General features: G+C 68.5%; 58 protein-coding genes and 4 tRNA genes (2 of these 62 running past the window's edge). 31 read left to right on the top strand and 31 right to left on the bottom strand.

Annotation, left to right across the window (positions count from 1 at the left end):
• Window positions 1-733, top strand: partial view of a pseudouridine synthase gene (locus AC0L6G_RS05400; protein ID WP_293826100.1) — the 3' portion only. It extends 785 nt beyond the left edge of the window; only the last 733 of its 1,518 coding nucleotides appear in the window; the start codon falls outside the window, past its left edge; it ends in the stop codon at window positions 731-733.
• 3 nt (window positions 734-736) lie between these two features.
• Entirely contained in the window at window positions 737-1,309 is a 573-nt protein-coding gene (gene rsmD / locus AC0L6G_RS05395) for a 16S rRNA (guanine(966)-N(2))-methyltransferase RsmD (protein WP_473252953.1), read from the top strand.
• A 15-nt stretch (window positions 1,310-1,324) separates the two neighbouring features.
• Here the strand turns inward: rsmD and metH are convergent, their stop codons facing one another.
• The 4 genes from metH to AC0L6G_RS05375 all read right to left on the bottom strand — a co-directional run bounded on the left by metH (window position 1,325) and on the right by AC0L6G_RS05375 (window position 7,177).
• Window positions 1,325-3,991, bottom strand: a complete 2,667-nt coding sequence (metH, locus tag AC0L6G_RS05390; protein ID WP_473252952.1) for a methionine synthase — start codon at window positions 3,989-3,991, stop codon at window positions 1,325-1,327.
• 197 nt (window positions 3,992-4,188) lie between these two features.
• Window positions 4,189-5,271: a homocysteine S-methyltransferase family protein gene (locus AC0L6G_RS05385; RefSeq protein WP_293826898.1), complete on the bottom strand. Its 1,083-nt coding sequence runs from the start codon at window positions 5,269-5,271 to the stop codon at window positions 4,189-4,191.
• Window positions 5,268-6,218 (bottom strand): methylenetetrahydrofolate reductase [NAD(P)H], encoded by a 951-nt coding sequence (metF, locus tag AC0L6G_RS05380; protein WP_293826897.1) that lies wholly within the window; start codon window positions 6,216-6,218, stop codon window positions 5,268-5,270. Before metF ends, AC0L6G_RS05385 begins: the two co-directional genes overlap by 4 nt.
• Window positions 6,218-7,177 carry an ArsR/SmtB family transcription factor gene (locus AC0L6G_RS05375; protein ID WP_293826896.1) on the bottom strand — a complete coding sequence of 320 codons (960 nt, stop codon included), beginning with the start codon at window positions 7,175-7,177 and terminating at the stop codon, window positions 6,218-6,220. Before AC0L6G_RS05375 ends, metF begins: the two co-directional genes overlap by 1 nt.
• Before the next feature lie 120 nt (window positions 7,178-7,297).
• On the opposite strand from AC0L6G_RS05375, the gene AC0L6G_RS05370 reads away from it, so the two are divergent.
• Window positions 7,298-7,696 (top strand): EF-hand domain-containing protein, encoded by a 399-nt coding sequence (locus AC0L6G_RS05370; RefSeq protein ID WP_293826895.1) that lies wholly within the window; start codon window positions 7,298-7,300, stop codon window positions 7,694-7,696.
• A 2-nt stretch (window positions 7,697-7,698) separates the two neighbouring features.
• Here AC0L6G_RS05370 and AC0L6G_RS05365 read toward each other — a convergent pair whose 3' ends face one another.
• From AC0L6G_RS05365 to ettA, 4 genes are read right to left on the bottom strand one after another with little or no spacing between them, the layout of a single operon-like run.
• Window positions 7,699-8,625 (bottom strand): 2-hydroxyacid dehydrogenase, encoded by a 927-nt coding sequence (locus AC0L6G_RS05365; protein ID WP_473252951.1) that lies wholly within the window; start codon window positions 8,623-8,625, stop codon window positions 7,699-7,701.
• Window positions 8,622-8,942 carry a DUF5615 family PIN-like protein gene (locus tag AC0L6G_RS05360; protein WP_473252950.1) on the bottom strand — a complete coding sequence of 107 codons (321 nt, stop codon included), beginning with the start codon at window positions 8,940-8,942 and terminating at the stop codon, window positions 8,622-8,624. Before AC0L6G_RS05360 ends, AC0L6G_RS05365 begins: the two co-directional genes overlap by 4 nt.
• An 8-nt stretch (window positions 8,943-8,950) precedes the next feature.
• Complete coding sequence (locus AC0L6G_RS05355) at window positions 8,951-9,178, bottom strand: DUF433 domain-containing protein (RefSeq protein WP_293826892.1); 228 nt, start codon at window positions 9,176-9,178, stop codon at window positions 8,951-8,953.
• A 24-nt stretch (window positions 9,179-9,202) separates the two neighbouring features.
• A complete protein-coding gene (ettA, locus tag AC0L6G_RS05350) occupies window positions 9,203-10,870 on the bottom strand; it encodes an energy-dependent translational throttle protein EttA (RefSeq protein ID WP_293826891.1) in 1,668 nt (555 codons plus the stop codon).
• A gap of 981 nt (window positions 10,871-11,851) precedes the next feature.
• On the opposite strand from ettA, the gene AC0L6G_RS05345 reads away from it, so the two are divergent.
• Together AC0L6G_RS05345 and AC0L6G_RS05340 are read left to right on the top strand one after the other, a co-directional pair.
• Window positions 11,852-13,255, top strand: a complete 1,404-nt coding sequence (locus AC0L6G_RS05345; protein ID WP_473253214.1) for a Do family serine endopeptidase — start codon at window positions 11,852-11,854, stop codon at window positions 13,253-13,255.
• 42 nt (window positions 13,256-13,297) lie between these two features.
• Window positions 13,298-13,501: a hypothetical protein gene (locus tag AC0L6G_RS05340; RefSeq protein WP_293826890.1), complete on the top strand. Its 204-nt coding sequence runs from the start codon at window positions 13,298-13,300 to the stop codon at window positions 13,499-13,501.
• Between the two features lie 6 nt (window positions 13,502-13,507).
• Here the strand turns inward: AC0L6G_RS05340 and AC0L6G_RS05335 are convergent, their stop codons facing one another.
• Window positions 13,508-13,930, bottom strand: coding sequence for a VOC family protein (locus AC0L6G_RS05335; protein WP_293826889.1), 423 nt, complete (start codon window positions 13,928-13,930; stop codon window positions 13,508-13,510).
• A 75-nt stretch (window positions 13,931-14,005) separates the two neighbouring features.
• Here AC0L6G_RS05335 and AC0L6G_RS05330 point away from each other — a divergent pair, with 75 nt between their 5' ends.
• Genes AC0L6G_RS05330 through AC0L6G_RS05300 form a run of 7 tightly spaced genes read left to right on the top strand, consistent with a single transcriptional unit; the run spans window position 14,006 to window position 19,573 of the window.
• Window positions 14,006-15,322, top strand: a complete 1,317-nt coding sequence (locus AC0L6G_RS05330) for a replication-associated recombination protein A (protein WP_293826888.1) — start codon at window positions 14,006-14,008, stop codon at window positions 15,320-15,322.
• On the top strand, window positions 15,315-16,049 hold the full coding sequence (locus AC0L6G_RS05325; protein WP_293826887.1) for a DUF72 domain-containing protein: 735 nt from the start codon (window positions 15,315-15,317) through the stop codon (window positions 16,047-16,049). Before AC0L6G_RS05330 ends, AC0L6G_RS05325 begins: the two co-directional genes overlap by 8 nt.
• Window positions 16,046-16,771 carry an RluA family pseudouridine synthase gene (locus AC0L6G_RS05320; protein ID WP_293826885.1) on the top strand — a complete coding sequence of 242 codons (726 nt, stop codon included), beginning with the start codon at window positions 16,046-16,048 and terminating at the stop codon, window positions 16,769-16,771. The genes AC0L6G_RS05325 and AC0L6G_RS05320 overlap by 4 nt, the downstream gene beginning before the upstream one ends.
• A gap of 51 nt (window positions 16,772-16,822) precedes the next feature.
• Window positions 16,823-17,311 (top strand): CC0125/CC1285 family lipoprotein, encoded by a 489-nt coding sequence (locus tag AC0L6G_RS05315; RefSeq protein WP_293826884.1) that lies wholly within the window; start codon window positions 16,823-16,825, stop codon window positions 17,309-17,311.
• 40 nt (window positions 17,312-17,351) lie between these two features.
• A complete protein-coding gene (crcB, locus tag AC0L6G_RS05310) occupies window positions 17,352-17,747 on the top strand; it encodes a fluoride efflux transporter CrcB (protein WP_293826882.1) in 396 nt (131 codons plus the stop codon).
• Window positions 17,744-18,781 (top strand): RluA family pseudouridine synthase, encoded by a 1,038-nt coding sequence (locus AC0L6G_RS05305; RefSeq protein WP_473252949.1) that lies wholly within the window; start codon window positions 17,744-17,746, stop codon window positions 18,779-18,781. The genes crcB and AC0L6G_RS05305 overlap by 4 nt, the downstream gene beginning before the upstream one ends.
• A gap of 39 nt (window positions 18,782-18,820) precedes the next feature.
• Window positions 18,821-19,573, top strand: coding sequence for an ATP12 family chaperone protein (locus AC0L6G_RS05300; protein ID WP_293826880.1), 753 nt, complete (start codon window positions 18,821-18,823; stop codon window positions 19,571-19,573).
• Window positions 19,574-19,583: 10 nt separating this feature from the next.
• On the opposite strand, the gene AC0L6G_RS05295 is transcribed toward AC0L6G_RS05300, so the two are convergent.
• Window positions 19,584-20,351, bottom strand: a complete 768-nt coding sequence (locus AC0L6G_RS05295) for a pseudouridine synthase (RefSeq protein WP_291537332.1) — start codon at window positions 20,349-20,351, stop codon at window positions 19,584-19,586.
• A 206-nt stretch (window positions 20,352-20,557) separates the two neighbouring features.
• Here AC0L6G_RS05295 and AC0L6G_RS05290 point away from each other — a divergent pair, with 206 nt between their 5' ends.
• On the top strand, window positions 20,558-21,571 hold the full coding sequence (locus AC0L6G_RS05290) for an NAD(P)/FAD-dependent oxidoreductase (RefSeq protein ID WP_293826879.1): 1,014 nt from the start codon (window positions 20,558-20,560) through the stop codon (window positions 21,569-21,571).
• On the opposite strand, the gene AC0L6G_RS05285 is transcribed toward AC0L6G_RS05290, so the two are convergent.
• Complete coding sequence (locus AC0L6G_RS05285; protein ID WP_293826877.1) at window positions 21,568-22,305, bottom strand: TonB family protein; 738 nt, start codon at window positions 22,303-22,305, stop codon at window positions 21,568-21,570. The two genes, AC0L6G_RS05290 and AC0L6G_RS05285, sit on opposite strands and share 4 nt — an antisense overlap.
• A gap of 168 nt (window positions 22,306-22,473) precedes the next feature.
• Between AC0L6G_RS05285 and AC0L6G_RS05280 the strand changes: the two genes are divergently transcribed.
• Together AC0L6G_RS05280 and spbR are read left to right on the top strand one after the other, a co-directional pair.
• The gene (locus tag AC0L6G_RS05280; protein ID WP_293826876.1) at window positions 22,474-23,271 is read left to right on the top strand and encodes a transglycosylase SLT domain-containing protein; all 798 of its coding nucleotides are present in this window, start codon (window positions 22,474-22,476) and stop codon (window positions 23,269-23,271) included.
• A gap of 88 nt (window positions 23,272-23,359) precedes the next feature.
• Complete coding sequence (gene spbR / locus AC0L6G_RS05275) at window positions 23,360-24,499, top strand: SpbR family protein (RefSeq protein WP_293826875.1); 1,140 nt, start codon at window positions 23,360-23,362, stop codon at window positions 24,497-24,499.
• A gap of 63 nt (window positions 24,500-24,562) precedes the next feature.
• Here spbR and AC0L6G_RS05270 read toward each other — a convergent pair whose 3' ends face one another.
• The 3 genes from AC0L6G_RS05270 to AC0L6G_RS05260 are packed head-to-tail and all read right to left on the bottom strand — an operon-like array spanning window position 24,563 to window position 27,053.
• Entirely contained in the window at window positions 24,563-25,039 is a 477-nt protein-coding gene (locus AC0L6G_RS05270) for an Hpt domain-containing protein (protein WP_293826873.1), read from the bottom strand.
• A gap of 60 nt (window positions 25,040-25,099) precedes the next feature.
• Window positions 25,100-25,894: an NAD kinase gene (locus tag AC0L6G_RS05265; RefSeq protein WP_293826871.1), complete on the bottom strand. Its 795-nt coding sequence runs from the start codon at window positions 25,892-25,894 to the stop codon at window positions 25,100-25,102.
• 31 nt (window positions 25,895-25,925) lie between these two features.
• Window positions 25,926-27,053, bottom strand: coding sequence for a DUF2336 domain-containing protein (locus AC0L6G_RS05260; protein ID WP_293826870.1), 1,128 nt, complete (start codon window positions 27,051-27,053; stop codon window positions 25,926-25,928).
• Window positions 27,054-27,230: 177 nt separating this feature from the next.
• Here AC0L6G_RS05260 and AC0L6G_RS05255 point away from each other — a divergent pair, with 177 nt between their 5' ends.
• The 4 genes from AC0L6G_RS05255 (at window position 27,231) to AC0L6G_RS05240 (ending at window position 33,184) form a co-directional block, all read left to right on the top strand.
• Window positions 27,231-27,995, top strand: coding sequence for a class II aldolase/adducin family protein (locus AC0L6G_RS05255; protein ID WP_291537323.1), 765 nt, complete (start codon window positions 27,231-27,233; stop codon window positions 27,993-27,995).
• 164 nt (window positions 27,996-28,159) lie between these two features.
• A complete protein-coding gene (locus AC0L6G_RS05250) occupies window positions 28,160-28,762 on the top strand; it encodes a hypothetical protein (RefSeq protein ID WP_366098876.1) in 603 nt (200 codons plus the stop codon).
• A 112-nt stretch (window positions 28,763-28,874) separates the two neighbouring features.
• The gene (locus tag AC0L6G_RS05245) at window positions 28,875-29,978 is read left to right on the top strand and encodes an efflux RND transporter periplasmic adaptor subunit (RefSeq protein WP_293826869.1); all 1,104 of its coding nucleotides are present in this window, start codon (window positions 28,875-28,877) and stop codon (window positions 29,976-29,978) included.
• Complete coding sequence (locus AC0L6G_RS05240; protein ID WP_293826899.1) at window positions 29,978-33,184, top strand: efflux RND transporter permease subunit; 3,207 nt, start codon at window positions 29,978-29,980, stop codon at window positions 33,182-33,184. The genes AC0L6G_RS05245 and AC0L6G_RS05240 overlap by 1 nt, the downstream gene beginning before the upstream one ends.
• A 7-nt stretch (window positions 33,185-33,191) precedes the next feature.
• On the opposite strand, the gene AC0L6G_RS05235 is transcribed toward AC0L6G_RS05240, so the two are convergent.
• A complete protein-coding gene (locus tag AC0L6G_RS05235; protein WP_293826868.1) occupies window positions 33,192-33,692 on the bottom strand; it encodes a c-type cytochrome in 501 nt (166 codons plus the stop codon).
• A gap of 151 nt (window positions 33,693-33,843) precedes the next feature.
• On the opposite strand from AC0L6G_RS05235, the gene AC0L6G_RS05230 reads away from it, so the two are divergent.
• From AC0L6G_RS05230 to AC0L6G_RS05220, 3 genes are read left to right on the top strand one after another with little or no spacing between them, the layout of a single operon-like run.
• Window positions 33,844-34,110, top strand: coding sequence for a FeoA family protein (locus tag AC0L6G_RS05230; protein ID WP_293826867.1), 267 nt, complete (start codon window positions 33,844-33,846; stop codon window positions 34,108-34,110).
• Entirely contained in the window at window positions 34,110-35,978 is a 1,869-nt protein-coding gene (feoB, locus tag AC0L6G_RS05225) for a ferrous iron transporter B (protein WP_293826865.1), read from the top strand. Before AC0L6G_RS05230 ends, feoB begins: the two co-directional genes overlap by 1 nt.
• 33 nt (window positions 35,979-36,011) lie before the next feature.
• The gene (locus tag AC0L6G_RS05220) at window positions 36,012-36,776 is read left to right on the top strand and encodes a prepilin peptidase (protein ID WP_293826864.1); all 765 of its coding nucleotides are present in this window, start codon (window positions 36,012-36,014) and stop codon (window positions 36,774-36,776) included.
• Here the strand turns inward: AC0L6G_RS05220 and AC0L6G_RS05215 are convergent.
• The 9 genes from AC0L6G_RS05215 to AC0L6G_RS05175 all read right to left on the bottom strand — a co-directional run bounded on the left by AC0L6G_RS05215 (window position 36,773) and on the right by AC0L6G_RS05175 (window position 41,946).
• The gene (locus tag AC0L6G_RS05215) at window positions 36,773-37,399 is read right to left on the bottom strand and encodes a TetR/AcrR family transcriptional regulator (protein WP_291537317.1); all 627 of its coding nucleotides are present in this window, start codon (window positions 37,397-37,399) and stop codon (window positions 36,773-36,775) included. The genes AC0L6G_RS05220 and AC0L6G_RS05215 overlap by 4 nt on opposite strands.
• A gap of 20 nt (window positions 37,400-37,419) precedes the next feature.
• A tRNA-Thr gene (locus AC0L6G_RS05210) sits at window positions 37,420-37,495 on the bottom strand.
• Window positions 37,496-37,636: 141 nt separating this feature from the next.
• Window positions 37,637-37,726, bottom strand: a tRNA-Ser gene (locus tag AC0L6G_RS05205).
• Window positions 37,727-37,813: 87 nt separating this feature from the next.
• On the bottom strand, window positions 37,814-38,746 hold the full coding sequence (locus AC0L6G_RS05200; RefSeq protein WP_293828141.1) for an NUDIX hydrolase: 933 nt from the start codon (window positions 38,744-38,746) through the stop codon (window positions 37,814-37,816).
• 4 nt (window positions 38,747-38,750) lie between these two features.
• Window positions 38,751-39,392: a YfbR-like 5'-deoxynucleotidase gene (locus AC0L6G_RS05195; protein WP_473252948.1), complete on the bottom strand. Its 642-nt coding sequence runs from the start codon at window positions 39,390-39,392 to the stop codon at window positions 38,751-38,753.
• A gap of 102 nt (window positions 39,393-39,494) precedes the next feature.
• A complete protein-coding gene (locus AC0L6G_RS05190) occupies window positions 39,495-40,298 on the bottom strand; it encodes a methyltransferase type 11 (protein ID WP_293828142.1) in 804 nt (267 codons plus the stop codon).
• Window positions 40,299-40,369: 71 nt separating this feature from the next.
• A complete protein-coding gene (locus tag AC0L6G_RS05185; RefSeq protein ID WP_293828143.1) occupies window positions 40,370-41,230 on the bottom strand; it encodes an AAA family ATPase in 861 nt (286 codons plus the stop codon).
• Between the two features lie 61 nt (window positions 41,231-41,291).
• A complete protein-coding gene (locus tag AC0L6G_RS05180; protein ID WP_291539179.1) occupies window positions 41,292-41,486 on the bottom strand; it encodes a hypothetical protein in 195 nt (64 codons plus the stop codon).
• Window positions 41,487-41,502: 16 nt separating this feature from the next.
• A complete protein-coding gene (locus tag AC0L6G_RS05175; RefSeq protein WP_473252947.1) occupies window positions 41,503-41,946 on the bottom strand; it encodes a hypothetical protein in 444 nt (147 codons plus the stop codon).
• 145 nt (window positions 41,947-42,091) lie between these two features.
• Here AC0L6G_RS05175 and flbT point away from each other — a divergent pair, with 145 nt between their 5' ends.
• Together flbT and flaF are read left to right on the top strand one after the other, a co-directional pair.
• Window positions 42,092-42,514, top strand: a complete 423-nt coding sequence (gene flbT / locus AC0L6G_RS05170) for a flagellar biosynthesis repressor FlbT (protein WP_291539173.1) — start codon at window positions 42,092-42,094, stop codon at window positions 42,512-42,514.
• Entirely contained in the window at window positions 42,474-42,836 is a 363-nt protein-coding gene (flaF, locus tag AC0L6G_RS05165; protein WP_291539170.1) for a flagellar biosynthesis regulator FlaF, read from the top strand. The genes flbT and flaF overlap by 41 nt, the downstream gene beginning before the upstream one ends.
• Before the next feature lie 260 nt (window positions 42,837-43,096).
• Here the strand turns inward: flaF and AC0L6G_RS05160 are convergent, their stop codons facing one another.
• The 6 genes from AC0L6G_RS05160 to AC0L6G_RS05135 all read right to left on the bottom strand — a co-directional run bounded on the left by AC0L6G_RS05160 (window position 43,097) and on the right by AC0L6G_RS05135 (window position 48,223).
• The gene (locus AC0L6G_RS05160; RefSeq protein WP_473252946.1) at window positions 43,097-43,765 is read right to left on the bottom strand and encodes an exopolysaccharide biosynthesis protein; all 669 of its coding nucleotides are present in this window, start codon (window positions 43,763-43,765) and stop codon (window positions 43,097-43,099) included.
• A gap of 110 nt (window positions 43,766-43,875) precedes the next feature.
• Window positions 43,876-45,045, bottom strand: a complete 1,170-nt coding sequence (locus AC0L6G_RS05155) for an isovaleryl-CoA dehydrogenase (protein ID WP_291539163.1) — start codon at window positions 45,043-45,045, stop codon at window positions 43,876-43,878.
• A gap of 43 nt (window positions 45,046-45,088) precedes the next feature.
• Complete coding sequence (locus AC0L6G_RS05150; RefSeq protein WP_473252945.1) at window positions 45,089-46,138, bottom strand: lysozyme; 1,050 nt, start codon at window positions 46,136-46,138, stop codon at window positions 45,089-45,091.
• A 79-nt stretch (window positions 46,139-46,217) separates the two neighbouring features.
• On the bottom strand, window positions 46,218-47,636 hold the full coding sequence (mgtE, locus tag AC0L6G_RS05145; RefSeq protein ID WP_293828151.1) for a magnesium transporter: 1,419 nt from the start codon (window positions 47,634-47,636) through the stop codon (window positions 46,218-46,220).
• 65 nt (window positions 47,637-47,701) lie between these two features.
• Window positions 47,702-47,786: transfer RNA gene (locus AC0L6G_RS05140), tRNA-Leu, on the bottom strand.
• A gap of 185 nt (window positions 47,787-47,971) precedes the next feature.
• Window positions 47,972-48,223 carry a FliM/FliN family flagellar motor switch protein gene (locus AC0L6G_RS05135; RefSeq protein ID WP_291539155.1) on the bottom strand — a complete coding sequence of 84 codons (252 nt, stop codon included), beginning with the start codon at window positions 48,221-48,223 and terminating at the stop codon, window positions 47,972-47,974.
• Window positions 48,224-48,287: 64 nt separating this feature from the next.
• Between AC0L6G_RS05135 and lipB the strand changes: the two genes are divergently transcribed.
• From lipB to AC0L6G_RS05115, 4 genes are all read left to right on the top strand, one after another.
• Window positions 48,288-49,004: a lipoyl(octanoyl) transferase LipB gene (lipB, locus tag AC0L6G_RS05130; protein WP_293828153.1), complete on the top strand. Its 717-nt coding sequence runs from the start codon at window positions 48,288-48,290 to the stop codon at window positions 49,002-49,004.
• A gap of 129 nt (window positions 49,005-49,133) precedes the next feature.
• Complete coding sequence (locus AC0L6G_RS05125) at window positions 49,134-50,618, top strand: hypothetical protein (protein ID WP_293828154.1); 1,485 nt, start codon at window positions 49,134-49,136, stop codon at window positions 50,616-50,618.
• A gap of 78 nt (window positions 50,619-50,696) precedes the next feature.
• A complete protein-coding gene (gene msrB, locus AC0L6G_RS05120; RefSeq protein ID WP_293828155.1) occupies window positions 50,697-51,191 on the top strand; it encodes a peptide-methionine (R)-S-oxide reductase MsrB in 495 nt (164 codons plus the stop codon).
• Between the two features lie 48 nt (window positions 51,192-51,239).
• On the top strand, window positions 51,240-51,830 hold the full coding sequence (locus tag AC0L6G_RS05115) for a hypothetical protein (RefSeq protein WP_293828156.1): 591 nt from the start codon (window positions 51,240-51,242) through the stop codon (window positions 51,828-51,830).
• Between the two features lie 77 nt (window positions 51,831-51,907).
• Here AC0L6G_RS05115 and AC0L6G_RS05110 read toward each other — a convergent pair.
• Window positions 51,908-51,982 (bottom strand) — tRNA-Thr (locus tag AC0L6G_RS05110).
• A gap of 81 nt (window positions 51,983-52,063) precedes the next feature.
• Between AC0L6G_RS05110 and AC0L6G_RS05105 the strand changes: the two genes are divergently transcribed.
• The 3 genes from AC0L6G_RS05105 to AC0L6G_RS05095 all read left to right on the top strand — a co-directional run.
• The gene (locus AC0L6G_RS05105; protein WP_473252944.1) at window positions 52,064-52,348 is read left to right on the top strand and encodes a hypothetical protein; all 285 of its coding nucleotides are present in this window, start codon (window positions 52,064-52,066) and stop codon (window positions 52,346-52,348) included.
• A gap of 102 nt (window positions 52,349-52,450) precedes the next feature.
• Entirely contained in the window at window positions 52,451-53,740 is a 1,290-nt protein-coding gene (gene murA, locus AC0L6G_RS05100; protein WP_293826422.1) for a UDP-N-acetylglucosamine 1-carboxyvinyltransferase, read from the top strand.
• On the top strand, window positions 53,730-54,117 hold the 5' portion of the coding sequence (locus AC0L6G_RS05095) for a DUF2948 family protein (RefSeq protein ID WP_473252943.1). The gene runs 98 nt beyond the window's last position; 388 of the gene's 486 nt are visible here — the first part of the coding sequence; its start codon is at window positions 53,730-53,732; its stop codon lies beyond the right edge, outside the window. The genes murA and AC0L6G_RS05095 overlap by 11 nt, the downstream gene beginning before the upstream one ends.

Below are 54,117 nucleotides of genomic sequence, written 5' to 3'. Positions count from 1 at the left end.
GGCGAACCTGTGGATTTCGATTTCGATCACCGAGGGCAAGAACCGCGAGGTCCGCAAGGTGCTGGAGTCCGTCGGCCTGACGGTCAACCGGCTGATCCGCCTGGCCTATGGCCCGTTCCGCCTGGACGTTCTGCCTGTGGGCGCGGTCGAGGAGGTCGGGCCGCGCGTGATCCGCGAGATGCTGGCCGACTACATCCGGCCCGAGAACCTGCCCACCGGCAATACGGTCGAGACGCCCGCGCCCATCCCGGGCCGTCGGGTGTCCACGCCCATCGTCAAGGGCCGCTCGGGCTCGGCCATGTCGGACCCGTCGAGGAAGCCCAGCCGGGTCCGCGCCGCCGAAACCGCCCAGGCGGATGCCGTCGAGCGCCGCGAGCGTCCGGTCAAGAAGGCGGGCTGGGCCAAGGCCGCGCCCCGGTTCGAGCACGCCAAGACCTTCAAGCCCCGCGAACGCACGGCCCCCGACGCCGACCGGCCAAAGCGCGCCTCGAATCCACAGGAGGGCGGCGACCGGGCCAAACGCCCGTTCAAGCCCCGCGACGACCAGTTCATCGACGACCGGCGCAAGCCCGCCGGGCCGCGTTCGGGCGGCAAGCCCGCCGGCCGTTCGGGCGGAGCCGTGGGCGGCCGCGACTTCAAGCCGCGTCCAGGATCGGGCGGCGGCAAACCGGCCGGTCCGTCGGGAACCAGCGGGCGCGGACCCGGGGGCAAGCCCCGCGCGCCGCGCGGCTGATCCGTGCGGATCGTCGCCGGAGCCCTGAGGGGCCGGGCCATCGTCGCACCGGAGGGGCAGGGCACGCGCCCGACCTCCGATCGGGCGCGCCAGGCCGTGTTCAATGTTCTGGAACATGCATCGTGGGGTCGGCCGCTGCACGGCCTTCGGGTCATCGACCTCTACGCCGGATCGGGCGCCCTGGGGTTCGAGGCGATCAGCCGGGGCGCGGTCTTCGGCCTGTTCGTGGAGACCGACGACGCCGCGCGCGGCGCCATCCGCGAGAACGCCGACGCCTATGGGCTTATGGGGCGCACGCGGGTGCATCGGCGCAGCGCGACCGACCTGGGCGCGCGGCCCGGCCCCGTCGCGGAGGCGTTCGACATCGCCTTCCTGGACCCGCCGTATGGCAAGGGGCTGGGGGAGCAGACCCTGGCTCGCCTGGCCGAGGGCGGCTGGTTGAAGCCCGGCGCCCTGGTGGTGTTCGAGCGCGGATCGGACGAGCCGGAGATCGACACGCCCGGCTATGACCGGCTGGACGCGCGCGATTATGGCGCGGCGCGGGTGCTGTTCCTGCGGGCCAGGACCGGCGCCTGACGATTTTAGTCTGGCTCAGGCCGCCGTTTCGCGTCGGAGGGCGTGTGGGTCGTAGTTGAGGATGGGAGCCAGCCAGCGTTCGGCTGTGTGCAGGTCCCAGCCCTTGCGGCGGGCGTAGTCCTCGACCTGGTCCAGGTCGATCTTGCCGACGCCGAAATAGTGGCTGCCGGGGTGGCCGAAATAGAGGCCTGAAACCGAGGCCGGGGGCGTCATGGCGAAACTCTCGGTCAGGGCCATGCCCGCATTGTCGCCCGCATTCAGCAGGCGGAACAGGGTGGCCTTCTCCGTATGGTCGGGCTGGGCCGGATAGCCGGGGGCGGGGCGGATGCCCTGGTATTGTTCGGCGATCAGCGCGTCGACGCTGGTCGTCTCGCCCGAGGCGTAGCCCCACAGCGTCGTGCGCACTTCCTTGTGCAGCCGTTCGGCGAAGGCCTCGGCCAGACGGTCGGCCAGGGCCGTGGCCATGATGGCGGAATAGTCGTCGCCCGCGTCCTTGAACCGCTTGGCGATCTCCAGCTCGCCATGACCGGCGGTGACGGCGAAGGCGCCGATATAGTCGTCGCCGTCCTCGGCGATGAAGTCAGACAGGGCCAGGTTCGGCTTGCCGTTCGACTTCTTGATCTGCTGGCGCAGGGTGTGGAAGCGGGCGATTTCCTCGGTGCGGGCCTCGTCGGCGAAGACGGCGATGTCGTCGCCCTCGGCGCGAGCGGGCCAGAAGCCGACCACGCCCTTGGCCGTGAACCACTTCTCAGCGACGATCCGCTTCAGCATGGCCTGGGCGTCGGCGAACAGATCGCGCGCGGCCTCGCCGACGATCTCGTCGTCCAGGATCAGGGGATAACGGCCGATCAGCTCCCAACTGGCGAAGAAGGGGGTCCAGTCGATGTGGTCGGCCAGGTCCTGCAAATCCCATGCGTCGAAGGCGCGCACGCCGATGAAGGCTGGCTTGCCGGGCAGGGTCTGGGCCGGATCGGGCCGGAAACGATTGTCGCGCGCCTGGGGCAGGGAAGCGCGCGCCTTGACCTCCTGCCCGCGGGCGTATTGCTCGCGGATGCGGATGTATTCGTCGCGGGTGGCCTGTTCGTTACGGGCCTTTTCGGTCGGCGACAGCAGGCCCGAGACCACGCTGACGGCGCGCGAGGCGTCGACGACATAGGTGGTCGATCCGCGTCGATAGGCCGGCTCGATCTTGACCGCCGTATGGGTGCGGCTGGTGGTGGCGCCGCCGATCAGCAGGGGGATGTCGAAGCCGCGCCGCTCCATCTCGGACGCGACGAAGACCATTTCGTCCAGCGAAGGGGTGATCAGGCCGGACAGACCGATGATGTCGCAGCCGTGGGCCTTGGCCTCGTCCAGTATGCGGTCGGCCGGAACCATGACGCCCAGGTCGACGACCTCGTAATTATTGCACTGAAGCACGACGCCGACGATGTTCTTGCCGATGTCGTGAACGTCGCCCTTGACCGTGGCCATCAGGATGCGGCCCGCCTGTTCGCGGGGTTTGCCGGCCTTTTCGGCCTCCATGAAGGGTTCCAGCCAGGCCACCGCCTGTTTCATGACGCGGGCGGACTTCACCACCTGGGGCAGGAACATCTTGCCCGAGCCGAACAGATCCCCGACCACGTTCATCCCGTCCATCAGCGGGCCTTCGATGACGTGCAGCGGGCGTTCGACCGAAAGACGGGCCTCCTCGGTGTCGGCCTCGATGAATTCGGTGATGCCGTGGACCAGGGCGTGTTCGATCCGCTTGCCGACCGGCTGGTCGCGCCACTTCAAATCGACGACGCGGGCCTGGCCCTTCTCGCCCTTGTAGCGGGGGGCCATGTCGACCAGCCGCTCGGTGTTCGAGACATTGGTCCGCTGCGGCCGGTTCAGGATGACGTCCTCGACCGCTTCGCGCAGTTCGGCGTCGATGTCGTCATAGACCGGCAGGTCGCCGGCGTTGACGATGCCCATGTCCATGCCCGCCGCGATGGCGTGGTACAGGAAGACGCTGTGGATCGCCCGGCGCACCGGTTCGTTGCCGCGGAAGCTGAACGAGACGTTCGACACTCCGCCTGAGACGCGGGCGTAGGGCAGGGTGCGTTTGATCTCTAGCGTCGCCTCGATGAAGTCGACGGCGTAGTTGTCGTGCTCCTCGATCCCCGTCGCCACGGCGAAGATGTTGGGGTCGAAGATGATGTCCTCGGGCGGGAAGCCGACCTCGTGGACCAGGATGTTGTAGGCGCGGGTGCAGATTTCGATCTTGCGGGCGGCCGTGTCGGCCTGGCCTGCCTCGTCGAAGGCCATGACGACCACGGCGGCGCCGTAGCGCAGGCATTTGACCGCCTGTTCCCTGAATTTATCCTCGCCCTCCTTCATCGAGATGGAGTTGACGATGGGCTTGCCCTGGACGCACTTCAGCCCGGCCTCGATCACCTCCCATTTGGAGGAGTCGATCATCACCGGCACGCGGGCGATGTCGGGCTCGGCCGCGATCAGGTTCAGGAAGGTCCGCATGGCGACGACGCCGTCCAGCAGCCCTTCATCCATGTTGACGTCGATGATCTGGGCGCCGGCCTCGACCTGCTGGCGCGCGACGTCCAGCGCAGCCGAATAGTCGCCCTCGACCACCAGCTTGCGGAATTTGGCCGAGCCGGTGACGTTAGTGCGTTCGCCGACGTTGATGAAGACAGGACGCATCTAGATCCTCCCATGCGCAGCGGGGGAGGGGGACCGCGCGAAGCGTGGTGGAGGGGGCGGAAACAAACGCGATTTCTTAATAGAGGGAAGAATGGTCTGTGCGAAGCGGCTGACCGGGTGCGCGTATTCGCCCCCTCCACCACTTCGTGGTCCCCCTCCCCCGCGAAGGGGCGGGGGAGGATTTATAGAGACGGCCATCATGCCACCAACTCGAACGGCTCCAGCCCCGACAGTCGCAGGGCCACCGGTCGTTCCGGGATGGCGCGGGGCTTCAGCGGCGCGACCTCTTCGGCGACGTGACGAATGTGATCCGGCGTCGTGCCGCAGCAGCCGCCGACGATGTTAACCAGGCCCGACGCGGCCCATTCCTCGATGAAGTGGGCGGTCTCGTGCGGCTGCTCGTCGTACTGGCCCATGGCGTTGGGCAGGCCGGCGTTGGGATAGGCGGCGACCAGGGTGTCGGCGACGCGGCTCAGTTCGGCGATGAAGGGCCGCATCAGGTCGGCGCCCAGGGCGCAGTTGAAGCCTACGGCGAACGGCTTGGCGTGGCGCACGCTGTTCCAGAAGGCTTCCGCCGTCTGGCCCGACAGGGTGCGGCCCGAGCGGTCGGTGATGGTGCCGCTGATCCAGATCGGCAGGGGCTCTAGACCCTCGTCCTCCAGGTCCTTGATCGCCTTGATGCAGGCCTTGCAGTTCAGCGTGTCGGTGATGGTCTCGATCAGATAGAGGTCCACGCCGCCTTCGTTCAGCGCCTTCACTTGATGGCGATAGGCCTCATAGACCTGGTCGAAGGTCACGCTGCGGGCGCCGGGGTCGTTCACGTCGGACGACATGGACAGCATCTTGTTCAGCGGGCCGATGGAGCCGGCGGCGAAGCGGGGTTTGTTCGGCTGCTTCTCCGTCCAGCGGTCGGCGGCGGCGCGGGCCAGTTTCGCGCCCTCCAGATTGATGTCCCAGACGGCCTGCGCGTCCAGGGCGTAGTCCTCCTGGGCGATGGTGGTGCCGGAGAAGGTGTTGGTCTCGGAGATGTCTGCGCCGGCGGCGAAATACTGGTCGTGCAGGTCGGCGATGATGTCGGGGCGGGTGATGCAGAGGATGTCGTTGTTCCCCTTCATCTGATGCGCCTCGTCATAGCCGTTGGCCGCGACGAAACGGTCAGCGCGGAAGTCGGCCTCGGTCAGGCCGCGACGCTGGATCATCACGCCCCAGCTGCCGTCGAGAACCAGAATCCTTTCATTGGCCGCCTGATGCAGGGCGGCGATGCGTTGGGCGCGGTTCACGACGCCGTCTCCCGCACGCCCAGAACGCGGCAGATGGCATAGACCAGACCGGCGCGGTTCAGGGTGTAGAAGTGGAAGTCGGAGAAGCCCTCTTCCTGCAGCCGGGCGCAGGTCTCGGCGGCGACCGAGGCGGCCAGCAGCTTGCGGGTCTCGGGATCGTCGTCCAGGCCGTCGAAATGGGCCTTCAGCCAGTCGGGAATGCTGGCGCCGCAGGCGCCGCACATCCGCGTCAGGCCGGCGAAGTTGGACACGGGCATGATCCCGGGGATCAGCGGAATGGTCACGCCCGCCGCCCGCACCCGGTCGCGGAATCGCAGGAAGGCGTCGATGTCGAAGAAGAACTGGCTGACCGCGCGGGTCGCCCCGGCGTCCACCTTGGCCTTCAACACCGCGATGTCGTGGTCGATGGAGGGGCTTTCGGGGTGTTTCTCAGGGTAGGCGCCGACCGTGACGTCGAAGCCGCCGACGCGGCCGATGGCGGCGGTCAGTTCGGTGGCGTTGGCGTAGCCGTCGGCGCGGGGCCGATAGGCGCCGCCGATCCCGGTCGATCCCGGCGGGTCGCCGCGCAGGGCGACGATGTGGTCGACGCCGATGGTCTTGTAACCTTCGATGACTTCGTCGACCTCGTCGCGGCTGGCCTCGACGCAGGTCAGGTGGGCGGCGGGGCGCAAGGACGTTTCAGCGATGATGCGCTGGACCGTGCGATGGGTGCGTTCGCGCGTCGAACCGCCCGCGCCATAGGTGACGGAGACGAAGGCGGGGTTCAGCGGCTCCAGCCGGCGGATCGCCTTCCAAAGATTGGCCTCGGCCTCGTCGCTCTTGGGCGGAAAGAATTCGAAAGAGACGCGCACGGCGTCCTGGTTCGATCCGGCGCGGGCGACTGGTCCCAGCGGCGACAGCAGCAGGGCGCGGGCCTCGGCCAGGTTCAAAGAGGCGCGAGAGGCCATCAGGCGGTCTTTCTGTCCTGGACGCGGCGTTCCGCCGTCCAGATGGTCACGGTCAGGCCCTCGGCGTCGTGGGGCAGGGCGATGGGAGCGGACGGGGTCAGGCCGCCATCCAGCAGCCAGCCGTTGATCTCCGCATCGGCGAAGCCCAGGCGGCGATGCTGGTGCGCCTCGCGCATATGTTCGAAATCGTGCGGGGCGAAGTCGATGATGACCAGGCGGCCGCCCGGACTGACCAGGCGCGCGGCTTCGGCGACGGCGGCGGCCGGATCGGACAGATAGTGCAGCACCTGGTGCACGATCACCAGGTCGGCGCTGGCGGCGGGCAGGCGGGTGGCGAAGATGTCGCCGTGGCGCAGTTCGACCTGTTCGACGCCCGCCTTGGTGACGTTGGTGCGGGCGATGTTCAGCATGTTCTGGCTGAGGTCCAGCCCGACCGACATCTTGGCCTTCTTGCCGAACAGGGTCAGCATCCGGCCCGAGCCGGTGCCCAGATCGACGACCCGCTCGAACGGGCCGGGGCCGATCGCCTTTTCCAAAGCCGCCTCGACGGCGCTCTCGCTGACATAGAGCGAGCGCAGGCGGTCCCATTGGGGCGCGACCTGCTCGAAATAGCTGGCGGCGGCTTCCTCGCGGTCCTTGCGGACCTCGTCCAGGCGGCGGTGATCCGCCTCGCCCGCATCCTCGGCCAGGATGTCCAGCACCGTGTCGATCAGGCGGCGCGCCTGGGCGTCGTGCGACAGCCGGTAATAGACGCGGGCGCCGTCGGGAAAGCGTTCGATAAGACCGGCGTCGGTCATCAGCTTCAGATGCCGGGACACGCGGGGCTGGCTCTGGTCCAGGATGCGCGACATCTCCATGACCGAAAGCTCCTCCGCCGCCAGCAGGGACAGGATGCGAAGGCGGGTCGGCTCGCCGGCGGCGCGCAGGGCTTCGACGGTCTGGTCGGCGGAGAGGTTCATGTAATCATATAAAGATATCCTTATATGATTTGGCAAGCGAAATCGCTTCCTCTAGGAGCGTGCGACGGGAAGGGATCGTGCGGGCGTTCAAGGTTTTGCAGCCCCTTTTGGAGTGGTCCCATGCGCACCCTGTTGATTACCGCCCTTGCCCTGGCCGTCGCCGGCCCCGTCCTGGCCCAGAGCGACTTTCCCGAACCGCCCATGCCGCAGATGTCTGGACCGCCGATGGGCCGGCAGATGGGAGGGATGCGGCCGCCGTCCCGCGAAACTCTGGCCCAGATGCAGGCCCGGATGGCCCAGATGTTCGACCGGCTGGACGCCAACAAGGACGGGGTGGTCGATGCAAGCGAACTGGCCGACGCTCGCGGCGGGCGGATGCTGGCCCGTCTGGACGCCGATGGCGACGGCCGGGTCACGCGCGACGAATTCACCGTCGGGACCGGCGCCCAGTTCAAGGCGCTGGACAAGAACGGCGACGGCGTCGTGACCGAAGACGAACGGCCGCAGCGTCCGAACTGAGGTCAACCGACGGGCGTCTTCAGCGGTTCGCCCGCGAAATGCGCCTGAAGGTTCTGCATCAGCAGCATCAGCATGCCCTGCACCCCGGCCGTCGTGGCGCCGGCGGTGTGGGGCGTCAGAACGACGTTCGGCACGTCGGCCCAGCGCGCCGGGTCGGTCGGTTCCTCCATGAAGACGTCCAGGGCGGCCTGGCCCAGGGCCCCGGATTTCAGCGCCTCGATCAGGGCGTCCTCGTCGACCACCTGGCCGCGCGAGACATTGACCAGAAGGCCGTCGGACCCCAGCGCCTCCAGGACTTCGCGCGAGATCAGTCCGCGATTGGTCTCGTCGGCCTTGCAGGCGACGACCAGGATGTCGCTGGCGCGGGCCAGGTCCAGCAAACTGTCGGCGCGGGGCCATTCGGCCGCGTGCGGGCGCGGCCCCCACCAGCCGACGGCCATGCGAAACGCCTCGGCGCGAGTGGCCACGGCCTTGCCGATATGACCCAGGCCGACGACGCCCAGCTTCTGACCGCCCAGCGAGGCGGTGAGGGTGCGCGTCTCGACGGCCCACTCGCCCGAGCGCACCTGGCGGTCGCCGGACGCGATCTGGCGACGCGCCGCCAGGATCAGGCCCAGGGCATGGTCGGCGACATCCTCGTGGTTGACGCCCGGCGCATGGGTGACGGCCAGGCCGCGCCGGCGACACCAGTCGATGTCGATCCCGTCGTAGCTCGAGGTGAAACAGGCGATCAGGTCCAGATTGGGCAGGCGTTCGATCAGCGCCTTGTCCAGCGGCGCCTCGCCGGCGACGACTAGCGCGCGAATGTCGTGGGCGGCCTCCAGCGGCGGGCCTTCCCAAAAGCGATAGACGTCGTAGGCGCTCTCCAGAAAGCCGGAGAGCGGGGCGAGATGCCGCTGCATGATGAGAACGGCGGGGCGTTGGGTCATGCTCGGACCTCCACCAGATGAACGGCTTCGGATAGCCGCTGCTCGATCTCCAGCCACTTCGGTTCGAGCCATTCCATCAGCATGCGTCGTGTTGCGTTTCCGAGACGAAGCCAGACGACTTGAGGGCCTGACCGACGATCCGCGGCCCATATCGCGAAATCGCGGTCCTTGGTGACGATGATCCGATTCTGATCCTGCGCCAGAGCCCAGATCGCTTGGTCCGGCGCATCGACGCTCAAAAGTTCGAAGACGTGGTCGGCCGTGTGACCCTGTGCCCTCAACCATTCGGCCAGAGCGAGGGGCAGTTGGGCGTCCACGACGAATCTCACGCGGCGATCACGCCGGTGTCGCCGATGCTGGCGGCGGCGTAGGCGAGGCTGGCTCTAATGTCGTCAGCTTCGAGATAGGGGAAATCGGCCAGGATTTCCTCCGCGCCCGCGCCGCCCGCCAGCATATCGAGCACATCCTGTACACGGATGCGCATGCCCCGAATGCAGGGCCGACCTCCGCATTGGGCGGGATCGATAGTGACGCGGGACAGAAGATCGCTCATGTCCCGCATCCTATCACAGTTCGATCAGCGCCCGAACTTCTGGTGCTGGATGCGTTTGGGGATGATGCTGTCGGCGCCCAGACGGCGCATCTTGTCCTGTTCGTAGGCTTCGAAATTGCCTTCGAACCATTCGACGTGGCCGTCGCCCTCGAAGGCGAGGATGTGGGTGGCCAGGCGGTCCAGGAACCAGCGGTCGTGGGAGATGACCACGGCGCAGCCGGCGAACTCCTCCAGCGCCTCTTCCAGGTTTTGGAGCGTCTCGATGTCCAGGTCGTTGGTCGGTTCGTCGAGCAGGATCAGATTGCCGCCCGAGGCCAGGGTCTTGGCCAGGTGGACGCGGTTGCGCTCGCCGCCGGACAGTTGGCCGACCTTCTTCTGCTGGTCGCCGCCCTTGAAGTTGAAGCTGCCGACATAGGCGCGGGTGTTGATCTCGCGCTTGCCGACCATCATCACGTCGGTGCCGCCCGAGATGGCCTGCCAGATGGTTTCGTCCGGCTTCAGGTCGTCGCGCGACTGGTCGACATAGGCGAGTTTGACGGTCTCGCCGACGCGGATCGTGCCGCCGTCGGGCTGTTCCTGGCCGGTGATCAGCTTGAACATGGTCGACTTGCCGGCGCCGTTCGGGCCGATGACGCCGACGATGCCGTTGGGCGGCAGCTTGAAGGTCAGATTGTCGAACAGGACCTTGTCGCCGAACGACTTCTGCAGGCCTTCGACCTCCAGCACGACATTGCCCAGGCGGGGACCGGGCGGGATCTGGATGTGGGCGTGGGTCTGGGCGCCGCGCATCGATTCCTGTTCCTCGACCATCCGCTCATAGGCGGCCAGACGGGCCTTGGACTTGGCCTGACGGGCCTTGGCGCCCGACCGGACCCATTCCAGTTCGCGGGTGAGGGCGCGCTGGCGGGCTTCGGATTCCGACTGCTCCTGCACGACGCGCTTGGTCTTGGCTTCCAGCCACGAGGAATAGTTGCCCTCGTGCGGGTGGCCGCGGCCGCGGTCCAGCTCAAGCGTCCATTTCGTCACCTGATCCAGGAAGTAGCGATCGTGGGTGACGAGGATGACGCAGCCGGGGAAGCTCTCCAGATGGTGCTGCAGCCAGGCGACGGATTCGGCGTCCAGGTGGTTGGTCGGTTCGTCCATCAGCAGCATGTCGGGCTTGCTGAGCAGCAGGCGGGCCAGGGCCACGCGGCGCTTCTCGCCGCCGGACAGGTTGGCGACCTCCCAGTCGTCGGGCGGGCAGCGCAGGGCGCCCATGGCCTGGTCGATGCGGCTGTCGATGTCCCAGACGTCGCCGGCGTCGATCTTTTCCTGGAGGGATGTCATCTCCTCCATCAGTTCGTCGGTGTAGTTTTCGCCCAGTTCGGCGGCGACCTCGTTGAAGCGGTTGACCCACTGCTTCTCCTCGCACCAGGCCTCGACATTCTGGCGCACGTTCAGGGCGGGATCGAGCTGGGGCTCCTGCTCCAGATAGCCGCGCTTGACGCCGTCGGCGGCGCGGGCCTCGCCGGAGAATTCGGTGTCCAGGCCGGCCATGATCTTCAGCAGGGTGGACTTGCCCGAGCCGTTGACGCCGACGACGCCGATCTTGGCGTCGTTGTAGAAGCTGAGCCAGATGTTCTCGAAGATCTTCTTGCCGCCGGGAAAGGTCTTGGTCAGACCCTGCATCTGGAAAATATATTGCTGCGCCATGAGGTGCGGTTTCGCCCTTCGGGTTCGTCGGATTGGGGAGGTGGGCCGGATGTAGCGATCCTGAGGCCCGAGAGCAAATAAGGCGGCGGACACGGCCGATCGCCCTCGCGCTTTCGCTGCGAAGTGGGATGGAGGGCTGGGCGGAGCGCCGGGCCTTCGCCCGGAGTGTGAGTTTGAGTTACCGTTTCGACGAAGTTCGACGCTCCGCGCGAATGATTGTTCTGCAAGCTCGGGGCGCCGAGCGGTGGCGGTCTTATCGCCTAACCCCATAAGCCTGCGACAGGTCGGCGGGGTCTGCGAAACCCCGTCCCGAGTGCGGCCGAGTATCCCCCTCGACCCTCCGACGGCGCACCGTGTGTCGCCGCCGGCGCGATGGAGTTTCACCATCGCTCCCGTTCCATCCGCTCCCGCCGCCGCAAGGTCGCAGGCCTTACGAGCCCTCCGATGCGACGAGACGGGGTAAGAATACGCGCGTTTCGGAGGGGGGATGGATGATGGGGAAGATATTTCGCCAAGCGGTTGGAATCGAAAGGAAACGACCAGCCGCATTGTGATGGCTGGGCGAGCCACCCTCTCAATCCGTCATCCTCGGCCTTGTGCCGAGGATCCATAACCCCGGTGTCCGCCGCCGTCCCACGACCTTTGAGACCGAGCGTATGGATCCTCGGCACAAGGCCGAGGATGACGGCAGTGGGTTGGCTTGGTCTCCTCGCTGTCGCGCAGGGATGGGAGGCGGATCGGCGGCGAAGCCAACGAGACGGAGGGGAGGGGACCTTGCGCCGCATCGCGCACGCCCGTGGCGCTTCAAGAGCCCTCCACCCCGCCTCGGGCGGCGCTGCACCCACAACTGGGGAGACAATGGTCGAAAAAAGAGGACGGAACAGGCGGCCAGCTTGGCCGTTTCAGGAGCAATACGCCTTGATCCAGCCCGAAACCGGGTGCGGTATGGCGTGGCTTTAAGCCTGAAATTCTCGGATGACGATGAAGACCCGATCGATCTTGCTCGCCGCCGCCTTCGCCCTGTCGGCCTGCGGCAATCCCCAACCGTCCAAGGCGCAGGAGGGCGAGTTCGCCCAGCCGACCCGCAACGTCCCCAGCGATGCGGCGGGGATGAAGTCCAGCTTCGCGCCCGTGGTGCGCGCGGCGGCGCCGGCGGTGGTCAACATCTCCGCGCGCAGCGTGCAGCGGGTCCAGGTCGATCCCTTCTTCCAGCTGTTCGGCGGCGGCATCCCCCAGGCGCGGGTGGCGGAATCGGTGGGTTCGGGCGTCATCGTCCGCTCTGACGGGATCGTGGTGACGAACAACCACGTCATCGACGGCGCCCAGCAGATCAAGGTGGTGCTGAACGACCGGCGCGAGTTCCCCGCCACCGTCATCCTGGCCGACGAACGCAGCGACATCGCGGTGCTGAGGCTGGAGAACGTCGGCGACCGGCTGCCGGTTCTGGCCATCGACGATCAGGAAGAGCAGCAGGTCGGCGATCTGGTCCTGGCCATCGGCAATCCGTTCGGCGTGGGCCAGACGGTGACGAACGGCATCATCTCGGCCCTGAACCGGACCGAGACCGGGATTTCCGACAGCGGTTCGTTCATCCAGACCGATGCGGCCATCAACCCCGGCAACTCGGGCGGGGCGCTGGTGGACATGGACGGCGATCTGATCGGCATCAACACCGCCATCTTCTCGCGATCCGGCTCCTCGGCCGGGGTCGGATTCGCCGTGCCCGCGGCCATGGTCAAGCGGGTGGTCGATTCGGCCCTGGGCGGCGCCAAACAGGTCGTTCGGCCCTGGCTGGGGGTGAAGGGGGACAGCGTGACCGCCGACATCGCCGGCAGCCTGGGCCTGAGCCGGCCGCAGGGACTGGTGGTCACGGAGGTCTACGCCAACGGACCCGCGGCGCGGGCGGGCGTGCGCCAGGGCGATGTCGTCACCGCCATCGACGGCCAGGAGATCAACGACCAGGCCGGGCTGAACTATCGCGTCGGGTCCAGAAATCCGAACGACGAGGTGCAGGTCGCCATCCTGCGCGACGGCCGGGCGCAGACCCTGACGGCGCGGGTCCAGCCCCTGCCGGGCGACGCCGACCCCAAACAGGGCGTGATCATCACCACGGGCCCCTTCGCCGGCGCCGAGGTGGTGGCCCTGAATCCGGCGCTGGCCGACCGTCTGGGCGGCGATCCGTTCGCGACGGGCGTCATCGTGACGGGCGTCTCGGGGCGCGGCTATGCGGCGCGGGCGGGCTTTCGCCAGAACGACCTGATCGTCAGCATCAACGGCCGCCCCATCACCTCCGCCCGCGACATCGAAGCCGCCGGCGCCGGCCGGGGTCCATGGGAGGTCGTCATCAACCGAGGCGGCCGCCAGATCCGGGGCGTGTTGCGTTAACGCCAGGTTGGGCACAGTCCGCGGTTGTGGCAATGTTGAGCCATGAGCGAGCCAACGATCTTCGAACTTTTTATTGGAACGGTTGGCCTTGCCGTTTTCGTGATCGCCGCTTGGAAACTGGCGTCGTGGCTTGGTCGGAGAGGCCACGTCGTTCGTCCCGCTACCTGGATGGATCAACAGATGACGAAGATCGAAAAGGCGACGGAGGAGAAGAAGCGCGCCGAGAGCAGGCGCGATAGGGACTGACAAGCCTCAGCCCTTCGTCGGGCCGCCGATGGACCAGGTGTGGCCGAAGGGGTCGCGCAGGACGCCGTAGCGGTCGCCCCAGAACTGGTCGGCCATGTCCATAACGGGTTCGGCGCCGCCGACGACCAGGGCGCGGGTCCACCAGGCGTCGGGGTCGGCGACCTGGAGGTGCAGGGTCACGCCGGCCGGGCGCACGTCGGACTGGCCGGTGTATTCTGGGAATTCGTCGTTCAGCATGACGCTGGCGCCATTGATCTTCAGATGCGCGTGGATCAGCCGCTCTCCGTCGTCGGCCAGGCGCCGGTCCAGAACCTGGGCCCCGAAGGCGATGATGTAGAAGTCCACCGCCGCCGAGGCGCCGCGCGACGGAATGGTCAGATGGGGCGTCACGCCGGAGGTCGGGCCTTGATCGGGGCGGGCGTCGGTCATGAAGGCGGTCTCCGTATCGGGACGCGATACTAGCGCGTGAAAAGCCGAAGGCGAACGCCTACATAGGTCGCACCCATGAGCGATCTGTTCGAAGCCTCCGGCATATTGCCGCCCGACGCCCCGCTGGCCGACCGCCTGCGCCCGCGCACCCTGGAAGAGGTGGTGGGGCAGGATCATCTGCTGGGACCGGGCGGGCCGATCCGGCGCATGATCGAGGCGGGGCGGCTGGGGTCGATGATCCTGTGGGGGCCGCCCGGCACCGGCAAGACCACCATCGCGCGGCTGCTGGCCCAGGCGGCGGGCTATGAATATCAGGCGATCAGCGCGGTCTTCTCCGGCGTCGCGGACCTGAAGAAGGCGTTCGAGGCGGCCAGGGTGCGTCGGGCGGCGGGGCAGTCGACCCTGTTGTTCGTCGACGAGATCCACCGCTTCAACCGCGCCCAGCAGGACGGCTTCCTGCCCTTCGTGGAAGCGGGCGTCGTGACGCTGGTCGGGGCCACGACCGAGAACCCCAGTTTCGAGCTGAACGGGGCGCTGCTGTCGCGCAGCCAGGTCTATGTGCTGAAACGGCTGGACGATGCGGCGCTGGATCAACTGCTGAGCCGGGCCGAGGCGCACATGGACCGGACCCTGCCGCTGACGCCCGAGGCGCGTCAGGCGATGCTGGCCCTGGCGGACGGGGACGGGCGCTATCTGCTGACGATGTCGGAGGTGTTGTTCGACCTGCCGGAAGGCGAACGGCTGGACGTGCAGGGTCTGGCGGGCGTGCTGCAACGCCGGGCGCCCGCCTACGACAAGAGTCGAGAAGAGCACTACAACCTCATATCCGCCTTGCATAAATCGGTCCGCGGGTCGGACCCCGACGCCGCCCTCTACTGGCTGGCGCGGATGCTGAACGGCGGCGAGGATCCGCTGTATCTGGCGCGGCGGATCGTGCGGATGGCGGTCGAGGACATCGGCGAGGCGGACCCGCTGTCGATCCTGGTCGCCAATGCGGCCAAGGAGACGTACGACTTCCTGGGCAGTCCCGAGGGCGAACTGGCCCTGGCCCAGGCGGTGGTGCATCTGGCCACCGCGCCCAAGTCGGTCGGCGTCTATGAAGCGTTCAAGGCGGCCAAGAAGGCGGCCTATGAGACGGGCTCGCTGATGCCGCCGGCTCATATCCGCAACGCCCCGACCAAGCTGATGAAGCAACTGGGCTACGGCAAGGGCTATCAATACGATCCCGACACGCCCGAAGGCTTTTCGGGCGCGAACTTCTTCCCCGACGAGATGGAGCGACGCACCTTCTACAAGCCCAAGGGCGAGGGGCACGAGGAGAAGGTCAAGGCCCGGCTGGAACGCTGGGCCGCCATGCGGGCGCGGATGGCGGATCAGGGCGGCGATGCCTGAATTGCGGCTGGGGACGGCCGGGTGGAGCGTGTCGCGCGAGGTCGCCGAACGTTTCGCCGGTCCCGGCACGCATCTGGAACGCTATGCCCGGACGATGAATGCGGTCGAGATCAACAGCAGCTTCTATCGACCGCATCGGCGAGCCACCTATGCGCGCTGGGCGGCCTCGACGCCGCCGGACTTTCGCTTCTCGGTGAAGATCCCGCGCGTCCTGACGCAGGAACAGCGGCTGCGCGAGCCGGAGGCCGGGCTGGATCGGTTCGCATCCGAGGTCGAGGGGCTGGGCGACCGGCTGGGGGCGGTGCTGGTTCAGACGCCGCCGTCGCTGGTTTTTGATGAAGCCGATGCGATCCGTTTCTTCGACGCGGCGGCGGCGCGTCTGCCCGTTCCGATCGCCTTCGAGCCTCGCCACGACAGCTGGTTCGCGCCGGAAATCGACGCCTGGCTGAAAGACCGCCGCATCGCGCGGGTCGCGGCCGATCCGCCCCCGGTCGCGGGCGCCGATGCGCCGGGAGGATGGCGGGGGCTGACCTACATCCGTCTGCATGGCGCGCCGCGCATCTACTATTCGGCCTATGCGCTCGAGGCCCTGGCCGCGACGGCCGCGAGGGTTCTGCGCGAATCCGCGGTCGCGCCGACCTGGTGCGTGTTCGACAACACCGCCGAGGGATACGCCCTGCCGAACGCCTTGACCGTCATGGCGGCGTCGGGCCAAGAGCCGCGATGACTTCGAGAACGCCCGTCGCCCTGTCTGAAGACGAGATCGCCGCCGTCCGGTCGTGGGTGATCCACGAGGACGCGCATATCATCGCCTTCTCAAAGCCCAGCGGCCTGTCCAGCCAGGGCGGGCGGATCAAGGCCCATACGCTGGACGACCTGCTGTGGGCGTTCGCGCGGTCGAACGGAAAGCGGCCGGAACTGGTGCATCGGCTGGACCGCGACACCTCGGGCGTGATCCTGGCGGCCAAGACCAAGCCGGCGGCGGGATTTCTGGGCAAGGCGCTGCAGATGCGGCGGTTTCGCAAGTCCTATCTGGCCCTGCTGTCGGCGGCGCCCGAGCCGCGATCCGGCACGGTCGATGCGCCCCTGCGCCGCGAGGAGATCGGGCGCGAATCCTATATGCGGGTCGTCGCCTTCGACGCGCCCGGCGCGCAAGGGGCGCAGAGCCGATACCGCACCCTGGGCGACAGTGATCACGGTGCGGTGGTCGAGCTTGAGCCGCTGACCGGACGGATGCACCAGTTGCGGGTGCATATGGCGCATCTGGGCCGTCCGCTGATCGGGGACGTGCGCTATGGCGGCGCCCTGACCACGCCGGTCGGACCGGCGCCGCGCCTGATGCTGCACGCCGCCAGGCTGAGCTTTCCGCATCCCGAAGGCGGGACGACCTCGATCGATGCCCCGCCGCCGGACGATTTCAAGACGCTGCGGACCGCCCTGGGGCTTTGAGCGGAACGCTTGAGCGCCAGCGACGCTATCTGGATCGAAGGAGACGACGTCATGAAGCGCCTCGCCATTCTCGGCATCGCCGCATCGACCCTGGCCCTGACGGCCTGCGCCAGCCTGGCGCCCTATGGGGCGCAGCGTGGTCCCGGCGGCCAAGGCTATTCCGAACAGCGGATCGAGAGCAATCGCTACCGCGTCACCTACAACGGCGTGGGCGCGGCCGGGCGGGTCGCCGACTGGGCGCTGGTGCGGGCCGCCGACCTGACGACCGAACAGGGCTATGACTGGTTCGAGGTGACGCAGAGCTGGACCGACGGCCGTCCGGGCGGCGCGGGCGGCGTGCGGCCCAGCGTCTCCCTCGGCGGCGGAACCAGTCGATACGGCGGCTATTCCGCCTCGGGCGTCGGGGTGGGCGTCGGCCTGAACTTCAGCGGGCCGCAACCGACATCGACCACGCTGGAAATCGTTATGGGACGCGGCGCCAAGCCCGACAGCCCCTATGCCTACGATGCGCGGTCCGTGCAGGGGTCCATCCCGCGCTGACCATCGCTTTCGGCGCACGCGGCGTATAGAAGGCCGCACGATGACACGTTTTCTTCTCGTCGCGGCCGGCGGGGCCATCGGTTCGATGGCGCGTTATGGGCTGGGCGTCGCCGCCGGGCGGTGGGCGCCGAACGCCGGATGGCCGGTCGGCACCTTCGCCTGCAATATGATCGGCGGCCTGTTGATGGGTCTGCTGGCGGGCTGGCTGTCGTTCCGCGGCGGGGCGCAGCAGGATTCGGTGCGCCTGTTCGCCGCCGTCGGCGTGGTGGGCGGGTTCACGACCTTTTCCTCCTATTCGCTGGAGGCGGCGCAGATGATCGAGCGCCGCCAGATCGGCCTGGCCGCCGCCTATGTGATCGGCTCGGTTGTTCTGGCCGTCGGCGCCCTGTTCGTCGGCCTGGCAGTCGCCCGCCGCGCCTTTGGAGTTTCCGTTTGACCGACCAGTCGCCCGCCCCCGACTCCGCGAAGGACGCCCCCAAGCGCGAAGTCCTGACGATCTATGTCGCCGAAGACGAGGACGGCATCCGTCTGGACCGCTGGTTCCGTCGGCGCTGGCCGCACCTGTCCAACATCCAGGTGCAGAAGATGGCCCGCAGCGGCCAGATCCGCGTCGACGGCGCCCGCATCAAGCCCGAAGGCCGCCTGACCGCCGGGGCCGCCGTGCGCGTGCCGCCGATCCCGGACGACACCTCGCGCCAGGCGGGCGACGCCCATACGCTGTCGGACAAGGACATCGCCTACGCCAAGTCGCTGGTCCTCTACGAGGACGACATGGTCATCGCCCTGAACAAGCCGCACGGCCTGGCCGTGCAGGGCGGGACCAAGACCAGCCGCCACGTCGACCGGCTGTTGTCGGCCTGGGGCGAGGGGCTGGAGCGGCCGCGCCTGGTCCACCGGCTGGACCGCGACACCTCGGGCGTGCTGTTGCTGGGCAAGGGGCCGGAGGCGGCCAAGCGGCTGGCGGGCGCCTTTGCGCGGCGTCAGGCCAAGAAGACCTATTGGGCCATCGTCATCGGCAATCCGAAACCCTATTCCGGCCAGATCGACATGCCGCTGAAGAAGACCGGCATCAACGACTTCGAGATGATGCGCCCAGCCGATCGCAAGGATCCGCGCGCCGAACCGGCCGAAACGGCCTTTTCGACCATCAGCCGCGCCTCGCACCGGGCGGCGTGGATGGCGCTGAGGCCCTTCACCGGACGGACGCACCAACTGCGCGCCCATATGGCGGGAATCGGCCATCCGATCCTGGGCGATCCCAAATACGGCGACGAGAAATCCCGCGAACTGTCCGGGGCGCTGAAGCTGCAACTGCACGCCCGCAGCATCGAACTGGATCACCCGCGCGGCGGCGTCCTGAAGGTGACGGCCCCGCTGAGCCCCGAGATGAAGGCCGGCTTCGCCCACTTTGGCTTCACCGAGGACGAGGCCGAGGACGATCCGTTCCTGGGCGTGAAGCGAATCCGGTGATCGTCGGCTGTTCGGCATCAGATTTTCGACGGAGTTTCCATGACCGACCAGCCGACGCCGCATCGCCCGCGCTTCGTGGAGCTGTCGCCCGACCGCATCGCCCGATTCTGGACGGCGGCGGACGTGGGACTGCATGCGGGGGGCGGCTGGGCGGTGCTGCTGGACGGGCGCACGCCCAGGACGCCGGACAAGGCGCCGCTTGTGCTGCCGACGCCGGGCGCGGCGCGGCTGGCGGCGGCCGAATGGGCCGCGCAGGGGGAATTCCTGGATCCCGCCACCATGCCGGCGACGCGACTGGCCTCGACCGCCATCGACCGGATCGGCCGCGCGCGAGAGGCGGTGGCGGACGAGATCGCGGCCTATGCCGGGTCGGACGTGGTTTGCTACCTGGCCGAGCATCCGGCCGCGCTGGTCGAGCGGCAGGCGCGCGAATGGGGGCCTTGGCGCGACTGGGCGGCGCGCGAGATGGGGGTCGTGCTGGAGCCGACCCGCGGCATCGTTCATCGGCCGCAGCCGCCCGAGGCCATCGCGCGGGTGAAGGCCCACGCCCTGACGCTGGACGACTTCCGCCTGACCGGCCTGGCGACGGCCGTGCCCCTGCTGGGGTCGGCGGTGCTGGCGCTGGCGGTGGAGCGGGGCGCGCTGGCGGGGGGCGAGGCCTTCGACCTGTCGCGGATCGACGAAGCCTTCCAGGAAGATCAGTGGGGCGTCGACGCCGAGGCCGAGGAGCGGACCCAGGCGCGGCGCGCCGAGGCGACGTTATTGGATCGCTGGTTCAGGGCGCTGGACTGAAGGTCCGTTTTCAGCCCGCCGAGGCCGTGATCAGGGCGGTGCGCTCCTGATCGGTCAGGTGACGCCAGCGCCCCTCGGGCAGGTCGCCTAGCTCGAGCGGGCCGATGCGGATGCGGTGCAGGTCCACGACTTCCAGCCCGACCAGGTCGCACATCCGGCGGATCTGGCGATATTTGCCCTCTTTCAGGACGAAGCGAAGCTGCTGCGGCCCCATCTGGGTGACGCGGGCGGGCTTCAGCGGCTTGTCGTCCAACGACAGGCCGTGGCGCAGGCGGTCCAGCCTGGCCTCGGTGACGGCGCCTTCGACGACGACGACATATTCCTTGTCCAGTTCGGACTGCGGGCCGATCACGGCCTTGGCCACCACGCCGTCGGACGACAGCAGGAGGAGGCCGCGCGAATCCTCGTCCAGCCGGCCGATGGGAGGCAGGGAGGCGTCGCGGGCGGGGGTTTCGCCGCCGCCGATGCGGTTCTGGGATTTCAGCAGGCGCGCGGCCGGGGTCTTGCCGGGGTCGGGCTGGCCCGAGACGAAGCCCACCGGCTTGTGCAGCACCAGGGTCATGCCGGACGCCAGGGCGGCCTGGGCGGTGTCGTTCAGGGTCAGGGTCTCGCCCGGCTGAATCCTGCGACCCGCGTCGGTGACGGTCTGGCCGTCGATGGCGACCAGGCCGTCGGCGATCAGGCCGTCGGCCTCGCGCCGGGAGCAGACGCCGGTCTGGCCCAGCCATTTGTTCACGCGAACGGGCTCGTCGCCGTCATAGGTGCGGGTGAAGGCCATGCGATGAACCGGCAGTCTCGTTGTGAATGCGCGCCAGGCCGTCCTCGGAGAGGCCGAGTCGGCTGATGGCGGGTTGTAGCCCGCCGCCGCCGCGGGGTCGACGCCAGTCGTATGGGCGGCCGTGCTCCGGGCGTCGGCGACGACCTGGCGGCGAAACGGGCGCGCAGCCCTTGCATTGAGGGCGGCGGGGGCCGATCAGACGGACCGTGACGTCTTCTCCTCACATCGTGATCGTCGGCGCGGGCGTGCTGGGCCTGTGCGCCGCCGTCGAACTGCGTCGGCGCGGCCGATCGGTCGTGGTGGTCGATCCCGGCGAAACCAACGCCTCGGCGGTCGCGGCGGGGATGATCGCCCCGGCGATGGAGGCGGCGATAGATGCGGCGTCGCCGGCGCACGCCGCCCTGTTGCGGGCGGGGCGCGACCTGTGGCCGGACTTCGCCCAAGCGGCGGGGATCGTGCTGGCGCGACGGCCGGCGGAATGGCGCGGCGGCGATGCGGCGGGAATGGCGGCGCGGATGCGGACCCTGGGCTTCCAGGCGCGGCTGGACGGCGACCGGGTCGTCACCGATGAGGATTGTCAGGTCGATCCCGGCCAGGCGCTGGCGGCGATGCGTCGGACCCTGGGCGAGGCCGTCGTGGCCGGCCGGGTCGAGGCGGTCGCGCGCGCCGACGACGGATGGCGCGTCACGACGGCGGACCGGACGCTGGACGCCCAGGCCCTGGTGCTGGCGACAGGGGCGGACGGCGCCCCGGCGGGCCTGCCCGAGGCGGCGCGTCGGCTGATCGAGGCGATCCAGCCGATCCGGGGCCAGATCGGAATCACGAAACAGTCCCTGGCGGACCATGTGGTCCGCGGGCCGGGCGCCTATGTCGCGCCAATGGGGCCGGGCGCGGTCGTGGGCGCGACGATGGAGCCAGGACGGCGCGACACGGCGCCGGACGCGGCGGCGGGCGAGCGCCTGTTGCAGGCGGCCTGGCGGGTGCTGAACCGGACGCCCGGAACGCTGGAGGTCGAATGGCGGGCCGGGGTGCGCGGGGCCAGTTCGGACGGCCTGCCGCTGGCCGGCGCCGCGCCGGGCGGGCCGGGACTGTTCATGGCCCTGGCGCCGCGACGAAACGGCTGGCTGCTGGGGCCGCTGATCGGCGGCGTGGTCGCCGATGCGATCGAGGGGCGGGCGGCGTCGCCGCACGCCCGCGCCCTCGATCCCGGCCGGTTCTAGCCCTCCATCGCGAAACGGACGGTGAAGTTGACCGTGGCGCCGCCGACCGCGCGGCCGTCGACGGTGCGCGGATTCATGCGGAAGTCGCGCGCCAGGCCCATGGCGGCCCGTCCGAAGCCCGCGCCGGCGGGGGTTTCGCTGGCGACGCGGCAGGCGGTCAGGACGCCATCCGCCCGCACCGCGCAACTGAGACCCACGGCCCCGGCCAGACCGCGATCCGCCGCCCGCGCGGGATAGGCGCGCGCCATCTGGGCCGCCGACGGGCGCGCGGCCCAGGTCGGGTCGTTGATGACCGAGGGGCGCGGCGGCTCGGCCTCGGTCGTTCCGGTTCCGCCGGGAACGCCCGTGGTCGCGGTGGAGACGACGACCGTCTGGCCGGGTTCGCCCGGGACCGGCGTGTCGGGCGCGACGAAGGGCGACGGTACGTCGGTCGGCAGGACGACGGGCGGCTTGTGCACCGGCGTGGGCGGCGAAGGCGGCGCCTGGCGTTCCAGCGGCGGGTCGATCGGCTTGGACCGAGGCAGGTCCAGGACCACGGTGGTCGCCGGCGGCGCAGGAACCGGTTCCGGCTCGGTCAGTTCGAAGCGTTGACTGTAGAGCACCACCCCGGCCCCGACGTGCAGGACGACCGACACGCCGATGGCGGCCAGCATCCAGCGCGGGATGGGTTTCTTGCGTTCCCCGAAGTCGATGGGGCTGATCAAGCCGGGTCCGCCGGCTGCGCGCATCATCATGGTCTGACTTCCCTCGTTCACCGCCCCCGCAGCGCCCGCAAGGTGAAGTTGAGCGCGCAGGTTGTGGCGGCTTTGCGGCGCGGCTGTCGCGTTCGACCGACGTCGATCCGTTAACGCGGCCGTTAAGGATTAGGGATTGGTTAACCACGTTCGCCGACCATCGCGCGCATGGGCATAGGCGCGATTCCATCGGCAGGCGGCGTGGAGGCGGCGATCCGGCGCGCCTCGACGGCCGTCGGCGTGGACTATGACTTCCTGGTCAAGACCGCGCGTCGCGAAAGCGCGATGAACCCGTCGGCCAAGGCCCCGACCTCGACGGCGGCGGGCCTGTTCCAATTCATCGAACAGACCTGGCTGGGCACGGTCAAGCAGCATGGCGCCCAGCATGGCTACGGCCAGTACGCCGACCTGATCCATCGCGGATCGGACGGGCGTTGGCGGGTCGAGGGATCGGCGCGCAACGTGGTTCTGGACCTGCGGTTCGACCCGCACGCCGCCTCGGCGATGGCGGCGGAGCTGACCGCGTCGAATGCGGCCTATCTGCGCGGACGAACCGGCAAGGAGCCGGGGGCGGGCGATCTGTACGCCGCGCATTTTCTGGGACCGGCGGGGGCGGCGGACCTTATGCAGGCGATGGACCGCAACCCGGGCGCCAGCGCGGCCTCCATGTTCCCCCAGGCGGCCCGCGCCAACCGCAGCATCTTCTATCGCGACGGACGGGCGGCGACGGTCGCCGAGGTGCACGCCAATCTGCAGCGCACGGCCGGCGAAGGCGCGCCGGCGGCGGGGGCGGGCGACACCCGTTATTCCACCCCCGGCCTGAGCGACCAGGACCAGATGCTGGCCGCGCGGCTGGACCGGCTGAAACAGGATCAGGGGCTGCTGGCCCTGCTGCTGGGCCAGGACGGGTCGTCCAGCAGCGGCTTCGGCGGCGCTTTCTCGCCGATGGGCAAGCAAACGACCTGAGTCGGTGAAATTCAACCGATGGTAAACTGCCCATTAAGCATGGCAGTCTCATTTTGGGATCACGATCCGATTCCCTGACGAGCCGTCCATGACCGCCTATCGCGCACGCCTGACCGAAGTGGACATTCGTCGCCTGATCAAGGCGGCCGACGACGACGAGCGCGCGCAAGCCGCCCACAAGCTGTGCCGCAACATGGAACGCGCCGAACTGGGCGAGGAAGACCGCGCGGCGGCCCAGAAGATCCTGCGCCTGCTGGCCAATGACGCCGCCGAACTGGTGCGCCGGGCCATGGCGGTGACGCTGAAGGCGTCGGACCTGATCCCCAACGACGTGGCGCGCAAGCTGGCCGGCGACCTGGACAGCATCGCCCTGCCGATCATCGCCGCCTCGCCCGCCTTCAGCGACGAGGACCTGATCGAGATCGTGCGCGCCGGTTCGGTCGTCCGGCAGGTGGCGGTTGCGGGCCGGGCGCGCGTGTCGCGCGACGTCTGCGACGTGTTGGCCGGCGAGGGGTGCGAGCAGGCGGTGCGGACCCTGGCGGCCAACGACAACGCCGACCTGTCCGAGGCGTCGCTGGCCGTGGTGGTCGAGCGGTTCGCCGAGGCGCCGGACGTGCTGACCGCCGTCGCCTACCGTCAGGTCCTGCCGCTCGACGTGACCGAACGGCTGATCCAGCTGGCCAGCGATACGGTGCGTGAACACCTGATCAGCCGCCACGCCGTGGCGCCCGAGACGGCGATCCGCCTGGCCCAGTATGCGCGTGAACGCACCACCGTCGATCTGATCGACCAGGCGGGCGCCAGCGCCGACCTGGCCGCCTTCATGACGCAGCTGAACGCGCGTCGGGTGCTGAACGCCTCGCTGCTGCTGCGCGGCCTGGCGCGGGGGCAGATGGCGATGTTCGAATACGGCCTGGCCGAGCTGGCCAATACGCCGCATCAGCGCGCCTGGCTGATGGTGCACGACGCCGGGCCGCTGGGGCTGAAGGCCATCTACGACCGCGCCGGCCTGCCGCCGCGCCTGTTCCCGGCCTTCCGCGCCGGGGTGGACACCTGGCGCGCGCTGGCGGCCGAAGGGATCGACACGTCCAGCGACCTGTTCCGCGAGCAGATGCTGGAGCGGTTCCTGACCCAGCGCCCGAACGTGCTGCGCGACGACCTGGCCTATCTGATGGAGCGGCTGGACCAGTCGCCGTCTGCCGCCCACGCCGCCGCCAGCGCCGCCTGAGCGCCGGAGACACGAAAAAGCCCGCCGAAGGGCGGGCCGCTTCCTTTCGCGTTCGCGCGCCGGTCAACCCGCCAGATGCTCGGCCACCCGCTCCTCCAGCGTCTCGGCCAGGGCGCGCCCGGTGGGATGTTCGTCGGTCTTGATCTGGTCGCGGACGACGGCGCGGATGGCGTCGATATGGGCGTCCAGCACGGCCAAGGGGGCCGACATCCGCCGCTCGGCGTCGTCCAGCATCCTGCACAGCGAGCCGGCGATGCGCGTGACCAGCGGATATTCATAGGTCGTGCCCAGTCCTTTGAGGTCGTGAGCGCGGAAATACAGGGCCTCTGCGGTGGCGGGGGTGTAGCCGTGTTCGCGGATGTCGGCCTGGGCCTTGTCCAGCTTGACGATCTCGTCGTTCAGCCATTCGCCGAACTGAGCCGACATGGCCTTCAGCGCCTCTTCGGCCTTGGCGATGGCGTCGGCGTTGATGCCGAATCCGCCGCCGACCTTCAGACGCAGGGCGTTGGTGGGAGGAGTGATCTGCGCCGGGTTGCTCATGGCGGGCTCCATTGAACGTCGATCCAAATTACGAAAACAGGCTTAAGAAGCCGTGACCAGTCAGTTGGCGAATTGCTCGGCCATCACCCGTTCGTCGAACGACCGGCCGGCGTCGAACAGCATGGTCAGGGCCACGTCGCGGCGTTCGCGCACCTCGACGCGGGCGACGCGGCGGACCTCGAAATTGTCGGCAGTGGCCGAGACCGGGCGTTTGTCGGCCTCCAGCACGTCGAAACGCACCCTGGCGCCGTGCGACAGAAGCGCGCCGCGCCAGCGCCGGGGCCGAAAGGCGCTGATCGGCGTCAGGGCCAGAATGCGCGCGTCCAGCGGGATGATGGGGCCGTGAGCGGATAGGTTGTAGGCGGTCGATCCGGCCGGGGTGGCGACCAGGCAGCCGTCGCACGACAGCTCCTCCAGGCGCACGCGGTCGTCGACGGTGATGCGCAGCTTGGCGGTCTGGCGGGTCTGGCGAAGCAGGGAGACCTCGTTGATGGCCAGGCCGGTGTGGACTTCGCCCGCCTCGGTCCAGGCGTCCATCTGCAAGGGGTGGATGACGGTCTTTGCGGCGGTGGCGATCCGCTCCAGCAGTCCCTGTTCCTCGTAGTCGTTCATCAGGAAGCCGACCGAGCCGCGGTTCATGCCATAGACAGGCGCGCGGCGACGCAGGTTGCCGTGCAGGGTCTCCAGCATCTGCCCGTCGCCGCCCAGGGCCACGATGACGTCGGCCTCTTCGACGGGGACGGCGCCGTAGCGCGCGATCAGGGCGGCCCGCGCGGCTTGCGCTTCGGGTCGGTCGCTGGCAACGAAGGCCAGGGCGGGGGGCGTCGCGGTCGGAGAAGGCCGGGTCTGGTTCACGGCGCGACGTGAGCCGAGCTTGGCGGCGAAGTCAAACGATCACGGGGTTTTCCATCATCTGACGAAAGGCGCGCGAGGCGGAATGGGCGTTCATCGGCGTGGCGGTCCAGCCCCCCTCGCCCGGCAGGCCGCCGCTCAGCTTGCGGACCTCGACCAACACGGAGGCGAAGACGGCCTTGTCAACGCCGACGGCGATGCAGGCCAGATACAGGGGTTCGGCCGTGGGCGCGCGCACCGCATGATAGACCTGGGCGTCGCTGAAGCCGCCCAGGGCCGCCAAGGCCTGTTCGAACAGTTCGAAACGCTGTTCGCGCAGGGCGCGGACCAGCAGGCCGGGGCGAAGCTGGCCGGCGGCCTGAAGCTTGTCCACCAGGCGGCGTTCCATCTCGACGCGCTCGCGGTTTTCGGCCAGGCGGCCCGCGGGCGCCCCGCGCCATTCCGGCGCGCCCACGGCGACCGCCGCGGCCTGCTGGACGGCGGCGTTCAGATGGGCGTCGTCGATGCGGAATCGTTCGCCGATGGACTGGCGCAGGGCCTGGCCCACCCACTGATAAAGCTGCTGGGCCAGGGCTTCGTTCAGGCGGGGATGGCGGGTCAGCGGCGCCCGCAGGCCCGCGATGCGGCGCGACTGGTCGACCAGCCGTCGCATGGCCGCCTCGCCGATGTCGGCGGTCCGGTTCGACGCCAGGGCCGTCATCGTCACCGCCTCGCCCCGGTCGACGATCGCGTCGCACACGGGGCCCGAAAGCCGCGGTCTGCGGGCCACCGCGATCTGATGCTCCAACGTCGCCTCGATCAGCAGGCGGATCAGGTCGGCGTCCTTCAGCAGCGGGCTGGCGGCGATGACGGGGCGGGCGATGTCGATCTCGTCCAGCGCCAGCATGTTGACCAGGGCCGGCGGCGCCCATTCCGCGTCGGCGATGCGTTCGGCCAGGGCCAGCCGGATGTCGCGTTCGGCCTGGGCGGCCAATGTCAGGAAGATGTCGCTGAGCAGGGGGGCGACGTTCGGCGGCGGCGCGGCGGCCTCGCACAGGCCCGTGACCTTGAGCAGGAGGCGCTGGCGATCCTCGGCCGAGCGGCTGCGCGCCAGGGTCAGCATCTGGGTCATGGTCCGGTCGTCCCAGGTGTCCCGGGCCGGCTCCAGTTGAACGACAGACACAGCGGCTCCCGAACCGTCGATGAACCCTTCGACCATAGGTCCGGCGTAGTGAAGGCCGAGTTAACCAAGCCCCGATGCATCGCCTCAACGTGGCGTCAGCCGGGCGAACACGGCTTGACGCCGCGGCGCGCGAGGAAGACGGTTCGGCCAACGCCCACACAGAGGCAGGAGGAAACCATGGCGGACGGTGCGAATCCCTCGATCAAATCCCGCGTGTCGGAGGCCGAATGGCAGGCGCGCGTGGAACTGGCGGCGCTTTATCGGCTGGTGGCGCTGCACGGCTGGGACGACATGATCTTCACACACATCTCGGCGCGCGCGCCGGGGCCGGAGCATCATTTCCTGATCAATCCCTACGGCTTCTATTTCGACGAGATCACGGCCTCGTCGCTGGTGAAGGTCGATCTGGAGGGGAATATCGTCCAGGACACGACGAATTTCATCAATCCGGCGGGCTTCACCATCCATTCGGCGGTCCATGCCGCGCGCGAGGACGCGAAGTTCGTGATCCACCTGCACACGGTGGACGGCGTGGGCGTCGCGGCCCAGGCCGAAGGCCTGCTGCCGATCAGCCAGAACGCCTGTTTACTACAGCACCAGGTTGCGTATCATGGGTATGAGGGGTTGGCCCTGAACCATGACGAACGCGAACGTCTGGTCGCCGATCTGGGGGACAAACCGCTGATGCTGCTGCGCAATCACGGCACGCTGGCGGTCGGGGAGACGGCGGCGCAGGCATGGATCGGCATCTTCTTCCTGGAGCGGGCCTGCGCGCAGCAGATCGCCGCCCTGTCTGGCGGGCGCGAGCACGTGCTGCTGGCTCCGCAACAGGCCCAGGCGGAGACCAGGGAGCAGGGGCGGGGCATCGGCTTCATTTCGGCCCTGGCCTGGCCGGGCGCGCTGCGCCAACTGGATCGCAAGTCGCCGGGCTACGACGCCTGATAACGGCGGCGGCCGCAGCGGCGGGATGCGTCCTGTCCGTCTCGGTCGCCCAGCCGGTCGCGGCCGGCGCCTGGGTCCAGCCCAAGGGACAGGGCCAGGCCATCGTCAAATATGAGCGGTCGCGCGCCGACAGCGGGTTCGATCCCTCCGGCGGCGAACAGCCCTTGCCCGCCGTCCGACGCGACGCGCGTCTGGGCCTGTTCGCGGAATATGGCGTTACGGAGCGGCTGACGCTGCAGTTGAAGGCCGACTGGCAGGCGGGCGAGGACGCCTTCGTCGATTACGAAGGTCGCGGCCCCGTCGAGATCGGCGCGACCTGGCAGGTCTGGCGCGGCGGCCGCAGCGCGGTCAGCCTCTACGGCGGCTACGCCCGCGCGGGCGAGGGGCGCAACGCCGACTATGCGCCGCCGGGCGTGGGCGAACACGATTGGGAGGCGCGGCTGTCGGCCGGTCGGTCGATGGGCCGTCGCTGGGGCATGGATCAGACCTTCGTGGAGCTTCAGGCCGCGCGCCGCCTGCGCGACGGTCTGCCGGACGAGACGCGCATCGACGCGACGGCCGGCGCCCGCTTCGGCCGCGACTGGATGGCGCTGGGCCAAGCCTTCGGCGGGGCGGCGGACGGGGGCGCGCGCTGGCTGTCGCTGGAGGCGTCGGTGGTGCGCGACCTGGGGCCCTGGAGCGTGCAGGCGGGATGGAGACAAACGGTCGCAGGACGCGAGACGCCTCTGGCGCACGGGCCGGTCGTCGCGATCTGGCGTCGTTTCTGACTCGGATTTCCGCGACGGAAATCGCAGCCGCACACGTTACTGTTAGATTACGTTGCGCACGCCGCATTAGCCGGTAATGCATGCGGCGTCCCCCGTTCGAGAGTTCCGCTGCGTGATCAAACGTCACTTTTTCCTCGTCGCCGCCGCCGTCCTGCTGGCGTTGATGGTCGTCGCCGCCGTGTTCAAGGTGATCACCTCTGACGACAAGTCGAGCCAGGCGCCGGGCGCCGGCGCGCGGCATGGGGGCCAGCAGGTGTCCGAGGCGGTCGTGGCCGTGCGGCCCTTCTCGGATCAGATTCGGGTGTTGGGCGTCGCGCGCGGCCAGCGGTCGGTCAACGTCACCTCGTCCACCACGGAGCTGATCACCCGCGTCCTGTTCGCCGACGGCCAGCTGGTGTCGGCGGGCGCGCCCCTGGTCGAACTGCAGGCGCGCGAAGAGGACGCCGCCATCATCGAGGCCCGGGCCAACGTCAATCAGGCCCAGCGCGAGTACGATCGCTACAAGGCCCTGGCCGACCGGGGCGTGGCGCCCCAGGTCATGCTGGAACAGGCCGAGACGGCGCTGGAGACGGCGCGCGCCTCGCTCGAGGCGGCGCAGGCGCGGCGGGGCGACCGTGTGATCCGCGCGCCCTTCGCGGGCCGCGTGGGCCTGACGACCGTGACGCCAGGCACCCTGATCAACCCCGGCGCGGTGATCGCGACCCTGGACGACACCTCGACCATCCGCGTCGATTTCCCGCTGCCCGAGCGCTATCTGAACCTGTTGCGGCCCGGCGCACCGATCACGGCGACGGCCGACGCCTATGGCGATGCGCCGTTCCAGGGGCGGATCGCCCTGATCGACACCCGCGTCAACGAGGCCACCCGCGCCGCCACGGCCCGCGCCGAATTCCCCAATCCCGGCGGACGCATCCGCCCCGGAATGCTGCTGCGCGTCGTTGTCCAGCAGGGCCAGCGCCAGACGCCGGCGGCGCCGGAATCGGCGGTGCAGTACGAAGGCGCCGGCGCCTTCGTCTATCGCATCGCGCCCGGCCAGAACGGTTCGACCGCCCAGCGGGTCGAGGTCGAGACCGGCGCGGTCGAGAACGGCTTCGTCGAAATCCTGTCTGGCGTGGAACCGGGCGAGCGGATCGTCGGTTCGGGCCTGAACCGCATCCAGCCCGGCGCGCCCGTCAGCGTCGTGGGCGCGCAGCGCAAGTCGGGCGCCGCCCAATGATGCTGTCCGACGTCTCGGTCCGGCGGCCCGTCTTCGCGGCGGTCGCCGCCATCGTCCTGTGCGTCATCGGCGCGGCGGCCTTCTTCTTCCTGCCGGTGCGCGAGCTGCCGGACGTCGATCCGCCGGTGGTGTCGGTCAACACGACCTATGCCGGGGCCTCGGCCGAGGTGATCGAGAGCCGGATCACCGAGCCGGTCGAACAGCAGATCGCCGGCATCCAGGGCGTCGAGCGCATCACCTCGACCAGCCGCGACGGCCGATCCAGCGTCAACATCGAGTTCGCGCTGGACCGCAACATCGACGACGCCGCCAACGACGTGCGCGACCGGGTCAGCCGGGTCGTGGGCAACCTGCCGGATCAGGCCGATCCGCCGGAGGTGGCCAAGGCCGATTCCGACAGCCAGCCGATCATCATCGTCTTCCTGCGCTCGACCAGCATGGATCGGCTGCAACTGACGGACTACGCCGACCGCTATCTGGTCGACCGGATGGCGACCGTGCCGGGCGTCGCCCAGGTCAACATCTTCGGCGAGCAACGCTATTCGATGCGGATATGGCTGGATTCGGCGGCGATGGCGGCGCGGGGGCTGACGGTCAACGACGTCGAGACCGCCCTGACCAACCAGAACGTCGAACTGCCGGCCGGTTCGCTGGAATCGACGGACAAGGACTATACGGTTCGGGTGGCGCGCACCTATGCGCGGCCGGACGACTTCCGCCAACTGCCCATCGGCACGCGCGGCTCGGCCTCGACCTCCGCCACGGTCGCGACGGGCACGGGCAGCGGCTCCGCGGCCATCATCCAGGGGCAGCCCACCTATGTGACCCGCCTGGGCGACATCGCGCGGGTGGAAGAGGCGCCGGAGGAAAATCGCCGACTGTTCCGCGGCAACGGCATGGATCAGATCGGCCTGGCCGTGACGCGCCAGGCCCAGTCGAACGACCTGGCCATTTCCGACGGCGTGCACCAGATGATCGACGAGATCCGGCCCAGCCTGCCGCCCGGCGTGACCATCGAGGTCGGGTCCGACAATTCGGTCTTCACCTCTCACGCCATCGACGAGGTGTGGATCACCATCGGCATTTCGATGGCTCTGGTGGCCCTGGTCAACTTCATCTTCCTGGGCAGCCTGCGGGCGGCGCTGATTCCGTCCATCGTCGCGCCGATCTGCCTGCTGGCCACCTTCATCGTCCTGGCGCCGCTGGGCTTTTCGCTGAACCTGCTGACCCTGCTGGCCCTGGTGCTGGCCATCGGCCTGGTCGTGGACGACGCCATCGTGGTGGTCGAGAACATCCAGCGCCGCCTGGATCACGGCGAGCCTCCGCTGGTCGCGGCCGAGCGGGGCGCGCGCCAGGTCTTCTTCGCCGTCGTGGCCACGACCATCGTACTGCTGTCGGTGTTCGCGCCGCTGCTGTTCCTGCCCGGCTATGTCGGGCGGTTGTTCGTGGAACTGGCGGCGGCCATCGCGGCGGCCGTGGCCTTCTCGGCCTTCCTGGCGCTGAGCCTGTCGCCGATGCTGGCGTCCAAGATCCTGAAACCCGCCCAGGGCGGCGGCTGGGTGGCGCGCAAGGTGGACTGGGGCATGGACCGGCTGAAGTCGTCCTATGCCCGGTCGCTGGACATGCTTTTGGGCCGCCGGATCGCGGTGGTCGGCGTGGGCGCCCTGATCCTGCTGGTCGCGGCGGGGGCGGGGGGCATCTTCATGCTTCTGCCGAACGAACTGGTGCCGGACGAGGACCGCGGCCGGGTCACGGTGCGCGTCGCCGGGCCGGAAGGGGCCGGTTTCGACTATACCCGCAAGATCATGCTGGGGCTGGAGCCCCTGCTGGCCGAATACAAGGCCAGCGGCGAGGCGGACAGCTATCTGGTTTCGGCGCCTGGCTTCGGCGGCGGCAGCTTCAACTCGGGCAACGCCGTCCTGACCCTGTCGGACTGGTCCGAGCGCGACCGCACGGCCGCCGAGATCGCCCAGGAGCTGAACGGCAAGCTGAGGAACCAGACCGGGGCCCAGGTCAACGCCTCTACGCCCGGCGCCTTCCAGAGGGGCGGCGGCAATTCCAACTCCATCGAACTGATCGCCACGGGCACGGACTACCAGCAGATCTACAACTGGCTTCAGCCCGTCCTTGCGGCGGCCCAGGCCAATCCTGGATTTTCGCGGCCCCGGTTGAACTACGAGCCGAACTCGCCGCGTCTGCTGGTCGACGTCGATCCGCAGAAGGCGGCGGCGCTGGGCGTGTCGGCCCAGTCCATCGGGCGGACGCTGGAGACCATGTTCGGCTCCCGCCGCGCCACGACCTACATCAAGGGCGGCCAGGAATACGACGTCATCCTGCAGACCGACCGCGACAACCGGCGCGAGGTGGCGGACCTAGAGGCCCTGTATGTCGCGACTGGCGGCGGGCAGCTGGTGCCGCTGTCGGCCGTGGTCACGACCAAGACCAGCGGCGACACGCCGGATCGTCGCCGGCTGGACCGGCAGCGGTCCATTTCGCTGCAGGCCGATCTGAACCCCGGGACCACCATCGACGACGCCGTGCAGTTCCTGCGCGCCGAGGCGGCGAAACAGCCGCAGGGCGGCGTGGTGGTGCAGTGGGGCGGGGCGGCGCGCGACCAGCAGGAGGCGGGCGGTGCGGTCATTGCGGCCTTCGGCCTGGCCCTGCTGCTGGTCTTTCTGGTGCTGGCGGCCCAGTTCGAAAGCTGGATCACGCCAGCGGTCATCATGCTGACGGTGCCGCTGGCGGCCGCCGGGGGGCTGTTCGGCCTGTTGATGGCGGGGTCCAGCCTGAACATCTATAGCCAGATCGGCCTGATCATCCTGATCGGGGTGGCGGCCAAGAACGGCATCCTGATCGTCGAGTTCGCCAACCAGCTGCGCGACCAGGGCCGGTCCATCCGCGAGGCGATCATAGAATCGTCGTCGCTGCGCCTTCGGCCCATCATCATGACCTCGATCGCGACCGCCTTCGGCGCCTTGCCGCTGGTGCTGTGGCAGGGGGCGGGGGCGGGCAGCCGCCAGACGATCGGCGTGGTGATCTTCACCGGCGCCATCTTCGCGACGGTGCTGACCCTGTTCGTCGTGCCGGTGATCTATGGCGTCCTGGCGCGCTTCACCAAGTCGCCGGAATGGACCGCCCGCAGGATCGAGGCGTGGGAAGCCCAGGAAATGCGCGACGGCGGCGAGAAGCCGATCCCCGAAGGCTGATCGGAAATCAGGAGGCGGGCGAAGGCTGCGGCGCGTAGCCCGTCTCCACCTTCAGGAAGGCGATGACGTCGCGGCGGTCCTTGGCGTCGGGCAGGCCGGAGAAGGTCATCTTGTTGCCGGGCAGAAAGCCGCGCGGATTCTGCAGCCAGTGGTCCAGCCGCTCGGCGTCCCAGACGAAGTCGGCGTTCCTCAGCGCATTGGAATAGCTGTAGCGCGGACGCTCTCCCGCCTTGCGGCCGAAGACGCCGTAAAGGTTCGGCCCGGTCGTATCGGCGCCGCCCTCGCCTATGGTGTGGCACGAGCGGCAGCGGGCGAAGGCGCGTCGGCCGTTCTCCAGATCGCCGGCGTCGTAGGGCGCGGGAAGGGCGGCCAGCAGGCTGGCCTTTTCGGCGTCCGTCAGAACGCGCACAGGCTTGGCCGGAGCCGACGGGGGGGCGTCCTGGCCGCAGCCGGACAGGCCCAGGACCGGGGCCAGAACAAGCGGGGCGGCGAAGGCGAGGCGGGACATGAACGGCTCCTGTTCGGCGTCTGATAGCGCAATGCGCCTGCGCGGCAATTGGTCAAGCTGTCCCGCTGGACGCGGGGGTCGCGCACCTGATAATCACTGTCAATGAACGCGGAGCCGTCGGGGGACGGCCTCGCCCGTGCGAGCGTAGCCTTTGACCGACACCATAAAGCTGAGCCAGGCCCGACGCGGCGATCACGGCGTCATCGTCCAGGTGGGCGCCCATTGTCATCATCAGGGCGAGGCGGTCGAACTGGAGCGCCGCCTGCTGGAACTGGGCTTCGTCGAGGGCGCCCGGGTCGAACTGCTTCACGAGGGCCTGTTCGGCCGCGATCCCATCGCCATGAAGGTGGACGACATGCGCGTGGCCCTGCGCCGCCACGAGGCCGCCAGCCTGACGATCCGCCTGGACGCCGCCTGATGGACATGGCCCTGAAGACCGCCCGCGTCGCCTTGGTCGGCAATCCGAACAGCGGCAAGACCGCCCTGTTCAACGCCCTGACCGGCGCCCACCAGAAGGTCGCCAACTACGCCGGCGTCACGGTGGAGCGCAAGGAGGGCCTGATCCGCGGTGCGTCCGGCCGGTCAATGTCGGTGCTGGACCTGCCCGGCACCTATTCCTTGCGCGCGCGCAGCCCCGACGAGGAGGTCACGCGCGACGCCGTCCTGGGGCGTCTGGCGGGCGAGGCGCCGCCGGAGGTGGTGGTCTGCGTCGCCGACGCCACCAATCTGCGGCTGGTGCTGCGTCTGATCCTGGAATTGAAGGCCGTCGGCCGGCCCATGGTGCTGGCGCTGAACATGTACGACATCGCCCAGCGCCAGGGTCTGCGGATCGACCTGGAAAGGCTGCGCGGCGAACTGGGCGTGCCGATCGTCACCACGGTCGCTACGCGCAGGCGGGGCATCGACGACCTGATCGCCGCCATCGAGGCTCAGGCCGACGCCGCCGCCCTGTCGGAAAACCATTGGCGCAGCCCCGACGCCGCCGAACTTCGCACCGCCGCCCGCGAGGCCGAGCGGATCATGAAGGCCTGCGTCCGTCCGCCCGAACGACCCGACACCCTGACGGGCAGGATCGATTCCGTCCTGCTGCATCCGGTGGGCGGTCTGCTGATTCTGTTCGCCCTGCTGTTCGTGATGTTCCAGGCGGTCTTCAGCTGGGCCGCGCCGCTGATGGACGGCATCGAAGGCGGCATAGGCTGGCTGGGCGGGCTGGTCGCTGCGCTGCTGCCCGACGGTCTGTTGCGGAGCCTGATCGTGGACGGGATCATTTCCGGCGTCGGCAGCGTGCTGGTCTTCCTGCCGCAGATTTTGATCCTGTTCCTGTTCATCATCGCCCTGGAAGACTTCGGCTACATGGCCCGCGCGGCCTTTCTGATGGACCGGATCATGGGCGGGGCGGGGCTGCACGGCCGCGCCTTCATTCCGCTGTTGTCCAGCTTCGCCTGCGCCATTCCAGGCGTGATGGCGGCGCGGGTGATCGATTCCAAGCGCGACCGCCTGACCACCATACTGGTCGCGCCCCTGATGACCTGCTCGGCGCGCATTCCCGTCTATACGCTGATCATCGCCGCCTTCATTCCCAACGAACGGGTGTGGGGCTTCGCCAATCTGCAGGGGCTGGTGATGTTCGGCCTCTACGCCGCCGGCATCGTCAGCGCGCTTTTGGTGTCGCTGGTGATCCGCAAGGTGTTCTGGCGCGGCGCGGTCGAGCCGTTCATGATGGAGCTGCCGACCTACAAGGTTCCAGACCTGAAGAGCGTCGGTTTCAACCTGTGGCTCCGGGCCAGGATATTTCTGAACCGGGCGGGGCGGATCATCCTGCCGGCCGTGATCATCCTGTGGGTCCTGGCGACGTTTCCCTATCCGCCTGAAAACGCCACCCTGCCGGCCATCGACTATTCGTTCGCCGGCATGATCGGGCGGGCGCTGGAGCCGATCTTCGCGCCCATCGGCTTCAATTGGCAGATGGTCATCGCCCTGATCCCCGGCATGGCGGCGCGCGAGGTCGCGGTGGCGGCGCTGGGCACCACCTACGCCATCGCGGACGCCGAGAATGCGACGGGCCTGCTGGCTTCGACCCTGGCGTCGCACTGGTCGCTGGCCACGGCCCTGTCCTTCCTGGCCTGGTATATCTTCGCGCCCCAATGCGTCGCGACCCTGGGCGTGGTGCGGCGCGAGACGAACTCGCTGAAATGGACCTGGATCATGATCGGCTACATGTTCGGTCTGGCCTATCTGGCGTCGCTGATCACCTATCATGTGGCGGCGGCGCTCGGCGGCGGCTAAACGCCCAGGGGTCGTCGTCGTCTGGACCCTTCCATGAACCCTGTGACCGCCGCCGTCGTTCTGGGCGTTCTGGGCCTGATCGTCGGCGGTTTCGTCGCCGAGGTCAGCGTACGCCTGCCCCGTGACGAGACCATCGTCGCCGCCCCCTCGCGGCGCCGGTGCTGCGGCCAGAGGCGGCGGCCCTGGGAGCGTATTCCGGTGTTCGGCTGGTTGGCGTCGCGCGGACGGTGCGCCCGCTGCCAGACGCGGATTTCACGCCGCTATCCGCTGATCGAACTGGCGGCGAGCGCGATCGGCGTATGGGCGGCGCTCTGGGCGTCGGGAAGCGGCGCATCGGTCTTCATGATGGCGGCGACGGCGGTCCTGGGCTGGCAGTTGCTGCTGATCGCCATTGTCGACGGCGAGAATTTCTGGCTGCCCGACATACTGACCCTGCCGCTGATCGCCACCGGCCTGGTCGTCGCCATCGCCACGGGATGGGACATCGTCCTGTCGCATCTGATCGGCGCGGCGGCCGGGTTCGGGGGGCTGTGGCTGGTCGGTTGGCTGTATCAGGCCGTGCGCAAGCGCCAGGGATTGGGCGGCGGCGACCCGTTTCTATTTGCGGGGGCAGGGGCCTGGGTGGGATGGCTCGGCCTGCCCAGCGTCTTGTTGTGGGCGTGCGCGGTCGGTCTGAGCCTGGTGTTCTTGCTGTTGGTGGTGCGCCGGTCGGTCGGGGCGACGGAGAAGCTGCCGTTCGGCGTCGTCCTGGCGGTCGGGATCTGGCTGACCTGGCTTTATGGCCCTCTGGGGCTCTAGCGGCCCGTCGTCAGCTTGACGACGATGATGGCGGCGGTGTCCAGTATGGCTTCCGGCGTATCGGCGCGGCGCAACAGGTCGAAGCTGGCTGCGGTCGATTCGACGATGGACGCGATCTGATACGAGGCCAGGCGGGGGTTGTAATCCCTGGGGTGCAGGCCGCTGGCGTGGGCCTGGGCGACGCGGCGTTCGATGGCCAGGTGCAGCCGTCGCAGGCGGCGCACGCGGCTTTCGACGAAGGCGACGTCGCCATTGTCGGCCAGCATATGTTCGACCCGCAGCACCTGCCCGTGGTTCCGCCAGATCGCCATCACGTCCAGGATGAAGGCGCGGGCGATGACGAAGGCCTTGTCGCCGGGCCAGTCGGCCTGAAAATGCGCTGCCAGACCCTGGAAATCGGCCGCCGCGACTTCGCACAGAGCCAGAACAGGCTCTTCGACCGTCTTGAAATAAGTATAGAAATTCGACGGCGACACCCCGGCGGCTGAGGCCAGGTCTGCGACGCGAATTTCGCCGTAATGCCGCTCGTTCAACAGGCGTCGGGTCGCGTCGAGGATCGCCTGGCGGGTTCTGCCGCCGCGCGCGCCGATCTTGTGGCCCAGCTTGTTCGTCGTGTCGGCCATTGCCCCGGATGGTCGAAAGGTGGTGCCGGTTGCAGGAATCGAACCCGCGACATCCAGTTTACAAAACTGGCGCTCTACCAACTGAGCTAAACCGGCCCACGCCTGCGGCGTCCGGCTGTTATGTCCAGCCTGGGGCCGAGACGCAAGCGGCCGATCCGGTTTTGCATAAGGCCGGCGGCGTTCTTTTCGTCATGACCGCCGAAGGGCGAAGGCGTCCATCAACCTATACAAAATCGGTGGCGGAGAGGGTGGGATTCGAACCCACGGTACCCTTCCAGGCACGCCGCATTTCGAGTGCGGTACATTCGACCACTCTGCCACCTCTCCGCGGCGCCGATGTCGCTTGGTCGAGCGAGGGGCTTCTCTAGTCGGAGCCGGCGCCGTTCGCAAGCGGTCTGTGAAAGAAATCCGACGCTATCGTTGGGCGGGCAGGGACAGGCCGGGCGCGGCCCCTGTCTGGGCGTCCACGCCCTTGAATCGAAACAGTTCGGCGGGTCGGCCGCCGGTCGTGGACGACATCCGGCCGGTGGGTTCCACCAACCCCGTGCGCTCGACCCCGCGCCTGAAGTTCTGCTTGTGCAGGCTTAGGCCGGAGACAGCCTCGGCGCCGGCCTGGAGCTGCGACAGGGTGAAGACGCCGGGCGTCAGGTCGAACAGAACAGGGCGGTACTTCAGCTTGCTGCGCAGCCGGCCCAGCGCGGTGGCCAGGATGCGGCGGTGGTCCGAGGCCATCGGGCGGCCGGGCAGGGCCGGGGGCGCCGGTTGGCCGGCGTCGCGCCAGGCCTCGGGCGCTAGTCGGGCCTCGTAGAGCAGTTCATAGCGTTCCAGCACCCGCTCCTCGTCCCAGCGGTTTTCCGCCGTCAGGGCGAAGAGGCTTCGGACGCGGGTCAGGCGGGCCTCGTCCCATCCGGCCCAGGCCTTCAGATGTTCGGCCAGGGCGGGGTCGGCGGGCTGGCGACGGTCTTCCCAGGGAAAATAGTCGAACACCGCGTCCCATCGCGCGTCATGCACCTCGCCCTCGGCGGCGTCGGGCGTCAGGGCCAGATAGCCGACCGAAACCTCGCGCCTGCGTTCCGGCCCGGGCGTGGCGCGCGGCGAGGCGCGGCCCGCGTCGCCGAAGGTGTAGAGCTGTTCGACGAAGCCCAGTCGAAACCCGGTCTGGGCGGTCACGAAATCGCGCAAGGCGCGTTCGAACGTGCGGTCCCGCAGCGGGTCGAAGGGGCCGAAGGGCAGGGCGCGCGCCCCATCCTCGGCCGGAGTGGTCAGGACGACGGCCTGGCGGGCCTTCAGCGTCATGACGACCGCCGACAGACCGATGCGAACGCCGTCCTCCGCCCCCGGGTTCATGGCGCTATTCCGTATGCCAGGCGTCGTCGGCGGGGATCAGGCCGACCGCGCCGGCCAGAACGCGGTAGCGTTCCAGATAGCGGGCCTGGGCGACCGGGGCGGGCTGGGGCTCGATCACCAGGCTGTAGCCGGCGGGCGGGCGGCCGAAAAAGCCCAGCGATTCCTTCTCTGTGAAGCCGGCCAACTGCGTCGCCTCGAAGAAGGCGCAGGCCTTGTCGGCCTTCTTGATCAGGGTCTTGATCGTCTGCGGCGTCTTGGGCGGCAGGCCATAGCGCAGGTGGATGGCCGCCTCCAGCTTGGCTTCGAAATCCTTGTAGCCCGAGCCCAGGGCGGCCTTGAACGGCGAGATCATGTCGCCGATCACATATTCCGAGGCGTCGTGCAGCAGGGCGGCCAGGCGCCATTTCGGATCCAGGCCCGGCCTGATGTGGGCGGCGATCTCTTCGACCACGACGCTGTGCTGCGCGACCGAAAAGGCGTGTTCGCCGATCGTCTGGCCGTTCCAGCGCGCGACGCGGGCCAGGCCGTGGGCGATGTCCTCGATCTCGATGTCGAAGGGCGAAGGGTCCAACAGGTCCAGGCGACGGCCCGACAACATACGCTGCCAGGCGCGGGGGGCGTTCTTCTTGGGGGGGCGCTCGGCCAAGGGCGTGTCCTGATCGCTTACGGGACGGTCAGGTGGCGCAAAGACGCGCCGGGATCAAGCGCCGCCGGCCGATCCGGCCGAACTATCCCCGCGCGGGCCGATTCAGCGGCCGACGTTCAGCGTGACCAGTTCGCGGGCGTCCTCGAACACCGCGCCGTCGCCGCGATCCTTGGAACGAACCACGGCGACGACGATGGGGCCGCCGGCGGGGCCGCGCGCCTCGAACCCGACCCGGCGCCAGCCGGCGTCGGCGGGCTGATCGTCGGACAGGATGTAGGTCATGCGCGTGGCCGCGCCGGGCGCGCGGGTGCGGACGCGCGTGGACTTGTCGTTGGAGTCCACGCTGACGGTCGAGGTTTCGGTGCGGGTGTTCTGGCCGTCCTTGGACTGGATGTTGATGCCGCCGATGCGGACGCTGGCGTTGTCGCCCTGGGTCTCGATCCGCAGGCCGGGCAGGCGGACCGAGGCGTCGTCGCCGCGGGTCTGGATGTTGACGCCCGGCGCCTGGACCGAGGCGGTCTCCTCGCCGTTGACGGCGGCGGCCGCGGCGGCCTGGGCCGTCGGCGTGGGGGCCAGGCGAGCAGATGTCTGGGGCAGGTCGGCGCTGACGCGAGCCTCGAAATCGCGCAGCACGTCGTCGGGGGACCGGCCTTCCAGGCGGACCAGATGCAGGACTACGTCCGATCCCTTCGGCCCGCCATAGAAGCAGTTGGCGCCGCCCGCCGCCGCCAGACCCTTGCGGGTCAGGACGCCCAGGACCTCCGGGCATTGGAGGGTGTCGACCACCTTCAGCACGCCCGCCTCCGCGCCGTCGCTGGACTGGGTCGTGGTGATCCGCACCGAGTTCTCCCCGTCGCAGCCCGACAGGCCGGCCGCCAGAGCAAGGCAAATCAGGACATGACGCATGGTCGAACCTTTCTTGGCGCCTATTCTGCGCGCCGTGCGCGGCCGTTCCAGTGAAATCGCGGTAAGGCGGCTCAACCGCCGGGACGCGCGCCTTCGCGGCGGTTCAGGAAGGCCAGACGCTCGAACAGATGCACATCCTGTTCGTTCTTCAGCAGGGCGCCGTGCAGGGGCGGGATCAGGCGATTGGGCGTCTTCTCGCGCAGGGTCTCGGCGTCGATGTCCTCGACCAGCAGCAGCTTCAGCCAATCCAGCAGTTCGGATGTCGACGGCTTTTTCTTCAGGCCCGCCGTTTCGCGGATATCATAGAAGGTCTTAAGCGCCTCGGAGACCAGGCGCGGCTTGATGCCGGGGAAATGGACATCGACGATGGCCGAAAGGGTCTCGGCGTCCGGGAAGCGGATGAAGTGGAAGAAGCAGCGGCGCAGGAAGGCGTCGGGCAGCTCCTTTTCGTTGTTGGAGGTGATGATGACGATGGGGCGCACCTCGGCGCGGATCGTCTCGTCGGTTTCCTGGACATAGAACTCCATCCGGTCCAGTTCCTGAAGAAGGTCGTTCGGGAATTCGATGTCGGCCTTGTCGATCTCGTCGATCAGCAGGACAGGGCGGACCGGGGAGGTGAAGGCTTCCCACAGCTTGCCCTTCTTCAGATAGTTGCGGACGTCGTGGACTCTTGCCTCGCCCAGCTGGCTGTCGCGCAGGCGGCTGACGGCGTCGTATTCATAGAGGCCGTTGTGCGCCTTGGTCGTGGACTTGACGTGCCAGGTGATCAGCGGAGCGCCGAAAGCCTTGGCGATCTCATAGGCCAGCACCGTCTTGCCCGTGCCCGGTTCGCCCTTGATCAGCAGGGGGCGCTCCAAGGCGACGGCGGCGTTGACGGCCACCTTCAGATCGTCGGTGGCGATATAACGGTCGGTGCCTTCGAAACGGCTCATGAAAAACCCACTCCGTGTTTCCACGGAGTGGGTAGCGTATCGCCATCGACGTGAACAGCGATCAGGTGATGCGCTTGGCCGAGACCGGGTCGCTGGCAGGGAAGGTTTCCTCCAGCCCTTCGTCGACCAGGGCTTCCTGGCGGCTTTCCGCCTTGTCGATCTTCTCAAGTTGATCGGGCTTGGCGTCGTCGGTTTCGACGCGCTTGGCGTGAGGGGCGTCCGAAAGGGCGTCGCTGCGGGCTTTCTCGTGGTCCATGATCTTGTCCTCGGTGTTATTGGGCGGGGCTGTCCTGATCGCCGTCGGGGCCGTAGCCCAGGTCGGAGATGTCGTCGTCGGACAGGCGTTTGGCTTCCCAATGGGCGGCGCTGGCCTGGGCGCCGCGTTCGTTCTCCATCAGGCCGGAATAGACCAGTTCCACCTCGTCGGGGGCGGGGGCCGGTTCGCCGTCGGCGTCCAGCTGGCTGCAGGTCTCGCCATCCACGCCCAGCAGGGCGTCGGCCTCGCGCTCGATCCCGTCCAGCGCCAACTGGTCGTCCAGGTCGATCTCGGCGTCGGGATCGAAATCCTCGTCGTCGGCGTCGCCTTCGGCCTGAGTGACGTCCAGAACCTGATCGGCTTCGTCCAGAAGGATGTCGCCTTCGCCTTCGTCGTCCAGATGGGTCTCGTCGAAGGTCTCCGACTGTTCCTGATCGTCCTGATAATCGTTGTCCGGCATGGTCGCCTCCTCTGTGAGGGGCAAACGCAGCGGCGCCGATAGGCGTTCCAGCCCCGACGGCGGACAAGGGATGGTTAACCGATGGCGGGTAGGGTCGGGCCTCATCAAGCGTGTCCGCGGGACGCCGTCTGGAGTTCGGTCCTCAATGGCCCTGAAGCTGTCGCTGAAACCCGGCGAGAAATTCGTCCTGAACGGCGCGGTGGTCCAGAACGGCGACCGGCGCGGCGTGCTGATCCTGCAGAACCGCGCCAGCGTCCTGCGGGAAAAGGACATCATGCAGGCCGAGGACGTCACCACGCCGGCGCGCCGCATCTATTTCCCGATCATGATGATGTATCTGGACGAGAGCGGGGCGGCCAAATTCTACGACGAACTGGCGCTGAGGATCACCGAATTCATGGGCGCGACCCAGAACCCGGAGATCCTGGCCGAATGTGTCGCGGCGTCGCGTCACGTGCTGGCGCGCGAATACTACAAGGCCCTGATGTCGGCGCGTAAGATTGTCGAATACGAAGAGAGAGTGCTGAATGTCGCTTCAGGCCTACACAGCGGCGACGGCCAGGGCTGAGAGCCCGCGCGACCTGGAGTACCGGTTGTTCGGTCAGGTCACGCGCGCTCTGGTTCACGCCTCCACGCTCGATCCGTCCGAACTCGGCGCCCGTATCGACGCCCTGGATTGGAACCGCCGGCTGTGGTCGACCTTGGCGGGCGACTGCAGCGACCCGGCCAATGCGCTGTCCAATCCCGTGCGGGCCCAGATCATTTCGCTGAGTCTGTTCGTCAATCGCCACTCCTCGGCGGTGATGCGCGGAGAGGAGACGTTCCAGGACCTGATCGACATCAACCGCATGATGATGCAGGGCCTGTCGGGCGGCGCGCAGGCGGCCTGAAGCCGCCGACTTCACGAATGCGCGAAGCCTATTGGCGCAAAGCCTTGAGGCGTCTTAGATTCGACCTCCCTGTTCAACAGTCGAAAGGAGGTGATCCAGTGTCTCATTGTCATCCATCGCGAGCGACGGCCGCGACCCTGGGCCTCGGGAAGGTCCTGGTCTGATCCTTTCAGACTGAGTTGCGTCCGGGCCGTTCGCGGTCAGGCAATGAAGGGTCGCCGCGGAAGCGCGGCGGCCCTTTTGCATAGGCGCCGGGGCGATCAGTGGACGATGCGGGCCAGCCAGTTGGCCGCGTGATGCGCGACCTCCATCACCGTGCGCCAGATCAGAAACAGATAAAGACCGCAGGCGCCGGTGAACATCGCGCCCAGCAGGATGGCGACCCCGTCGCGCTGCATCATGCCCAAGGCGAAGAACACCAAGGCGATGCCGGGCAAGGCGTCGCCGAACGGGATGGGCAGGGCCATCACCATGGCCAGCAAAACGCAGACCAGGCCGGTGACGACATCGGCCGCTTCCCCCGTCAGAAACGGAATGCGGGGCCGCGTCAGGTTTTCGACATAGCGCACCACCTTCATGATCTTCGACACGCCTGCGCGATAGGCCGGGCGGCTGATCGAGGCGTTCAGGGCCCAGCGCGGCAACCAGATGGAGTCGCGCTGGAAGGCCAGCTCCAGCGACATCAGGATGATCGGTACGGCGAACACCGCCTTGCCGCCCGGCGGCCAGGGCAGCAGCGCCAGCATGGACAGGATCAGGATCATGGCCCCGAACCCGCGCTCGCCGAAAGCGTCGACAAGTTCTTCCAGCCTCAGCTTGGGATCGGCGCTTTCGCCGATTTCCTCGATGACGTCGGAGAAGCGTCTCAGGTCGCTCTGATTGTCGTGCGGGGGCATCAGGAACGGCGCTCGGCTGGGGGTTCGAGCCATCTAGGCGAGCAACGGCTTAACCGCCACTTACAGATCGGCAACGCCGCCCAATAATCGCGAAATACGACTATTTTTCCGCGGGGCGCTCCAGGCCCGGCTCGGCCTCTACCTCAGCTTCCCAGCAGTTCCCGGCCGATCAGGAAGCGGCGGATCTCGTTGGTGCCGGCGCCGATGTCATACAGCTTGGCGTCGCGCACCAGCCGCTCGACCGGCCATTCCCTGGTGTAGCCGGCGCCGCCCAGGGCCTGGACGGCCTCCAGCGTCACCTTCACCGCGTTCTCCGACGCCAGCAGGATGGCGCCCGCGGCGTCGTAGCGGGTGGTCAGGCCGGCGTCGCAGGCGCGGGCGACCGAATAGACGTAGGCGCGGGCGCTGTTCAGGGCGACATACATATCGGCCACCTTGCCCTGCATCAGCTGGAACGAGCCGATCGGCTTGCCGAACTGCTTGCGGTCGCGGACGTAGGGCAGGACCACGTCCAGCGCGGCCTGCATGATGCCCAGGGGACCGGCCGAAAGCACGGCGCGTTCATAGTCCAGCCCGCTCATCAGCACGCCCGCGCCGCCGCCCAGCGGACCCATGACGTTCTCTTCCGGCACTTCGCAGTCCTCGAACACCAGTTCGGCGGTGTCCGAGCCGCGCATTCCCATCTTGTCCAGCTTCTTGGAGACGCTGAATCCCTTCATGCCCTTCTCGACCAGGAAGGCGGTGCAGCCGCGCGATCCGGCCTCGGGGTCGGTCTTGGCGTAGACGACCAGGGTGTCCGCGTGGGGGGCGTTGGTGATCCAGAACTTGGTCCCGTTCAGGACGTAGCGGTCGCCCTTCTTGTCGGCGCGGGTGCGCATCGACATCACATCCGATCCCGATCCGGCCTCAGACATGGCCAGGGAGCCGACATGCTCGCCCGAGATCAGCTTGGGCAGATATTTCCGCTTCTGGTCTTCGGAGCCCCAGCGACGGATCTGGTTGACGCAGAGGTTGGAGTGGGCCCCGTAGCTGAGCCCGATGGAGGCGGAGGCGCGGCTGACCTCTTCCATCGCCACGACGTGCTCAAGATAGCCCAGGCCCAGGCCGCCGTACTCTTCCTCGACGGTGACGCCGTGCAGGCCTAGGTCGCCCATCTCGGGCCACAGGTCGCGGCGGAATTCGTTCTTCTCGTCGATCTCCGCGGCCAAGGGGGCCAGGCGATCGGCGGCCCAGCGGGCCGTCGTGTCGCGAATGGCGTCGGCGTTTTCGCCAAGGCCGAATTCCATGGATTGGGGCGCGAAGGGAATGCTCATGCGCGAGGGGTTAGCATCGCGCACAGGTCCTCGCCAAGCGTCGTCAGTCGTGGTCGGGACGGCCCCACCGACGGTAGAGGTTGTAGACCGACACCGCGATGCAGGCGACCGCGATCAGGGCCAGGACCCAGGCGACCGTCGCCGTATCGCCGCTGCGCGTCGTCGCGGCGCGCTGAAAGGCGGCGGCGGCGACGCCCAGCGACACCATGCCCAGCGCGCCCATGGCGAGGAATGTCACCAGTTCGCCCAGACCCGCGCGCCGCGACGCCTTGGCCCGCGCCACGACCTCGCGCACGCCCAGGGCCTGGTCCGGCGGGGTGAAATCGGGATCGAGCGCCGTCAGGACGGGATCGGCGGAAGGCGAGGCCGCCGGCTCCGCAGCGAGGTCCGGCGCGGTCAGGACAACGCTGGACGTCTCCGCGAACGCGGCCTTGAAGGCTTCGGTCGGCGCTGCGGCCAGGGGATCTTGGACGTCGTTCGCCGCGACGATAGGCGTGTCGGCGCCGACGGCTTCGGCCGACTGGGCGGGGAAGGGGGCCACCGCCTCCTCCAATGCGCCGTCGACCGCCGGCAGGACGGCTTCGGCTGTCTCGAATGGAGACGGCAAGGGCGCGGCCAGCAGGGCGGCCAGGGTTACGGGCGCGCCGGGCGCGGCGTTGAACAGGGCGTGTTCGGCGCACCGGCGGCGGGTCGGCTTCTCCGCGGCGCCGTCGTCGGCCCAGGCGCTGAGGGCGGCGGCGGCCTGACGGGGCGCTCCTGCGTTCAACCGGGCCACCACGTCGGAGGCGGCGAACCGCTCGGCCCCGATAGAGAAGGCGAAACTGGCCAGGGCGTCGAACTGGTGCTGGTTCAGCGGAACCTTGACGTGTTCGCCGACGGCCTTGACCACCGGCAGCAGGTCGTACTGCATCAACAGTTCGGCCTCGGCTTCCGACACCGCCGCGCCCTCGCGCGCGGAGCGGGTGTGGCCATAGCCGATGACCCAGCGGCCGTCGCCACGCTGCGTCGCGCGGGGGCGGAACCCTTCGAAGCTCTTGATCAGAAGGACGCCCTCGCGGGAGACCCTGGTTGGTTTGGCTAGGACGTCGGACACGGTTGACCCAATTAAAGACAGACGCGGGGCGCTTGCGTCGTGCCCAGCAAGGGCCGCGCCGGGCGCCTGGCGCGCGGGTCTAAAGCAGAACCAGTGTGGCCAGACCAAGGAAGATCAGAAAGCCGAAGAAGTCGGTGGTCGCCGTGACGAATACGGCGGACGAGACGGCCGGGTCGAACTTCAGCTTGGACAGGGTCAGGGGCGTCAGAACGCCGATGCAGGCCGCGACCAGAAGGTTCAGGATCATGGCGGCGCCGATGACCAGGCCGATCTTCCAGTTCTCGTCGCGAAACCAGAAACCGGCGGCCACGCCGATCAGGGGCGCCAGGATCAGCCCGTTGGCCATGCCGACCAGCAGTTCGCGCAAGAAGGTGCGGGTGGCGTTGGCCGAGTTCAGCTCGCGCGTGGCCAGCGCCCGCACCGTGACCGTCAGGGCCTGGGTGCCGGCGTTGCCGCCGATGGCGGAGACGATGGGCATGAGCACCGCCAGGGCGACGATCTGCTGGATGGTGCCTTCGAACAGGCCGATGACGCTGGCCCCCAGGGCCGCCGTCGCCAGATTGATCGCCAGCCAAGGCACGCGGCCGCGCACGATCTCCGCGACCGAAGACCCCCGGTCCTCGTCGGCGACGCCGGCCAGGCGCAGGATGTCCTCGCGGTTTTCCTCCTGGATGATGTTGACGATGTCGTCGACGGTGATCTGGCCGACAAGGCGACCGCCCGCATCCACCACGGGCGCCGAGATCAGGTGGTATTTCTCGAAGATGTAGGCGACCTCTTCCTGGTCCTGGTCGACGGCGATCTCGTTCACCGGCTCCATCAGGTCTGTCAGCCTGGCGCTGCGCGCCGCGCGCAGAAGGGCGCTGATGGCCACGCCGCCGACCGGGCGGTTGACCGGATCGACCACATAGATGTCGAAGAACAGTTCGGGCAGGTCGTCGCCCTGTTTGCGGATGTGGTCGATGGTGTCGCCCACGCTCCAGAACTGGGGCGCGGCCATCACCTCGCGCTGCATCAAACGGCCGGCGGACTCCTCGGCGTAGCCCAGGCTGCTTTCGATGGCGGCCCGCTCGACCTCGGGCATGGCGGCCAGGACGCGCTCGCGCTGATCGTCCTCCAGGTCTTCCACGACGGCGGCGGCGTCGTCGGAATCCAGTTCCTGAAGCGCCTCGGCCAGGGTCCCGTGCGGCACTCGCTCCAGAACCTCCTCGCGGATGCCGTCGTCCAATTCGGGCAGGGTCTCGGCCAGCAGTTCAGGCGGCAGCCACAGCACGACGACGGCCCGGTGTTCGGCCGTCAGAAAGCCCATCAGGTCGGCCACGTCGGCCGGGTGCAGATCCTCCAGCAGCGAACGCAGCCGCATTCCGTCGCCGTCGTCGGCGGCGTCCACGACCTTCTCGACGAAGGCGGGGGTGAGGACATAGTCCTCGTCCAGGGCGGCGTGGTCTTCGTTGTCAGGCGCTTCGGCTGGCGCGAAGGCGTGGTCCGTGGTGCTCACGTTGTCGCCTCCCTTGGTAGAATGTCCAGCCGCAGTTAGCCGATGAATCGCCCTGTTTAGCCAGATGGTGCGGTCGAGAAGACTCGAACTTCCACGGGTTGCCCCACAGCGACCTCAACGCTGCGCGTCTACCAATTCCGCCACGACCGCTCGCATCGGAGCGGCGGCGAATAGACGAAGCCGTTGGAAAAGGAAAGGGGCGAAGTGAGCGGCGTGTGGCGAGTGGTCAGTGGCGAGCGGGTCGGGCGATTTCAGCGACGGTGATCTGACGCCCGGCGTGGAAATGCAGGGCGCATTCACTCGCCACTCGCCACTAATCACTCATCACTGGCTAATCAGGCGGCCCCGGCCATGAAGTCATAGACGTCCGCCTGGCGGGTCACGGTGATGGCGATGCGGTCCTCGCGGATCTCGATCTCTCCGCGCGCCACCGGATAGTTGTTGGCCAGGATCCACACCTCGTCGCCCTCGGCCACGTCCAACGGAATCACCGCGCCGCGACCCATGCGCAGCAGTTGGGACATCGGCAGCACCGAACGCCCCAGCACGACTGAGATTTCGACATCGACGGCGTTGATCTGGGACACGGAGACTCTCGTTCGCGACGAGGCGTCCCTTGCGAAAACGCCTTGGCGCCCACATTGAAGCGTCATGCTTGCCGAGCCGTTAAGCCCGTCCCTTCAGAAACTGCGTCTCGACGACGGCCGCCCCGTCGAATGGGCGGTGTCGCAGGGTTATGTCGACTACGCCGCCGCCGAGGCCTTCATGGAGGCGCGGGTCGCCGAGATCGCGGCGGGAGAAGCGGCCGAGATGGTCTGGCTGCTGGAACATCCGCCCCTTTACACCGCAGGCGTCTCGGCCAAGGACGAGGACCTGCTGGACGCCGACCGCTTCCCCGTTCATCGCACGGGGAGGGGCGGGCAGTTCACCTATCACGGGCCGGGCCAGAGGGTGGCCTATGTGATGCTGGACATGAACCGGCGAGGCAGGGACGTACGCTGTTTCGTGCGGGGCCTGGAGCTGTGGCTGATCGGCGCCCTGGCCGACTTCGGCGTGGCGGCCGACGTTCGTCCCGGCCGCGTCGGCGTGTGGGTGGAGCGCAAGGGTCCGGGCTGGTCGCGAGAGGACAAGATCGCGGCGATCGGCGTCAAGGTGCGCAAGTGGGTCAGCTTCCACGGCATCAGCCTGAACGTCGAACCGAACCTGGAGCATTTCGGCGGCATCGTGCCGTGCGGCATCCAGGAACATGGCGTGACCAGCCTGGTCGATCTGGGCGTCCTGGCGACGCTGGACGAGGCCGATGCGGCGTTGCGGCGCAGTTTCGTGAAATTGTTCGGCCCCGTCGCGCCGGCCGAGGCGCCGCTCTGAACTCGCGCCGCATCGTCGCATGTCGGGGGACAATGGGGCGAAATCCGGTCCACCGGGCTTGGCAAGCGCGGGACGCATGAGGTTTAACGCTGCCCGAGCGTTTACCTTCGAGAAGACTGCGAGGACTCCATGAACCGCATGATCGCCGCCGCATCGGCCGCCGTTCTGTCGCTGACCGTCGCCGCCGGCGCGGCCGTGGCCCAGGATTTCCGCGCGCTGGCCCAGCAGGATCTTCAGGCCGCCCACGACGCCCTGGCCGCGAACCATCCCGCCGCCGTGATTCCAGGCGCGCCCAGCCAGGCCTTCCGCAGCTGGATCGACGCCGGTCTGGCCGAGGCGAAGGGCAAGGTCGGACAGGTCAACAGCGGCGACAGCCACGCCTATCTGATGCGCTACTACGCCAACGGCTTTCGCGATTCGAACATCGCCATCCGCCCGACATATGAAGGTCTTGGGCCGTTCTTCGCCACCAGCTGGCCGGGCGTGACCACGGCCTGGCGCAACGGCGAATATGTCGTCTCCTATGCCAAGCCGGGCGTGCGAAACCTGCCTCCTGTCGGTTCGACCCTGGTCAAGTGCGGCGACAGGACCGCCGCCCAGTTGGCCGAAGAACGGCTGGATCGCTGGGAAGGCGACCTGACCACCGAGGCCGGCCGCGTCCGCACTGCCCCCTATCTGCTGTGGAACCGCAACAACCCCTTCACCGGAGGCGTGCCCTCGCTGTGCACCTTCAAGGTCGGCCGCCGCGACCGTGATTTCCAGATGCAGCCCCAGCCGGCCGACGCCGCCAGCCTGGAGGCCGCCTATCGCGCCACCGTCTACATGCCCGGCCCCAATCCGCTGTCGGTCGAGACGGTGGACGGCCGCCCGTGGATCAATGTCCACACCCTGGGCGACGATGCGGACTGGGACGCCTTCTTCGCCGCTGTCGAGGGTCAGTTGCCGGCTATTCGCGGGACGCAGGGTCTGGTCATCGACCTGCGCGGGGCGAACGGGGCGTCGCTGAACGCCACCGGGCGCGGCTATGGCCTGGCCAACCGCATCTGGACGCCCGAGTTCACCGTCAGCCGCCAGCCCGAGGCCGGCTCCATCACCTACCGCGCCACCCCCGCCAATCGTCAGTGGTTCGTCGACACCCTGGCCCGCATGCAGGCCGATCCGCGCTTCGTCGCGGAATCGGGTCCGGTGATCGAACAGACCCAGGCCATCGTCGCCGCCTTCGATTCCGCCCTGGCCGCAAATCAGGCCACCTTCACCCTGCCGGGGCGCCCGTCCGTGCCGGATACAGGCGCGCCCAATCCGGTCGCGGGGCCGGTGGTCGTCCTGGTGGACGGCGGTTGCACCAGCGGCTGCCTGGACACGCTGGACCTGTTGACGCGCCTGCCGAACGTGCGCCTGGCCGGTTCGGTCACGGCCGAGGATTCGATCTTCATCGAGCCGACCGTGCTGCGCCTGCCGTCGAACTACGCCGAACTGAGCTATGGCCATAAGGCCTGGACCACGCGCCAGCGCGGCAACGACGCGCCCTTCGCCCCGGCGCAGGGCCTGGCCTATACCGGCGACGCGACCGACGAAGCCGCTGTTCGCGCCTGGGTCGGCGGGCTGTTCCAGTAGGCCGTCGCGGCGCGACGGCAGCCGAAAGGGGGCGGGCAGGGGGTGGAACCTCGGCCCGCCCCTTCCCATTTGCAGGCCATGACCGATCTCGCCCCCCACGCCGACAGCCTGCGCTCGCCCTCCGGCTATGATTTGACGCCGCCCGACGCCCAGGAGCGGGCGCGTCTGGAGGCGGACCTGAACCCCGAGGAAAGGCGCGTCCTGCTGTCGCACGGCACCGAGGCGCCCTTTTGCGGAACCCTGTTGGGGGAAAAGCGCGCGGGCGTTTTCTGTTGCCGCGAATGCGGCTTGCCCCTGTTCCGCAGCCGCGCCAAGTTCGAAAGCGGCACGGGCTGGCCAAGTTTCACCGAGCCGGTGGACGCCGCCCACATCCATCAGGTCCGCGACACCAGCTATGGCATGGTCCGCATCGAGACCCGGTGCGCCCGGTGCGGCAGCCACCAGGGCCACGTCTTCCCCGACGGCCCGCCGCCGACGGGCGATCGCTACTGCATCAACTCCGTGGCCCTGTCTTTCGTCGTGGAAGGGGACCCGTTGCCGGATCCGCTGGGGCGCGGCGACGGAAACGCCTGACCATCGCCTTATTCGCCGTGCTAGGATGATGTCGAAGGGAGAGGCGAAATGCTGATCGCAGGTTTCTTGGCCGGCATGGCCCTGATGGCACCGGGAACGGACCCGGACGGCGTGGTGGCGACCGCGCCGGCCAACGCCCCCACCCTGGCCCAGGCCCTGACCGCCGCGCCGCAGGCCGCCGTCGCCGCCCCGACCGCCCAGGACGCCCAACCGCATGGGATGACCACCGAACAGCAGATTCAGAACTGGCTTTCCAACCGCACGCCGGGCGCCAGCTTCGAGGAAGCTCCCGCGCCCGACCCTCAGGACGATCGCCAGATGCACGGCATGGTCGAGGCGGGAATCGGCACCAGCGGCTACCGCTCCTACGGCGCGGCGGTCTCCATGCCGGTCGGGGAGAACGGGCGGCTGGACCTGGCCTATCGTGAAGGTCGCAACGAACCCTGGGGCTATGGCTACGGCTACCCCGGCCGATACGGGCTGGTCGGGCCCGACGTCTATGCGCCCTATGGCGTGCGCGGTCGCGGTCACGGCGGCGATACGACCAGCAAGTCGCTGTCGATGGGCTTCAGCTGGAGCAAGGATCGCGAGTCCGACCAGCGCGATCCATTCAGGAACCGGATGTCGGCTTTCGACTGAACGTCGGCCGGTCCGAGCGATCAGCCCTGCGTGAATGCGAAAGGCCCGGCGAAAGCCGGGCCTTTTCAAGTCTCAGATGGTGCCGCCGGGGGGAATCGAACCCACGACCTCAGCCTTACCAAGGATGCGCTCTACCACTGAGCTACGGCGGCCCCGACTGAGGAAGCGGCCGTATAGCCAAACCCTACCGGGGAGGGAAGCGGCTTTTTGACGATCCGAAAGAAAGTTTGGACATGGCCGGCGATCGCGGCATTCTGCGGCTCATGACTCGCTCTCCGCACGACGCCGCTACGCCGCCAGACGCCGCCGCCGCGCCGCTGCGGGTCGAACCGCCGGCCAGGGCGGATGCGGCGCCCCCGACCGCCCCCGCCGAAACCGCCCCCGCCGAAACCGCCCCGTCGGAAGCGGCGCGGGCCAAGGCTGAGAAGGCTATTCGCCTGGCGGCCGCCCTTCGCGCCAATCTGCGACGTCGCAAGGCCCCGGCGCGCACCGCGGTCGCGCCCAAGGGCGGCAACTGAAAGTCATCGGCCCGCCGCCGGCCAGCCTTTGGCAAGCGTCCATCGGCTTGCTACAGAACCCTCTCCCCGAAGCGTTTCCTTCGGGCGCGCTTCAAGGACCACATGGACAGCATCGCCATTCACGGCGGCGCCCAGCTTTTCGGGGACATTCCCGTCAGCGGCGCCAAGAATTCCGCCATCAAGCTGATGGCCGCCTCGATCCTGACGGATCAGCCCCTGTTGCTGACCAATATGCCGCGTTTGGCGGACACGCGGTTCCTGGGCCAACTTCTGCGTCAGTTCGGAATCGAAGTGACCGAGCGAGACGGGGCGGACGGGCAGGAGAGCCTGTTTCACGCCAAGGCGCTGACCTCGACCTTCGCCCCCTATGATCTTGTTCGCCAGATGCGGGCGTCGTTCAATGTGCTGGGGCCGCTGCTGGCGCGCACCGGCGAGGCCAAGGTCTCGCTCCCCGGCGGCTGTACCATCGGCGCGCGTCCGGTCGATCTGCACCTGCTTGCGCTGACCGCGCTGGGCGCCGAGATCGAACTGGACGAAGGCTATGTCACCGCCCGCGCGCCCAAGGGACTGAAGGGCGCCGAGATCGAGTTTCCCTTCGTCTCGGTCGGCGCCACCGAACACACCCTGCTGGCCGCCGTGCTGGCCGAGGGAACGACCGTGCTGCGCCACGCCGCGCGCGAGCCGGAGATCGGCGACCTGGCGCACTGTCTGACGGCGATGGGCGCCAGGATCGAGGGGATAGACACCGATGTCCTGACCATCACAGGCGTCTCTTCGCTGAACGGGGCGACCTGGTCGGTGATTCCCGACCGGATCGAGATGGGCTCCTACGCCGTCGCCGCCGCCATGGCCGGGGGCGAGGTGCGCCTGACCAAGGCCCGGGCCGAACTGATCGGCGCCCTGACGGACACGATGGTCGAAGCCGGGGTGGAGGTGTCGCCGACCGTCGACGGCGTCGTCATCAAGCGCGATCCGAAACAGCGGCTGAAGGCCGTGGATGTCGAGACGGCCATCTATCCGGGCTTCGCCACCGATCTGCAGGCCCAGTTCATGGCGCTGATGACCACGGCCGAGGGCGTCAGCACGGTGCGCGAGACCATTTTCGAGAACCGCTTCATGCATGTGCCGGAGTTGGCGCGGCTGGGCGCCGACATCTCGGTCCATGCAGGCGAGGCCCATGTCACGGGCGTGGAGGTTCTGCACGGCGCCCAGGTGATGGCCACGGACCTGCGGGCCTCGATGTGCCTGATCATCGCCGGCCTGATCGCAGAGGGCGAGACGACGGTCGGCCGCGTCTACCATCTGGATCGCGGTTTCGAGCGGTTGGAGGAAAAACTCGGCGCCTGTGGAGCCGACATCCGACGCATAAAGGGGACGGGTGATGAGCACTGAGATCGACGGCGTCGTTTCCGAAGTCAAGGCGTCGGTCGAACCGTTGCGCCTGCTGGCGGAGGACGCCGACGATCTGCAGATCATTTCCGCCGCGCTTCAGGACGCCATCCTGCGGCCGGTCGATATCGTGTGGGAGAAAAAGGCGCGCACCCTGACGATCGCCTTCAGCCGGTTCTGTTGGGAATGCGGCGGGGCGCGGGTGATGTGCGCCATGCAGTTTGGCGACGTCCTGACGGTCAAGAGCCGACGCCTGCCGCGCAGCCCCGACGCCTCGCTGGAGCTGCTGGCGCTGGACTTCCTGCCGACCGAGGTGCCTGGCGGCCGGGTGATCCTGATGTTCGCCGGGGGCGGCGACCTGCGGATCGACGTGGAATGCC

The organism is Brevundimonas sp. D3-1P (genome assembly GCF_055809335.1).
This window is presented reverse-complemented; position numbering and strand designations above follow the sequence as displayed.

Bases quoted from the DNA above. Each gene is read 5' to 3' on its own strand.
- metH (WP_473252952.1), bottom strand. From the start codon at position 3,991: ATGCGTCCTGTCTTCATCAACGTCGGCGAACGCACTAACGTCACCGGC.
- metF (WP_293826897.1), bottom strand. From the start codon at position 6,218: ATGGCCTCTCGCGCCTCTTTGAACCTGGCCGAGGCCCGCGCCCTGCTG.
- AC0L6G_RS05375 (WP_293826896.1), bottom strand. From the start codon at position 7,177: ATGAACCTCTCCGCCGACCAGACCGTCGAAGCCCTGCGCGCCGCCGGC.
- AC0L6G_RS05370 (WP_293826895.1), top strand. From the start codon at position 7,298: ATGCGCACCCTGTTGATTACCGCCCTTGCCCTGGCCGTCGCCGGCCCC.
- AC0L6G_RS05365 (WP_473252951.1), bottom strand. From the start codon at position 8,625: ATGACCCAACGCCCCGCCGTTCTCATCATGCAGCGGCATCTCGCCCCG.
- AC0L6G_RS05355 (WP_293826892.1), bottom strand. From the start codon at position 9,178: ATGAGCGATCTTCTGTCCCGCGTCACTATCGATCCCGCCCAATGCGGA.
- ettA (WP_293826891.1), bottom strand. From the start codon at position 10,870: ATGGCGCAGCAATATATTTTCCAGATGCAGGGTCTGACCAAGACCTTT.
- AC0L6G_RS05345 (WP_473253214.1), top strand. From the start codon at position 11,852: ATGAAGACCCGATCGATCTTGCTCGCCGCCGCCTTCGCCCTGTCGGCC.
- AC0L6G_RS05340 (WP_293826890.1), top strand. From the start codon at position 13,298: ATGAGCGAGCCAACGATCTTCGAACTTTTTATTGGAACGGTTGGCCTT.
- AC0L6G_RS05335 (WP_293826889.1), bottom strand. From the start codon at position 13,930: ATGACCGACGCCCGCCCCGATCAAGGCCCGACCTCCGGCGTGACGCCC.
- AC0L6G_RS05330 (WP_293826888.1), top strand. From the start codon at position 14,006: ATGAGCGATCTGTTCGAAGCCTCCGGCATATTGCCGCCCGACGCCCCG.
- AC0L6G_RS05325 (WP_293826887.1), top strand. From the start codon at position 15,315: ATGCCTGAATTGCGGCTGGGGACGGCCGGGTGGAGCGTGTCGCGCGAG.
- AC0L6G_RS05320 (WP_293826885.1), top strand. From the start codon at position 16,046: ATGACTTCGAGAACGCCCGTCGCCCTGTCTGAAGACGAGATCGCCGCC.
- AC0L6G_RS05315 (WP_293826884.1), top strand. From the start codon at position 16,823: ATGAAGCGCCTCGCCATTCTCGGCATCGCCGCATCGACCCTGGCCCTG.
- crcB (WP_293826882.1), top strand. From the start codon at position 17,352: ATGACACGTTTTCTTCTCGTCGCGGCCGGCGGGGCCATCGGTTCGATG.
- AC0L6G_RS05300 (WP_293826880.1), top strand. From the start codon at position 18,821: ATGACCGACCAGCCGACGCCGCATCGCCCGCGCTTCGTGGAGCTGTCG.
- AC0L6G_RS05295 (WP_291537332.1), bottom strand. From the start codon at position 20,351: ATGGCCTTCACCCGCACCTATGACGGCGACGAGCCCGTTCGCGTGAAC.
- AC0L6G_RS05285 (WP_293826877.1), bottom strand. From the start codon at position 22,305: ATGATGATGCGCGCAGCCGGCGGACCCGGCTTGATCAGCCCCATCGAC.
- AC0L6G_RS05280 (WP_293826876.1), top strand. From the start codon at position 22,474: ATGGGCATAGGCGCGATTCCATCGGCAGGCGGCGTGGAGGCGGCGATC.
- spbR (WP_293826875.1), top strand. From the start codon at position 23,360: ATGACCGCCTATCGCGCACGCCTGACCGAAGTGGACATTCGTCGCCTG.
- AC0L6G_RS05270 (WP_293826873.1), bottom strand. From the start codon at position 25,039: ATGAGCAACCCGGCGCAGATCACTCCTCCCACCAACGCCCTGCGTCTG.
- AC0L6G_RS05255 (WP_291537323.1), top strand. From the start codon at position 27,231: ATGGCGGACGGTGCGAATCCCTCGATCAAATCCCGCGTGTCGGAGGCC.
- AC0L6G_RS05240 (WP_293826899.1), top strand. From the start codon at position 29,978: ATGCTGTCCGACGTCTCGGTCCGGCGGCCCGTCTTCGCGGCGGTCGCC.
- AC0L6G_RS05235 (WP_293826868.1), bottom strand. From the start codon at position 33,692: ATGTCCCGCCTCGCCTTCGCCGCCCCGCTTGTTCTGGCCCCGGTCCTG.
- feoB (WP_293826865.1), top strand. From the start codon at position 34,110: ATGGACATGGCCCTGAAGACCGCCCGCGTCGCCTTGGTCGGCAATCCG.
- AC0L6G_RS05220 (WP_293826864.1), top strand. From the start codon at position 36,012: ATGAACCCTGTGACCGCCGCCGTCGTTCTGGGCGTTCTGGGCCTGATC.
- AC0L6G_RS05215 (WP_291537317.1), bottom strand. From the start codon at position 37,399: ATGGCCGACACGACGAACAAGCTGGGCCACAAGATCGGCGCGCGCGGC.
- AC0L6G_RS05200 (WP_293828141.1), bottom strand. From the start codon at position 38,746: ATGAACCCGGGGGCGGAGGACGGCGTTCGCATCGGTCTGTCGGCGGTC.
- AC0L6G_RS05190 (WP_293828142.1), bottom strand. From the start codon at position 40,298: ATGCGTCATGTCCTGATTTGCCTTGCTCTGGCGGCCGGCCTGTCGGGC.
- AC0L6G_RS05185 (WP_293828143.1), bottom strand. From the start codon at position 41,230: ATGAGCCGTTTCGAAGGCACCGACCGTTATATCGCCACCGACGATCTG.
- AC0L6G_RS05180 (WP_291539179.1), bottom strand. From the start codon at position 41,486: ATGGACCACGAGAAAGCCCGCAGCGACGCCCTTTCGGACGCCCCTCAC.
- AC0L6G_RS05175 (WP_473252947.1), bottom strand. From the start codon at position 41,946: ATGCCGGACAACGATTATCAGGACGATCAGGAACAGTCGGAGACCTTC.
- flbT (WP_291539173.1), top strand. From the start codon at position 42,092: ATGGCCCTGAAGCTGTCGCTGAAACCCGGCGAGAAATTCGTCCTGAAC.
- flaF (WP_291539170.1), top strand. From the start codon at position 42,474: ATGTCGCTTCAGGCCTACACAGCGGCGACGGCCAGGGCTGAGAGCCCG.
- AC0L6G_RS05160 (WP_473252946.1), bottom strand. From the start codon at position 43,765: ATGGCTCGAACCCCCAGCCGAGCGCCGTTCCTGATGCCCCCGCACGAC.
- AC0L6G_RS05155 (WP_291539163.1), bottom strand. From the start codon at position 45,045: ATGAGCATTCCCTTCGCGCCCCAATCCATGGAATTCGGCCTTGGCGAA.
- lipB (WP_293828153.1), top strand. From the start codon at position 48,288: ATGCTTGCCGAGCCGTTAAGCCCGTCCCTTCAGAAACTGCGTCTCGAC.
- AC0L6G_RS05125 (WP_293828154.1), top strand. From the start codon at position 49,134: ATGAACCGCATGATCGCCGCCGCATCGGCCGCCGTTCTGTCGCTGACC.
- msrB (WP_293828155.1), top strand. From the start codon at position 50,697: ATGACCGATCTCGCCCCCCACGCCGACAGCCTGCGCTCGCCCTCCGGC.
- AC0L6G_RS05115 (WP_293828156.1), top strand. From the start codon at position 51,240: ATGCTGATCGCAGGTTTCTTGGCCGGCATGGCCCTGATGGCACCGGGA.
- AC0L6G_RS05105 (WP_473252944.1), top strand. From the start codon at position 52,064: ATGGCCGGCGATCGCGGCATTCTGCGGCTCATGACTCGCTCTCCGCAC.
- murA (WP_293826422.1), top strand. From the start codon at position 52,451: ATGGACAGCATCGCCATTCACGGCGGCGCCCAGCTTTTCGGGGACATT.